Source organism: Halobacterium hubeiense, assembly GCF_001488575.1.
Classification (GTDB): Archaea; Halobacteriota; Halobacteria; order Halobacteriales; family Halobacteriaceae; genus Halobacterium; species Halobacterium hubeiense.
Genome location: NZ_LN831302.1, coordinates 984,770 through 1,040,376 on the forward strand (window position 1 = coordinate 984,770; position 55,607 = coordinate 1,040,376).

Below are 55,607 nucleotides of genomic sequence, written 5' to 3' on the forward strand. Positions count from 1 at the left end.
CCGGTCGTCGTCTCGTGGGACCCCGCGGACTTGCTCGTCTTCTCGGCGGGTGAACGCGTCGGGCGAGGTGGGTCGTGATGGGGGCGCTGGCCGACGAGTCGATGTTCGCGTGGTTCGGCGAACGCATCAAGCGCAGGGACTCCACGTCGGTGTTCCTGCTCGCGCCGCTCGCGGCATTCGAGCTGGTGTTCTTCGTCGTGCCCTTCCTCATCCTCGTGCGGATGAGCTTCAACGCCCAGCCGGAGACGGGGTTCTACGAGACCGGGTGGACGCTCGCCGCGTACGGCGACATCCTCGCGTCGGACCTCTACCAGCAGATGATACTGTTCTCGTTCAAGCTCGGCGTCATCGCGACGGTCGTCGCGGTGGCGCTCGCGTTGTTCTACGCGTACGCCGCCTACCGCGCGGACGGCTTGACGAAGTCGATTCTGCTGTTCTCGATTATCCTCCCGCTGCTGACGACGCTGGTCGTGAAGACGTACGCGTGGCGGCCGCTGCTCGCGCCGAACGGCGTCCTCAACGACTTGCTGCTCTCGGCGGGACTCATCGGGAGCCGAATCCAGTTCGCGCCGTCGCTGTTCGGCACCGTCGTCGGCCAAGTGTACATCGTCTTCCCGTACGCCGTCCTCGCAATCTACAGCGTGCTGTCGACGCTGGACTGGGACGTCGTCGAAGCCGCACGGGACCTCGGCGCGTCCCGGCCGCGGTCGTTCGCCGAGGTCGTCCTCCCCGAGGTACTCCCCGGGGTCGCGGTCGCGACGGTCGTCTCGTTCGCGTGGAGCGTCGGCGCGTACGCGGCGCCCTCCCAGCTCGGGACGGGCTCGCAGACGACGTTCGCCATGGAAATCGGGAACCTCATGCTCACGAACTTCAACTGGCCGGTCGGCGCGGCGTTCGCCCTCCTGATGCTGGCCGCGATGCTCGCGTCGTCGCTCGCGGTGATTCGCCTGCTCACCGGCTCTATCGGGGGTGTCCAGGATGTCTGAGGCTGTCTCCCGCGAGCGGGTCGAGGACGTCCTGTTCCGCGCGGGCTACTGGCTCGTGCTCGCCGTGCTCATGCTCCCCATCGTCGTCGTCTTCGTGACGTCGTTCCAGCAGTCGTCGTACCTGACGTTCCCGCCGAGCGGCTTCACGCTCGAGTGGTACGCGACGTTCCTCGGAAGTGAGGAGTGGCTGAGCGCGGTTCGGGACAGCGTCCTCATCGGCGTCGGTTCGTCCCTGCTCGCCACCGTCCTCGGCGTCACCGGGTCGCTGGCCGTCCAGCGGTCGGACTCGTGGGCGTCCCGCGTCCTCCCGCCGATCGTCCTGCTGCCGCTGCTCATCCCGCCGGTCGTACTCGGGCTCACCCTCCTCATCTACTTCAACCGCATCGGGCTCACGAACAGCTACGTCAACATCGTCGTCGCGCACGCCCTCTGGGCGACGCCGCTCGTGTTCTTCATCATGCAGTCGGTGTTCGCGCGCTTCGACTGGAATCTCCGGGACGCCGGCATGGACCTCGGCGCGCGACCCGGCCGCGTCTTCTACCACGTCACCCTGCCGAACGTCCGCAGCGGCGTCGTCATCTCGACGGTCGTGGCGTTCATCGTCAGCCTCCAGGAGTTCATCATGGCGCTGTTCCTGAAGTCCTTCGAGGTCCAGACCGTCCCCGTGCTCGCGTGGACCTCCCTCCAGTCCTCGCTCACGCCGATGGTCAGCGTCGTCTCCGCGTTCCTCGTGCTCGCGTCCATCGTCGGCGTGTTGCTCTCGGCGGCCGTGATGAACCTCGAGTGGCTGGCCGAACAGCTGTAGCCGCCCCCGCTTCCGGCAGCTTCAAACCGCCCGAACCCGAACCCCGAGACATGAGCGTCGACTCCGACTCCGCGGCCACGACCGGCACCGCGAACGCCGACGACATCGCGCGCCAGCTCGGCGAAGCCATCGAGCAGTCCCCCGAGTACCAGCGCTACGAGGAGACGAAGGCCGCCGTCGAGGAAAGCGAGGAAGTACAGGAGCGCATCAGCGAGTTCGAGGACCTCCGCCAGGAGTTCATGCTCGCGCGTCAGACCGGCGACGCCACCCAGGAGGACGCCAAGAAGGTCGAGGACGCCCAGAAGCGCCTCCACGACCACCCGGTGATGGCCGAGCACCTCGACGCGCAGGACGAACTGGAAGCCAAGTTCGAGTTCCTCAACGACCTCATCTCGGAGCCGCTGGACGTCGACTTCGTCGGCGAGTCCGGCGCGTGCTGTCAGGACTGACTGTTTCTGCGACCGAACCCCGAACGCTTAGGGGGCGACGCGAGTGACTCGCCAGTATGGTCCACTCCGATTGGGGCGACTGGCTGCCGACGGCAATCGAGGCGGCGAACCCCGACGGCGTCGCGGTCTGGTATCTGGGTTGCAACGGCTTCGTGCTGAAGGGCGAGGACGGGACGACGCTGTTCATCGACCCCTACCTCGGGACGGGTGACCCGCCGCGCACGATTCGGATGATTCCGGTGCCGTTCGACCCGCGGGACGTCACCGAGGCCGACGCCGTGCTCGCCACCCACGAGCACGTCGACCACGTCCACGGCCCGAGTCAGGCGCCGATTCTCGCGGAGACGGGCGCGCAGTTCTACGCGCCCGACGACTCCGTGGCGGTCGCGCGCGGCGAGGAGGCGTGGGACGACAACTACGCCGTGGACACCGCCCAGTACAACGAAATCGAGGAAGGGGACAGCTTCGAGGTCGGCGAGTTCACGGTCCACGTCGAACCCGCCCACGACCCCGACGCCACCCATCCCGTCTCGTACGTCGTCGAGCACGACGCTGGCACGATTTTCCACGGCGGCGACACCAAGCCCAGCGACGAGTTCGCGCGCGTCGGCAGCGAATACGACATCGACCTCGGTATCATGGCGTTCGGCACGGTCGGCAACGTCCCGGACAAGGAGACCCGGGAGCCGAAGCGCACGCGCTGGTACAACGACGAGAACCAGATTGTGGAGGCCGCCAGCGACCTGCAGGTCGACCGCCTGCTGCCCTCCCACTGGGACATGTGGAAGGGCCTGACGGCGGACCCGAAAGTCCTCCACCACCACGCCAAGAGCTTCACGCACCCGCGCCGGCTGGAGGTCGTGGAAATCGGCGACCGCGTGGACGTGACAGGCGAGTAACTGGCGCCGAGAGTCGGCGGGTAATTTAAGTCCTCGTCCGCGTACGTGGTGGTATGCACGACCAACCCGCCGGTGGTTCCGATGAGTGACGAGACCGTCGTCGAGACCGACGGCGTCACCGTCAGCAAGTTCTTCAACGCCGAGGACTTCCCCGTCCCCGCGGTCGCCTTCGACGTCGACTCCTCCCGCGACGACGCGGTCACGCTCCGCATCGTCGACGAGATTCCCGACGAGTTCGGCATCGACCAGATCGGGTTCCACCCCGAGTACGGGAGCGAGCACTGGACGGCCAGCGGCGACGGCGTCGTCCGCTTCGAGCGCGAAATCGAGCCCGGCGAGTCGTTCACCACGGTGTACGGCGTGCGAATGGAGGAGGGGCAGGACGAGACGCCGTTCCTCTCCGCGCCGACCATCGAACTGGACGGCGAGGACATCGACGAGGTCGTCCCGCCGGAGTCAACGTCGGTCGTCCGCGAGCTCGCGGGCGGCGAGCGCGAGACGGTCCCCGGGCTCGAAGACGACGACGCCGAGGAAGCCGGGCTGGAAGCCGACATCGAGGGCAGCATCGAGTCCCTCGAAGAGGAAGACGCCGAAATCCTCGAAGGCGACGTCGACCTCGGCGGCGACGAGGACGAAGACCTCGACGCCGAGCCCGACGAGGAGGAGTCCGTCGAGGCCGACGAGTCGTTCGAGGCGGAGCCGCCGACCGAGCCGGAGGCCGAGGGGTACGGCGCCGACCAGCCCGAGCCGCCCGCCGGTGACGAGGAAGTCGAGGAGCCCGAGGCCGAAGGCTTCGGCGAGGAGGAAACCGAGGACGCGGCAGCGGCGGAAGCCGAGCCCGCGCCCGAGTCGGTCGGCTTCGACGCCGGCGACCTCGTCGGCACGCTCGCGGAGGCCATCCGCAACGACGAGGTCAGCGACGACGACCTCGCGACCCTGCAGGACGCCTTCGGCGGCGTCCCCAACAGCACGCAGGTCGAAATCGAGCACCTCCAGAGCCGCGTCTCCGAGCTTGAGGCGTACACGGACGCCCTAGAGGAGTTCCTCGACGAGGAGGGCACGGCCCAGCAGCTCGTCAGCGACGTCGAGGACGAGGTGTCTTCGCTGTCCGCGGCGCTGGACGACCTCGACGACGAGCTCGGTGAGGTCGAAGCGAGCGTCGAGGACGCCGCGGGCGACCGCGAGCAGCTCCGCGATCGCGTCGCGGACGTCGAAGCGGAGGTCGAGGCCGTCGACGACCTCCACGAGGACGTTCAGCGCCTCCGCGGGGACGTCGATGCCATCGACGAGCGCCTCGAGGACACCGAGGACGCCGTCATGGACGTCGAGGAGCTGGAGGACGACCTCGAGGACGTCGCGGAGGACCTCGACGACGTCGAGGCGCACGTCGAGGAAATCGAGGAGTGGCGCGACCAGCTCTCGGACGTCTTCGGCACGTAACGCCACCAGCCGCCCCAGCCCGGGGAATCACAACCGTTTTCGGCGCTCGCCGGCTTTCTTCTCGTAATGACTGCGCCGGTGCGCGTCGCCGTTCCGCGGAAGGGACGGCCCCTGGAAGCCGTACTCGACAGATTCGCCGCTCGCGCCGACGCGACTTCGGTCGCCGACGACGTCGTCTCGACGCTGCGCTACGAGAAGGCCGTCACGAAAGACGAGCAGACGGCCGACCGCGGCGTCTACGACCGCCTCGCCGCGTACAGCGAGCCCGCCGAGCCCCGCGAGCCGGACTTCACGCTGCTGCGGGACGCCCGCGCGGGCAAGCCCCGGCGCGTCGTCTTCGACTCGCTGACCCTCGACGTCGAGGGGACGCCCGTCCAGCTGGTGGGCCGCGAGGAGCCGTTCCGCGCGCTCCGCACCCACGAGTTCGCGCTCGGGTTCGACAGCGCCGACCTCGTCCTCGAAGAGGTCGTCCAGCTGGAGCCCGAGCCGCTCTCGACCATCGCGGACCTCAACGACCGCATCGACCCCCACGACACGGACGTCCGCGTCGTCTCGGGGCTCGGCGACACCGTCTACCACACGCTGCTGGCGACGCCCGCGGCCATGCAGTCCGTCGGCGCCGAGGAGCTGGACCGCGCGTTCCTCGCGGCCTACGAGGGCGACGTCTGCATCAGCCCGCGCTACGAACGCCTCGTCCGCGCCGTCCTCGGCACGGACGCCACGGAGGGCGTGGAGTTCGTCTACCCCGACGCGGGCCGCGAGGAGGAGGCCGCCATCGCGGACGTCGGCGTCGGCGTCTACCTCACGGTCACGGGCTCGACGGCCCGCGAGCACGGCCTCGAAGTCGGCGAGCGGCTGTTCCCCAGCGAGACGGTGCTGATGGAGAACCAGTCCGAGGCCGGCGGCGAGGACGTGCAGGCGGTCAAGCGCGCACTCGCCGCGGACGCCGACGAGACCGCGATTCCCCCGCAGTAACCGCGACTGCTCAGTTCTCGCTGTCGGCCGCGTAGTCCGCGAGATCGCCGCGTTCGAGTTCGGTCGCCGCCTCGCGGCGCGTCTCGAAGGCCTCGATTGCCCACTCGCGGACGCGCTCGTCGGTCGTCTCCACGAGCGCGACCGGCGCGCCCTCCTCGGATTCGACCCCGAAGAAGACGACGTCCTCGGTGATGCCGACGGGGAACGGGATGTCGCCGTCGTAGGCGTAGACGTCGACGCTGTCGGCGTCGAGGAGCCCGGCGACCTGCTCGCGGCGCTCCGGGTCGCTGGCCAGCCACGCGAGGAGGTCCGTCGAGCACACCGACGCGAAGTGGTGGTCGCCGTGTTCGGCGGCTTCCTCGTGGGCGTCGAGCGCGCCCGGGCTGCGGCCGGACGCCAGCGACCGCACGCGCGTGGCGCCGCGCTTCAGTTCGACCACGCGCTGCATCGGCGCGGTCGGGTCCGCGCTCGTCGGCGTGGTGACGTCGGCGTCCGCGAGCCGCGACAGCTCGAAGCCGAGTTCGTCGGTGGGAATCTTCTCGAGGACGTCCCGAATCTCCCACGCCGCGGCCGCGGTGTCCAGCAGGGACGCGAACTCGCCGGCGAGCAGGTCGCCGTACGTCGTCGCGCGGTACTCGCCGCCGTCGCGCTCGACGAGGCCGTGGCTCTCCAGGTCGCGGAGCGCGCGGTCGACCGTCGAGCGGGAGACGTCGGTCGCGGCGACCAGCGCGCGCTTATCCCGCGGGCGCTCGCGGACGGCGTCGAGAAACTCGTAGCGCTCCTGTAGGGTTTCGACGGCCGCCTCGGCGAGGCCGCTGCCAGTCTGTCGGTTCATGGGTCCTCGCGCGCACTGCACCTTCAATAAAGTTAGTACTACTGACACTATCTCTGCTGGCGGGGAAACGATTATGTAGTGTGAGGCAGCCCGTGAGCGGCTGGTTCGATGGGTGACCTGAACTACCCGCGGCGGGACGAGTCGAACGCGGCCGCGGGCCGAGCCGGTCGAGTCCGGAATCTACGGGGGTCGGACCCGACAGTGCGGGACGCGTACCGACACCCGAGGCCGCGACGCCGCCCACGGGCGCCCGAGAGCCGCCCTGTCGGTCCTCGTCGGGAGTGGAGGAGCCCGAACATAGCCCGAGACGGAGTGCCGACGGCGCGGGGACTCGTCCACAGTATTTTGCCGGTCACCGTCGAACGCCGCACACGAATGCCCGGCGACCGCTCCGTGGACCCGCGCGCGCCCTTCCGGCAGCTGCTGTCGATGGAGCGGGACGTGCTCGTGCTCTCCGCGGCGATGTTCGCGTTCAGCCTCGGCTTCCAGATGACCAGCCGGTACGTGCCGCGCTACATGAGCGTGCTCGGCGCGGGCGCCGGTGTCATCGGGCTCTACGGCAGCCTCGGCAACCTCGTCAGCGCCGTCTACCCGTACCCGGGCGGCGCGGTCTCCGACCGCCTCGGCTCGCGGCGGGCGCTCACGGCGTTCGGCCTCGTCTCCGCGCTCGGGTTCCTGTTCTGGCTGCTCGCGCCGCGGCTCGACGTCCTCCGCGTCGGCCCGCTCGCGGTGCCGCCGTGGGCGTGGATTTTCGTCGGCCTGTTCCTCACGCAGGCGTGGAAGTCCTTCGGCCTCGGCGCGACGTTCGCGGTCGTCAAACAGAGCGTCCCGAGCGACGAGCTCGCCGCCGGCTTCGCCAGCACGGAGACGTTCCGCCGCGTCGGCTTCCTCGTCGGCCCGCTGCTCGCGTCGGTGCTCATCGCGTCCGCCGGCGACTTCACGCTCGGCTTCCAGTGGGTGCTGGCCGCGGCTGTCGCGTTCGCCGTCGCCGGCACCGCAGTCCAGCACGTCTACTACGACCCCGCGGGCGACAGCATCGGCGACGAGTTCGAGGGCGTCCGGCAGGTCCTCGACGACCTCCGCGGGCTCCCCGCGGAACTCCGGCCGCTGCTCGTCGCGGACGTGCTCGTGCGGTTCGCCAACGGGATGGCGTACGTGTTCTTCGTCATCGTCGTCACGGAGTTCCTCGGCGTCGGCTTCACGGGCTTCGGCGTCTCCCTGAGCCCGGACGCGTTCTTCGGCGTGCTGCTCGCCGTCGAGATGCTGGTCGCCCTGCTGTCGATGCTGCCGGTCTCCCGGCTGGCCGAGCGCGTCGGCCTCAAGCCCGTCATCGCGGTCGGGTTCGCGGTCTACGCGGCGTTCCCCGTCCTGCTCGTCAACGCGCCCGCCGACCAGTGGGCGCTCGTCGCGCTGTTCGCGTTCTCCGGGCTGCGGTTCGCGGGTCTCCCCGCGCACAAGGCGATGATTGTCGGGCCGGCGGAGAAAGAGGCGGGCGGCCGCGTCACCGGGACGTACTACCTCGTGCGGAACGCGGTCGGCATCCCGAGTACGGCCGTCGGCGGCGCAATCTATGCGTTCTCGCCGACGCTGTCGTTCACGCTCGCGACCGTCGTCGGCCTGCTCGGCACGGGCTACTACCTCGCGTTCGGCCGCGAGTTCGCCGCGTACGCCTAGAGCGTCAGCGTCACCGACTCGGTGTCGAGGAACGCGGTCTCGTAGCCCTCGTGGCGGCCCACTTGCGGCGGCTGGCGCACCGACAGCGTGAGCTCGTCCCCCGATTCGACGCTCGGCACCGCGGCGCTGAGGTGGAGGCCGAGGTCCGGGCTGAGCGTGCGCGACAGCGTGTCGTCGTACAGCGTCTCGCCGTCCCGAACCAGTGTCGCGTCCAGCGCCATCGAGGAGAGCTCGTAGCCGTTGTACCGGGTGCGCGCCGACACCGCGAGGTACGCCTGCTCGGGCTCGCCGACGCGCTCGGCGGACGCGAGGTCGGTCACGACGTAGTAGGCGTCGTCGATGGCCGCGGTGCCCCGGACGGTCCCTGGGAGGTCGTCGGGCGCGGGCGCAATCGACTTCGGGTAGCTGGTGTCTCGGGGCGCGAGTGCGCCCGGCTCGCCGGCTTCCTCGATTGGCGTGGCGCCGACTCGGGCGCGCGTCTCCTCCGTGAACTCCACGGTCATCTCGGCACTCTCGACGCTCTCGAAGCGCCCCTCGAAGGCGCCGGTCTTGCGCCCGGCGACGGCGCCGATGGAGACGGTCGCGTCGTACGTGCCGTCGCCGTCGAGCGCGAAGTTGTCGCCGTAGTGCGAGCCCATCGGCTGAGAGAGCATCGGGTACAGCACTTCCTGCTGGAGGAACTCGCCGCGTTCCAGCTCCACGGAGACGGCCGCGGCCGGCACCACGGTGTCGGTCTCGTCGTCCCAGACGACCGCCATCAGGTGGATGTCGTCCTCGGCGGTCTTCTCGGTCTTCGAGACGTCACGGTTGACCAGCGTCCAGAACGTGTGCGGCACCGTGAACAGCAGGGCGACCGTGTAGTCGCCGACGGTCGTCGTCCCCTGCATCGCCATCTGCTCCTCGAAGGACTGGACGTAGACCCCGTCGGGCTTCTCGGCGGTCGTCGCTGCGGTGGTCGTCGCGGGCGGTTCTGTCGTGGCGTCGTCGGTGGTGTCGCTCACGCAGCCGGCGAGGAGGGCGGAGGAGGCGAGCGACCCGAGCGCGAGGAACCGTCGGCGGCGCATACCGCAGCCCGCGTTCGGCTGGACAATAGGCTTCCCGGTGTCCAGAAGCGTTAACCTCGCGTCCCGGGTAGGCGCCGGTATGCGACGCGCCGCCCTCGCCGCCCTCCTCGCGCTCGCGCTCGTGGCCTCGGCCGCCCCGGTCGCCGCGCACGGCAACCACGTCGAGGTCGACAGCCAGCACTCCGCGGACGGCACCGTCGTCGTGGAGGCCGTCCGCCCGCTCACGGACGGCTTCGTCGTCCTCCACCGCGCGACCGACGACGGCGACATCGGCGACCCCGTGGGCCACAGAGCGGTCGACTTCGACGACGGCTTCCAGCAGAACCTCGCCGTCGAGATGGACGACGACGCGTGGGCGGACTGGCCCGCGAACGGGTCGCTGTGGGTGGTCTTTCACGCGGACAGCGACGGCGACGGCGAGTTCGACCCCGGCACCGACGAGCGCGCGTCGGCGTTCGGCGCGACGACCGGCCAGTCGGTGACGCTCGCCAAGACTGACCGGCCGGCGAACGTCGTCGCCGAGCGCGCGCAAGCCCAGCAGACGGCGACCGCCACCGCGACCGTCGACGCCGCCACGCTCCCCGAGGACGGCTTCCTCGTGCTCCGCACCGAGTCGGGCACCGAGGAACGCGTCGTCGGCTCGAAAGCGCTCGACGCCGGCACCCACGAGAACGTCACCCTCGACGTCAGCCCCGATGTCTTCACCGAGAACCAATCGACGGTCGGGCTGTACGCGCAACTCTACGGCGACGACGGCGACGGCGAGTTCGACGCGGGCGACCGTCTCGTGCGCGCCGGCGACAGCCCCGTGAGCACGTACTTCCTCGTCTGGCAGGTCGACGAGGTGTCCGCGACGACCGACGGCCCGGTCGTCCAGACGCCCGGCGACGGCGGCGACGTGGTCACGCCCACCGAGACCAGCGAGGCGACGACCAGCGAGTCCGCGACGAGCGAATCCGCCACGAGCGTCCCCGGCTACGGCGTCGTCCACGCGCTCGCGGCGCTCGCGCTCGCGGCCGTCCTGCTCGGCCGCCGGTAGTGTCGCTACCCGGAGGTTCTTCGGTGGGTGGCCGCTACTCCGGGACGCATGATTGTACTCCACGCCACGTTCCCCATCGACCCCGAGCGCCGCGAGGACGCCCTCGACCTCGCGGAGCACCTCGTCGAGGAGTCCAACCGCGAGGACGGCGTCGTCGACTACCGCGCGGCCGTCGACGTGCAGGACGAGAACCGGATTCGGTTCTTCGAGCAGTACGAGGACGCGGCCGCCGTCGAAGCCCACGAGGAGAGCGACCACTTCCAGCGATTCGAGGAAGCGCTCCCCGAGCTACTGGCCGGCGAGCCCGACGTCCGGCAGTTCGAGGTCAGCGACGTCACCGACGTCGAACTGTAGTCACGGGTTCGGCTCCGGGAGCGCCCGGGACTCCCGGGGCGGCACGAGGAAGTAGCCGCGCCGCCGCACGAAGATATACTCCAAGATGCCGTTGTTGACGCGCTGGCGGACAGCCGGCGTCGCCTCGGTCACGTCCGTGCCGTTCATCGCACGGCGCACCTCCTCGAACGTCGAAATCTCGCGCTGGAGCGACGGAAAGTGGAGGCTCGCGACGGCGCGGTCGGAGCCGACGTCGTCGGTTGACTCGAAGTGCCGGCGCAGCACGCGCACGCTGCCGTCGCCGTCCCGGTTCGCGCGAGCCGCCTTCTGCGCGTGTCCGACGCGGCCGTACTCCCGGGCGTGCGTTTCGATGTCGTCCACGTAGTCGTCCACGCGGCTGTTCGCGCCGAGGTTGTCCCCGACGCCCGCCACGAGGTCGTCGGCGGCGTGGCCGGGGCTGAACAGCTCCATCACGCGCTCGTCGTAGTCCTGTTCGCCGTACCAGTCGTCGAGGCGCTGGCGGAGGTTCGCGACGACCTTCGTGGTGCCGCCAGCGAACGGTCCCGTCTGGATGGTGACGCGGTCCTCGCTGGCCTGATTCTCCCGGAAGCCAGCCGTGAACCCCATGAACAGCGGCGCGTCCTCGGGCACCGGCTCCGAGTCGGGGACGCCGTCGGCGTCCTGTCGCTCGGCGGGCATCCCCGCGCCGACGAAGCCGGTCCGGCGCGAATCGACGGTCAGCACGTCGGTCAGCGCCGCCTCGACGCTCACACCGTTCGCCGTCTCGGTTCGTCCCGTGAGCGCGTGCTCGGCTTCGAGGACGACGTCCGCGCGGTCGCTGGCGAGGTGGACGAGCGCGTCCTGCGTGTCGAAGACCGGGTCCTCGAACGGCGACAGCGGCTCCGGGTCGGGGAGGTCCACGGACTCGGGGAGGGCGGCGTCGAAGCGCCGGAAGTACGCCGGCGAGTACCCGACGGAGAACAGCAGGCCGTCGCTGGACCACTCATAGGCCTCGTCGAGGGTGGCGAGCGCGCGCTCGACGGTCTCGCGGGCCGATGCCGTGGGCGGGCCGTCGCGGTCCAGCGAGAGGTAGAGTAAGCTCTGGTGGCGCGGCAGTTCGACGTTCCCGTACTCGTCGGTGCGGACGTGGTCGTTCCACGCGTGCTGACGCGCGGGCTTGGCGGCGGCGTCACCGCGCGGCGGGGCGTCGTCGCGCGCGAGGTCCACGCACGCGGCGAGCGCGGCCGTCGAGCCGGCGGCGACGGCGGCCTTCAACACGTCGCGGCGCGACCGGTCGGCGGGCGGCATTCGAGCGAGCGTTCGGCCCCGGGCGGCTTGGGTCTACTGGACGCTCGAACTGGACGCCCGGTTCAGGAAGCGGACCGCGACAGCGCCCAGCACGAGGTCGAGCACCGCCAGCACGGCCAGCGCCGGGACGAGCGTGTTCCACATCCCGCCGAAGCCGGTGACCTCGATGACGGTCATCACGTCCTGGCCGAACATCAGCGCGCGCGCCGCGTCGACGCCGTACGTGATGGGGTTGAGGGCGGCGACCGTCTGCACCCACCCCGGGAGGATGTCCAGCGGGAGGAACGCGCTGGAGAGAAAGAGCAGCGGGAACTGCAGGAGATTCACCGCGAGAATCGTGGATTCCTGGTCGCGGGTGAAAAGCGCCATCACGTTCGAGAACGCCGTGAACCACACCGAGAACACGATGCCGACGGCGACGATGCCGGCCAGTCCCAGCCAGCCGGTGGCGACGTACTCGTGGAACGACGCGCCCGAGTCGACGTACAGCAGGACGTAGCCGAGCACGAGGATGATGGTGGTCTGGACGACGATGCGCAACACCTCCGAGAGGGACTTCCCGAGGAACACCGCGCCCCGGTGCATCGGCGACACCAGCACCTTCTCGAACATCCCGCTCTCGATGTCCTCGACGAGGCCGATGCCGGAGGTGGTGGCGGCGATGAGCGACGTCTGCACGACGATGGCGGGCACGAGGTACGTGACGTAGCTGGCGTCCGTGCCGAGGCTCTGACTGATGGCGCCGCCGGTAATCTGGCCGAACACCTCCGTGAACAGCACGAGGAAGATGATGGGGTTCAGCAGGGAGGCGGTCATCACGAACGGGTTCCGCGTCGTCTTCAACACCCACCGCTTGAGGTTGATCCACGTGTCCCGCGCGAAGCCGTTCCCGGACGCCCGCTGCTGGCCCTCGGCGCTCATTCGGCCACCTCCGCCTCCGCGGCGTCCTCGCCCTCGTCGAGTCCTTCGCCCGTAATCGCGAGGAAGACATCGTCGAGCGTCGGGTCGCGGACGTTGAACCCGGTGACGGAGAAGCCGGCGTCGTTCAGCGCGACGAGCAGGTCCGTCCCGTGGCGGCGGGCCGACGCCGACCGGACGCTGAGCCCGTCGTCGGTCACCTCGACGTCCGCGTCCTCGAAGACGCCCGCGTCGGCGGCGACTTCGCGGGCGCGTTCGAGCGTCTCGTCGTCGGCGTCCGCGAACTCGACGTCGAGGACGGCGCCGCCGATCCGGCGCTTCAGCTCGTCCGGCGAGCCGGAGGCGACGATTTCGCCGCCGCGGATGACGCTGAGCCGGTCGCAGAGCTGGTCGGCCTCCTCGAGGTACTGGGTCGTCAGGAAGACCGTGGTGCCGCGCTCGTTGATGCGCTCGAAGTACTCCCAGAGGCGGTTGCGCGCCTTCGGGTCCAGCCCCGTCGTCGGCTCGTCGAGGAAGACGATGGGCGGCTCGTGGACGAGCGCGGTCGCGACGTCGAGGCGCTTCTTCATCCCGCCGGAGAAGTCCTTGGCCTGCTTGTCCGCGACGTCCGCGAGGTCCACGAGGTCCAGCAGCTCCTCGATGCGCTCGCTGCGGCCGTCCGCGGAGACGCCGTACGCCTCGCAGGCGAACCGGACGTTCTCCCGGGCGGTGAGTTCGCCGTCGATGCTCGTCTCCTGTGCCATGTAGCCGATGGACTCCCGGACGGCCCGCGGCTCGGTCTCGACGTCGTGACCGTTGACCGTGACGCTGCCGGCCGTCGGTTCGAGGAGCGTCACGAGCACCTTGATGGTCGTGGTCTTCCCCGCGCCGTTCGCGCCGAGGAACCCGAAGAACTCGCCCTCGGGAATCTCCAGCGAGACGTCGGTGACGGCCTCCGTTCCGTCCGCGTAGGTCAGTTGCACGTGCTGGGCGTCGATTGCGTTCACGGCTGCTCGAACGGAGGCACCACGCATATACGCTTTGATTGAACGTTCATTCAGCGAGGTAGCAGCCGGACCGGCAGGCTCCCGAACCGACGTAAACTATCGTAGAAAGCGCGAGTAACCGATTTTCGGCCGATTGCGGGCAAACTCGAAGCCGCGTCGAAGCGACCAATTCAGTATAGCAATATAGAATTTATACGCTGCCGTTCGAACGTCACGTCAACGAGTACACGTTCGCGAGGTAGACCTCGCGCACCCTGTCCCCCCAGTTGTGCGTGTACGTGTCGATGATGTCGTCGGCGACGTCCCCGCGGAGGTACTTCACGACGCCGCGGTCGCCGGTGCGGTCCCGGAGGTGCGTCGTGAAGAAGTGCCGGAAGTAGTGGGGCGTGACGTTCTCGGCGGCGTCCGCACCGCTTCGGTACCAGCCCGCGCGTTCGGCGTGCTCGCGGACGAACGACCGCACCATCTCCGGCGTGAGTCGCTTCCCCCACGCGTCCCGCGTGCTCGCGAACAGCGGCTCCGCCGGCGACGGCGTGTCCGGCCGAATCGCCAGCCAGCGCACGAGCGCGGCCTTCAACTCCGCGTCTACGGGAACGAGCGTCGCGCGCTTGCGCTTGTTCGACGCGGTCCGCTCCTCGCCGTTCGCCACCTCGCCGCGGCTCACGTCCGGATCGACGAACAGCGTGTCCGGCCGGCCGTCCAGTTGTGCACGCGTCCCAAGGTCGTAGGCAGCCTCGACGGCGGGCGCGTCCAGCGCGAGGTCGCGGACGTCGAGATTACAGAGCTCGCCGACGCGTAGTCCAGTTTTCAGCAGTGTGAGGACGACCGCTCGCTCCAGCGGGTGGGTGATTCCCGCCACGAACGACCGCATCTGGGCTATCGACACTTCGCGCCGAGTCGGGTCCGTGTCGATCGCCTCGTCCATCTCCTGGGTGACCAGCGTCATCGGATTGCCGTCGAACTCCCCGACCTGGGTCATGTAGCTGTAGAACCGATTCAGGTAGGAGGCGTACGTCGCGACCGTGCTGTCGGCGTGGTCGCCGCGGAGTTCGTGCACCCACGCAAGGCAGTCCCGGCGGTCGGCTGCAGCGGGCTCGGTGCCCGTCTCGGAGAGGAACGCCTCGAACTCCCGGAGGACGCGGCCGTACGCCTCGCGCGTGCGCTCGGACTTCCCGTGGTAGGCCATGTCCTCGAGGAAGTACTCGATGGAGTCCTCGGCGTCGTGGCCACGGCCCGCGTCGGCGGCGCGCTCGCTCATCGGTCCTCCCGGCGGACGTAGCCGCCCTGCCGTGGGTCGTGGCGAATCTCCCCGCCCTCGACCAGCGACTGCACTGCGTCGTCGAGGCGGTCCTCGAAGTCGCCTGAGAGCTCCGCGACGAGTTCGTCCCACGACACGACCGCCCCCTCCGAGACCGATTCGAGGACCCGGTCTTCGAGGTCGCTCCCCCCAGGGGTAGCGTCCCCAGAACAACCTTCCTCGTGGTCGTCTAGGAACCCCCGCCGCCCGGCCTGCACCATCGTCCGCAGGTACTCGCTCTGGGACATGTCGAGTTCGTCAGCGTGCTCGCTCCACCGGGACTTCTGCTCGGTCGGCACGTACGTCTTCACGACCGCGCGGTCGTCACCAGCCATACTCCCCGCATCTCCGGCCGGAAACTTCAGTGTTCCCCACGAGCAGATAAGGTGTCTTATCGTCTGGAATAGGGCCCTAAGTGGAGAAAATACAGTACCGCACAGAAGGATTTGTGTATTTAGGGACTGTATGGAAGGATAACCAATTTTCCTCTGTGATACCACATTCCTTGATATAGATTCGGCGTCGGAGCGTTCCCGCGGCACTCGCGAGCAATCAGTTCGAAAATTTCGCAGTTCCTTCCGAGGGCCGAACGAACCGTCCTTCGATACAGCCCGCACTGGTTGACGCACTTCCTCAGAATCCCGGCTCGCGTCGGTCGTCGGCACTGGTGGCTACCCGGCGGATTGCGCCAACGAACTGAGTCGTGTGTCGGTTCGTCCGCGTTCAGTTCGTAGCGCCCGCGGCCCGTCGAAGCTCCAGTCGCGGACTCCTCCATTCGAGTGGCCGATGCGGAGCCTCGGACGCTACGAGAGTGATTCGAGCGACGCGCCCGCCGTCGAATCCCGGCTCAGAGCGGACCACTCCAGTCGGTCCGCGACGAATCGCGCCGGGGCTTCTCGCGGCGTCGAGCCGACACCTAGCCCCGACACCACGGGAGACTTCGCTTCTCTCGGTGGATTGCTTCGCGGGGAACCGGGGGATGTACCTCGTGTGAGGCGCACCGTCCGTTAGAACGGCTCGGCCACGGACTCTCGAACTTCGGGGAACATCGGCTTGAGGGGCAGACTGGGAGTATCACGACTCCCGACGGCTCGAACAGAGATGTACCGGTCCTTCGGGGCCCCAGCCCGGTTCACGCGACGAGATTCCGGTTTCGCCTCGGTACCGCAGTGTGAGTAATCGACACGCCGAGGCCCGATGCCTCGGTTGCTCGGGGGCTCGACAACTTCGAGTTGCAGTCCGGGGCTCCGATACCGCGTAGTTCCCGTCTCCCGACGCAGCAACTCCGAACGTCGGGAATGGAGCGGACGGAAAGACTATGAAAGCTACGATAGGTGGAATAGATAAAATTCTTGGCTATTCTATCTGGTCTCGTTGTGGGCGTCTCGCGTAGCGAGTATCGGTGGCACGAACGAGCTGCCCCGGTCGTGGCGTCCCGGTGGGTCAACTCACGAGAGCCACGGTCGCTCTCTCCGGACGAAGTAATCAGATTGTGTATCACGGGGTACCGCAAAACTCGGCGTTCACGTCGTTCGACTCCCAGCCACCGAACAGATAAATTCTATTCTGCTATATCGAATATTCCTGCAAGCCGTTCCGTACTTTCCATCGAATCGGGCTTCGACGCCCCGCGCGGCGACCACGCAGCGGTTCGCCAGTGTGCAGCCGTTCGTGGACCACGGTTCCCGAACGTATTCGGCATTCGTCCGGTTTCCCGACCGACAACTGCCCGTTCAAACTCCTTAATGTGGTAGTACCCATCCTAATACTGGTCGAACACTAGCCCACACACGGTATTATCGACTAAACGTCAACGCCTAGCTTAATGTAGTTGGTGGTGATTGATTTTCGCGTAGAGATGTGGCCTCACATCCAGAATAGGATCGAATCGGTGGACGAGCAGTTTAGTGAAATCGAATTCGTTGGACGTTCGGATGATAGTGGGGTGGATGCATGGCGCTGATACGGATGACGAAGTACCGGACGCTGTTACTCGCGACCGTCGGGTTCAACTTCTCGTTTCTCATCTGGTTCTCGTTCGCGCCGTTCACGGAGCCGATGGCCAGCGAGTTCGGGCTGTCGCTGGCGGAAATCGGGCTGCTCGCGAGCGCGAACATCTGGCTGGCGCCGTTCGGGCGCGCGCTGACCGGCTGGCTCTCGGACAAGTTCGGCGCGCCCTCGGTGTTCGCCATCGTGTTGGGGTACGTCGGCGTGTTCTCCATCGCGTCGGCGTTCGCGCAGTCCTACGGCGTGTTCTTCGTCGAACGGCTCATCGTCGCAACCGCGGGCATCACGTTCGTCGTCGGCATCCAGCACGTCGCGGAGTGGTTCGAGGAGGAGAACCTCGGGCTCGCGGAGGGCATCTACGCGGGCATCGGGAACGCCGGTGCTGCGGGCGGGGCGCTGATTCTCCCGCGCGTGTTCGGGACGAACTGGAACGGCCCGCTGTTCTCGACGAACTGGCGGGCGGCGTTCTTCTACACGGGCGTTGTCTCGATTCTGCTCGGCGTGGCGTACTTCACGCTCGGGGAGGCCGCCAAGACCGAGGAGAAGCGGCAGGCGACCAAGGACAGCGCGAGCTTCGGCGGCTGGGTGCACACCGCGACGCGGTACGGAACGCTCGTGCTCGCGCTCGCGTACGTGATGACGTTCGGCCTGGAGCTGTCGATGAACGGCTGGCTGGCGACCTACTACCGCGAGGGGTTCGGGACGAACAACCTCGTGCTCGCGAGCACGTTCGCGGCGACGTTCTCGGTGGCGGCCGGTCTGCTGCGCCCCATCGGCGGCTACGTCAGCGACCGGCTGGCGCGCGCCGAGCGCAACATCCTCCCGTTCTTCACGGGCCACTACCGCGAGCAGTGGACGTTCACCGCGATGTCGTTCGTCGTCGTCGCGATGTTCGGGATGACCCTCGCGGGGCTGTCCGGCGAGGTGTTGCTCGCGGTCGCCGCGGGCTTCCTCGTGGGGATGGGGTGTGCGTTCGCGGAGGGCGCCATCTTCGCGCAGGTGCCGGCGATGTTCCCGAACAGTTCGGGGGCGGTCGCGGGCGTCGTCGGCGGCGTCGGCACCATCGGCGGCATCGTCTACCCGCTGGTGTACTCCGCGCAGTTCCTGCCGAACCTCCACGTCGGCTACGCGGTGGTCGCGGCGTCGATGGTGCCCATCCTCGCGTTGACCGCGTGGGTGTTCCAGCCGAGAATCGCCAGCGTCGCCCACGAGGCGGGCTTCGGCAGTTCGACCCCGTCGGCCGTCGAAGCGCCGGGTGACGACTGATGCGGACGGGGCTCGTGCTCGCGGGCGGCCACTCGACGCGGTTCGGGGGCGCGGACAAAGCCGTCGCGCGCGTGGACGGCGCGCCGCTGATTCGCCGGGTCGCCGACCGGGTCGCCGGCGTCACCGACGAACTCGTGGTGAACTGCCGGGACGACCAGCGAGCCGCGATTACCGAGGCCCTCGACGGCCTCGACTACCGGCTGGCGGTGGACCCGGTTCCCGACGAGGGGCCGGTCGCGGGGTTGCGGACCGGGCTCCGGGTGGCGCGCGGCGACGCGGTCGCCGCGGTCGCCTGCGACATGCCCCACGCGGATCCGGCGCTGTTCGAGCGGCTGTTCGAGCGCGCGGACACGGCCGCGGTGCCGCGCGCGAACGGTCACTTGCAGCCGCTGCACGCGGTCTACGGCTGCCACGCGGCGCGTTTCGCGTGCGACCGGACGCTCGCGAACGGGTCCCGGCGGCTGGCCGACGCGCTCGCGCGCCTCGACCCGACGGTGGTCGACGTCGCCGACGAGACGACGTTCACGAACGTCAACACGAAGGACGATTTACTGCGCGTTCGTGGCACACTCGCGAGGTAGCTGGCAAATATATCTGTATAAGGTCCTTTAGCTTCTGACGTTCGTCTGCATAAGAGTTTAATAATTCGATGTTTTCAACGCTGACCTTTATTATCTAGACGAGAGAGTTGATTAGCCGTACGAGACGAGACGACCGTTCGGATATATTCGAAAAACGAGCCCAAACGCACACAACACACGATGGCACACAAGAAAGAGGAGTGGAAGGCCGAGCAGTACGGGGACGAAGTCAGAGCACAGCTCGAGGAGTTCGCCGAGCGCGGCTGGGAGGCGATTCCCGAGGACGAACACGACAAGTGGTTCTCCCGGTTCAAGTTCTGGGGGGTGTTCCACCAGCGCGGCGGCCAGGAGAGCTACTTCATGATGCGGCTGACCAACTGCGGCGGCGTCCTCGAACCGGACCAGCTGCGGGCCATCGGCGAGGTCGCCCGCGACTACGCGCAGGGCCCCGCCGAGAACCCCGAGTTCGGGAACGGCTGGATCGACCTCACGACCCGCCAGTCCATCCAACTGCACTGGCTGAAACTCGAAGACATCCCCGAGATCTGGGAGAAACTCGAAGCCGTCGGCGTCTCCTCGCGCTCGGCGGGCGGGGACACGATGCGCAACATCTCCGGCTGTCCGGTGGCCGGGAAGGCCGACGAGTACGTCGAGAGCCGCGAACTGCTGGACGAGATTCAGGAGGGCATCCGCGGCGACGACGACCTCGCGAACATGCCCCGGAAGTTCAACATCTCGGTGACGGGCTGCCGGCAGGGCTGCGCGCAGGACGCGCTCAACGACGTCGGCCTCGAACCCGCGCACAAGCTCGTCGACGGCGAAGAAGTCCGCGGCTTCAACGTCCGCGTCGGCGGCGGCCTCGGCGGCCGCGAGCCCCGCAAGGCCCGCCCGCTGGACATCTTCGTCACGCGCGAGCAGGCCTACGACACCGTGCGCGCGTTCGTCGAACTGTACCACGAGGAGGGCAACCGCGAGAACCGCTCGAAGAACCGCGGGCGCTTCTTCGTCGACGAGTGGGGCACCGACGAGATTCGGGACGCCCTCGACGACCGGCTGGACTTCGAACTGGAGCGCGCGGGCACCGACTTCCGCGGCGAGTACACGTACAACGCCGGCAAGCCCACGGAGCGCGGCGCCCACGACCACGTCGGCGTCTACGACCAGAAGGACGGGCAGAACTACGTCGGCATCAGCGTCTCTCTCGGTCGGCTGCGCGCCGACGAAGCCATCGAACTCGCGGACCTCGCCGACGAGTACGGCAGCGGGGAAGTCCGGCTGACGCGCCGGCAGAACCCCATCATCACGGACGTCGCGGACGACGACCTCGACGACCTGCTCGCGGAGCCGCTGCTCGGCAAGCACAAGCCCGAGCCCAACCCCTTCGAGCAGGGCGCGATGGCCTGTACGGGCACGGAGTTCTGCTCGCTGGCGCTCACGGAGACGAAGGCGCGGATGGCGCGCCTGCTGCGCTGGCTCGGGGACAACGTCGAGGTGCCCGACGACGTGGACCGCATCAAGATGCACTTCTCGGGGTGCACCGCGGACTGCGGGCAGGCGATGACCGCAGACATCGGTCTGCAGGGGATGCGCGCGCGCAAGGACGGCGAGATGGTCGAGGCCGTGGACGTCGGCGTCGGCGGCGGCGTCGGCGAGGAGCCGACGTTCATCGACTGGGTGCGCCAGCGCGTCCCCGCTGACGAGCTTCCGGGGATGATTGCGAACCTCGTGCGGGCGTTCGCAGCGCTCCGCGAGGACGGGCAGACGTTCCGCGAGTGGGTGGAGGCGACCGGCCACGAGACCATCGTGGAACTCGCGGAGCCCGAGGAGGTCGAAGGGTACACCGACCCCTGCCTCTACGACGCCAAGCAGTCGTGGTACCCGTTCGCGGAGGGGGACAGTCCGGCGCCGACCGCCGCCGACGGCACGCCGCTGGCCACCGAGAGCGATGACTGACGACGCGGCGGCCTCGACGGCGCCGATGGACGTCGCGCCCGAACTGCTCCCGGCGAACGCCGACCGCTCGGCCGGGGTGGACGACGCGTGAGCGAGCCGGTTCAGACCACGTGTATGCGGTGTGCGGTCGGCTGCGGCCACCTGACCGACCGCGTGGACGCCGGCTACGGCATCGGGACCGTGCGCGGCGACGTCACCCACCCCGTCAACCGCGGGCTGGCGTGCTCGCGGGGCGTCGAGGAGACGAAAGACCCCGACGGGACGTGGCTGACGCGCCCGCTCGTGCGGATGGACGGCGACCTCCAGCCGACGACGTGGGACGTGGCGCTCTCGCGCATCGCCAACGAGTTCGGCGCCGCGCTCGAACGCGACCACGACAGCGTCGCGGTGCTGGGGAGCGGCCAGCAGACCAACGAGGCGGCGTACGCGCTCGGGAAGCTCGCCCGCGGCGGGTTCGGGACGCGCTACTACGACGCCAACACCACACTCTGCATGGCGAGCGCCGTCACCGCGTACTACGACGCGTTCGGTAGCGACGCGCCGCCGTGCACGTACGACGACATCGAGGACGCGCAGACGCACGTCGTCTGGGGCGCGAACCCGGCGGTCGCCCACCCGGTGATGTTCCGCTGGATTTCCGAGAGCGCGACCGCCGACGACAGCGAACTCGTGGTCGTGGACCCAGTCGGCACGAAGACCGCCCAGGGCGCCGACGAACACATCGCGCTCGAACCGGGGACGGACCTCGCGCTCGCGCGGGCGGTGCTGGCTCGCGTCGTCGAGCGCGGCGACGTCGACGAGGAGTTCGTCGAGGAGGCGACCACGGGCTTCGAGGAGCTACGCGGCGACCTCCCGGACCCGGAGGAAGCCGCCGCGACCGCCGACGTCGATATGGAGACTGTCGAGAAGCTCGCGGACGCGTTCGGGGAACAGACGCTCGTTTACTGGGGGATGGGCGTGAATCAGAGCACGCAGGGAACGGAGACGGCGGGCGCGCTCGTGGACCTCTGTCTCGCGACTGGGAACCTCGGGCCGGGCACGGGGCCGTTCTCGCTGACCGGGCAGGCGAACTCGATGGGGACGCGCGTGTGCTCCTCGAAGGGCTCGTGGCCGGGGATGCGGTCGTTCTCGGACCCGGACGAGCGGCGGGTCGTCGCGGACGCGTGGGATGTTCCCGTCGAACGCCTCCCCGACGACCCCGGGCCGGGACCCGTGGGGCTCGTGAACGCAATCGGGGACGGACCAGTCGAGGCGGTCTGGACGGTCGCGACGAACCCCGCGGCGGGCCTGCCGGACGCCTCCGCGGCGCGCGAGCACCTCGAAGACGCGTTCCTCGTCGCGCAGGACGCCTTCCACACCGAGACGACGGAGCTGGCGGACGTCGTGTTGCCGGCGGCGACGTGGGGCGAGTCCTCGGGGACGGCGGTGAACATGGAGCGCCGCGTCTCCCGGATTCGGCCGGCATCGGACCTCGTCCCCGACGTGCGGACGGACCTCGACATCATCACCACGATTGGAGAGCTGCTGGTCCCCGGGCTCCTCGGCGACCCCGACCCCCGGGACGTCTTCGACGAGCTCGCGGCGCTGACGGCGGGCACGCAGGCGGACCTCTCGGGCATCAGCTACGCGCGTCTCGACGAACAGCAAGCCGTGCGCTGGCCGGCGCCGGACGCCGTCTCGCAGGGCGGCTACCGCTACTACGACGACGGCGACTGGTCGTTCCCGACGCCCTCGGGGAAGGCGCGCTTCTCCACCGGACGCCACGAGGGCCTCCCGGAGCCGACGAACGAGACGTACCCGCTCACGCTGACGACGGCGCGGGAAGCCGACGGCTACAACACGGGCGTGCGCTCGCGGGGCGAGGATGCGCCCGCGAACCCGCTCGCGCGTGTCAACCCCGAGACCATCGAGCAGGCCGACGTCCCGGCGGACGCCGACGAGGCGGTCGTGGAGTCCCGCCGTGCGACCGTCCCCGTGCGCGTGGAAGTCGACGAAGCGGTGCCCGAAGGACTGGTGTGGCTGCCGATTCACCACCCGGAGACGAACGCGCTGACGCTCCCAGAGACGGACCCGCGCTCGGACGAGCCGAACTTCAAGCAGTGCGCGGTGCGCGTGCGGCCGGTCGCCGACGAGGCCGCGGCCGGCACGCTCGCGGACGCGGACGCGCCCGCCGACGACTGACGTTCCCGCGGGCTGGGAGCGTGGACAATCTGCTTTTGGCAGCCCTGCGAAGACGATTCCATGAACGAGGTCACGGAGACGCGCCGCGTCGCCGCTCCACCCGACGCCGTCCGGGACGCGATGGCGGACGTCGAGGGGTTCGTGCGCTCGGCGGGCTTCGACGACGTGGAGGTAGATGGCGAGGCGATTCGCGTGGCGAACCGGGTCGGTCCCGCGGAAATCGAGCTGGAGCTGGCCGTCGTCGAGCGGGAGGGCGCGGCGCTCGCCTACGAGCAACGCGAGGGCATCTTCAAGTCGATGTGGACCGAGTACGTCGTCGAGCCGCGGGCCGACGGCGACGAGTGCGAGGTCACGGCGCGCACCGAGTTCGCGCTCGACGTGCCCGTGGTCGGCGACGTGCTGGACGCGACGGTCATCGAGCGCCAGCGCCGCACGGAGCTGAACGCGCAACTGGACTGGCTGGCGGCACAGACCTGACTGTCGCTCCCGCCGCCGGGCGGAGCGGTCGCGTCCCCAGTCACTGATAACCGAGGCGAACGAGTTCGGGACAACACCCACCGGGGGAGCGTCACGACGGCCCACTATGTCGGCCGAAACGAACGACGGGACCGCACCGTGGCCCCAGCAGCTACTGGACAGCGAGTGGCTGCTGGCGGGCGCGGCAATCCTCTACTTCGTGATTTCGTACGTGTTGTGGGGTGTAATCGACATCTTCACGGTTCCCATGGGGTGATTCGATGAGCGACGACGAACACTCGCCGCTGGAGTCCCCCGAGGGGAACTGGTGGAACCAGAAGGTCAACCGCCGGGAGTCCATCTGGCTGGGCATCTCGGGCGCGTGGGCGGTGTCGATGTTCGGCTGGATGCTCGGCTGGACGCAGGTCGGCGAGCAGAACCAGACCGGACAGACCTACGAGGTGAGCACCGAGCGCTTCCGGCAGAAAGTCCAGTCGTTCAAGGAGTCTGCGGGCACGCTGGAAGTCGACGGCGAGGAGCTGCTCGTGCCGGACGGCAACGACGTCTACGTCGGCGCGCTCCAGTGGGCGTGGGACGGCCTCCCCGTAGTGTTGCGGCCCGGCGAGACGTACAAGTTCCACCTCGGCGCCTACGACGTCCAGCACGGCTTCGGCGTGCGCCCGGAGGGCAACCTCAGCAAGCAGATTTCGCTCCAGATTCTCCCGGGCTACGAGTGGGTCGTGGAGATGTCCTTCGACGAGACGGGCACCTACCACGTCGTCTGCAACGAGTTCTGCGGCGTCGGCCACCGCACGATGCACGGCACGTTCGTCGTGCGGGACCACGAGCCCGTCGAGACCGGCAGTAGTAGCGAGGACTCCTCGAACGCCGCCTACGACGGCTGGTTCACGAGCGACGGGCGCGGCGGCGCGACCGACAGCTTCGGCGGGTCGCCGACCGACGCCACCGGCCAGAGCGAGGTCACCGTGGAGGTCGGCGCCGAGGGGAACGGCGGGCCGTACGCGTTCGCGCCGACCGCCGTGCAGGTGTCCTCGGGGACGACGGTGAACTTCGAGTGGGTGTCGGACAACCACAACGTCCTCGTGGAGTCCCAGCCCGACGGCGCGGGCTGGCAGGGCGTCGAGTCCTTCGAGAACGAGGGGTACAGCCACTCGGTGACGTTCGACGAGCAGGGCGTCTACAAGTACTACTGCGAGCCCCACGTCGGCATGGGGATGAAAGGCGTCGTGGAGGTGGTCTGAGATGTTCGGGTTAGCTACGTTCGACTACGACGACGACGGCTTCCGGGAGTGCGGCGTCACGGGACTGACGATTCACAAGTCCGCCGAGGACCTCGTGAAACTGTTCGGCCTCACGGCCATCGTGTCGCTGGCGGTCGGCGGCGCGTTCGCGCTGACGGTCGCGCTCACGCGCTGGGAGGCAATCGGCCTCCTCGGCCCCGGGAAGTACTACCGGTTCACGAGCCTCCACGCGTGGTTCATGATTCTGTTCTGGATGGTGTTCATGGAGATCGCCATCCTCTACGTCGGCGGGCCGTTCGTCCTGGGGCGGAAGCTCTCCGTCCCGAAGCTCGGGTGGGCGGGCTACGGCATCATGCTGCTGGGCGGCGGCCTCGCCGTCTACAGCATCGCCACCTACGACCTCCCGAATCAGGCGCCGTTCTACACGTCGTACGTGCCGCTGCCGTCGCCGGCGCCGTACTTCGCGGGCGCCGTGTTGTTCCTGCTCGGGGCGCTCGTCGCCGCCGTCCCGTTCTTCGTGACGCTGTGGCGCGAGAAGCGCGAGCACCCGACCAAGACGCTGCCGCTCATCACGTTCGGCGCGTTCATCACGGGCGTCATCGCCTTGGAGGCGCTGGTCGGCGGCATCACCGCGCTCACGCCCGCGTTCCTCTGGCGCATCGGCTTCTTCGAGCACCTGGACGCGGCGTGGTACCGGCAGATGTTCTGGACCATCGGCCACGGCAGCCAGCAGATCAACCTGCTGGCGATGATCACGGTCTGGTACTTCATGACCCACGTCATCGGCGGCGCGGAGGTCGCCTCCGAGAAGGTCTCCCGCGTCGCGTTCGTGCTCTACCTGTTCTTCATCAATCTCGGCGCCGCCCACCACCTGATGTCCGACCCCGCGCTGTCCTCGGCGTGGCGGATGTGGAACACGTCCTACGCGGCGTACGGCGCGGTCGTCGCGTCGATGATTCACGCGTTCGCCATCCCCGCGGGGCTGGAGGCCGGCCGCCGCCGGAAGGGCGCTGGCGGCGGCCTGTTCGGCTGGCTGTGGTCCGCGCCGTGGAAGGACCCCGGGTTCTCCTCCACGATTCTCTCGATCATCCTGTTCGGGTTCCTCGGCGGCATCACGGGCGTGATGATGGGGCAGATGCAGCTCAACATGAGCTGGCACAACAACCTCGCGGTCCCCGGGCACTTCCACGCCACCGTCGTCCTCGGCACGACGCTGTCGTTCATGGGGCTGGCGTACTACGTGCTCCGGCTGGTGTTCGGCCGCGACTGGTTCGCCAGCCGGCTCGCGTCGATTCAGCCGTTCTTCTACGGCGGCGCGATGGCCGTCGTCTGCCTGATGATGATGTATCTGGGCCTGCTGTTCGGCGTGCCGCGGCGCCACCCCTCCGTGATGGACATCCCGGGGACGGCGTTCGACTTCTCGCCGGCTGAGCCGTTCTTCGTGGTGTTCGGGGCGGCCGCCATCCTCTCGGTCGTCGCGGGCGCGCTGTTCGTCGTCGTCGCGGTCGGCACGCTCCTCTTCGGCGGCGAGTTCACGCCGCCCATCGTCGAGGACCGCGCCATCTCCCCGGGCAGCGGCGACGCCGACCCGCCCCACGACCAGAGCATGCGCGGGACGTTCGTGCTCGTGCTCGTGTTCTTCGGCGTGTTCGTCGTGCTGTACGCGCTGAACTGGTTCCTGCTCTCGCAGGTCTGGGAAATCGGTCCCTGACCGCGGGCAAATATATTCGGGACAACCCCCACCCGCCGTAGCCGCCAACGTCTACGCAGGGTGACGCACAGTGGCTAACCAGACCGAGACGTCGCCGTCCGTGCTCGCCGGCGTCGCCAGCGCAGTCCGCGGCGGCTGGCGCACCGCCAAGACCGTCTACTACGCGAACTCGGTGAGCTGGCGCGTGCTGAAGAGCGGCGCGCTCGTCTTCCTCGGGTGCTTCCTGTGGGCGGGGTCGAACGTCCTCGGGTCGTACGTGGACTGGGGCGTCCTCGACTACACGATGGCGTACGGCGCCGTCGTGCTCGTCTACGGGCCGATTCACCACCTCGTCGTGATTCCGCTGGCGCTGCGCTGGCGGCGCTCCGCGGGGTTGCGCCAGCGCGTCGGGAAGCGCCTGCCGACCGCGATGCTCGTGGTGTTCCTCGCGGCCGTCGCGGTCGCGGGGACGTTCTCCGCGGGCGCGATGGCGGTGGACTTCGGGTCCGCGATGGGCGGGGACGGCGCGACGGCCACCCAGCCCGAGTTGGCGTGTACCACCGAGTCCGGCGGCGAGACCGTCGCGTGTGAGGTGACGAACGCCGAGCGCGTCGAGCGCGTGGTCGTCACGAGCGCGGGCGAGCAGTTGCTCGCCGTCGATGACCCGCCCTTCGAGTTCACGGTCGAGGCGTCGGCCGTCGAGTCAACGATGGACCGCGAACAGTTCCGCGTGCGCCTCTACGACGGGAACGGGAACCTCGTGCGGCAGTACACGCGCCGGCTCTCCACGGTCGGCCTGAACTAGTCCGCGGGCCGCGACGGCGTCTCGCCCGCGACCCGCCGGAGCTCTGTTCTGATGGCGCGGAACTTCGCGGCGAGGAAGCCCGCGAGGATGAACACGAACCCGGTCGCGGTCGTCGCGGTCACTTCCTGCCCGAGCACGAGCCAGCCCGCCAGCGCCGCGAACACGGGAATCACGTACTCGATGAAGCTCATCTCTATCGGCCCCAGCTCGTCCAGCAACACGAAGTACAGCAGGAAGCCGCCGGCGCCGGCGACGGCGGCGAGGTACGCGATGGCGCCCAGTGCCGAGGGCGTCCACGTCGCGGCCGCGAACGACTGGCCGGGGAGCGCGAGCACGGCGACGTGGAGGACGACCGCGCCGACGGCCATCATCCACGCCTGCGTCGCGAGGAACGGCAGCGACGGGTCGCGGCTGTGCGTGAGGACGGCCGCGAGCGCGAACGCGAGCGCGGATGCCAGCACGAGCCCGACCCCCAGCGCGCTGTCGCCGAGGTTCGACGGGTCGGGGTCGGCGATGACGACGACGCCCGCGAACCCGAGCACGACGCCGAGCGCGGTGGCGGCGGTGAACTCCTCGTCGGTGGCGACCAGCCGCGTGAGCGCGGGCGTCACCACCGGGATAAGGCCGAGGAGGACGGCGGCGACGCCGCCGGCGACGTACTGCTGGCCGGCGAACAGGAACGCGTGGTGGACGCCGATCATGAGCGCGCCGCCGACCAGCACGTAGACGTAGTCGTCGCGGGTCCGCGGTCGGACGTCGGTGCCGGACGCGAGGACGGCACCGAACAGCAGTACGGCGGCGACGTCGAAGCGCACGGCCGCGAACGGGACCGCGGGGAGGTCCGCGAGGCCGACGTCCGTCGCCATGAACGCCGTCCCCCAGATGGCAGCCAACAACAGATACTTGCCCGCAGTTCGGTAGCGACTCATTCGGATGGAGGTCGCCGCCGGATGGTGATACGTGCGTCGAACCGCGCGCACTCGTCACGACGAGCGGACGCGCGCCGCCACGGCGTCGAGCGCGTCGTCGGCGACCGCCACGTCGTCGGCGAGGCTGAGGAAGCCGTGGGCCATCGACGGATAGTGGCGGTGTTCGACCGGCGTTCCGGCGTCGTCGAGCGCGTCCGCGTACGCGCGCCCCTCGTCGCGGAGGGGGTCGTGGCCGGCGGTGACGACCGTCGCGGGCGGGAGGTCGGCGTGGTCGGCGCGCAGGACGCTGGCGTACGGGTTCGCGGCGTCCACGGGGCTCCGACAGTAGTGCTCCCAGAACCACTCGACGGCCGCGCGCGTCAGCAGCGGGCCGTCGCCGTGCTCCTCGTAGGACGGTCGAGTCGTGTCGCGGTCGGTCATCGGGTAGAGGAGGTGCTGGGCAGCAATCTCGGGGCCGTCGAAGTCCCGGGCGCGCAGCGCGACGGCGGCCGCGAGGTTGCCGCCCGCGCTCGTCCCCGCGACGGAGACGTGCTCCGGGTCGCCGCCGAACGCGTCGGCGGTCTCGACGGTCCACTCCAACGCGGCGTACGCGTCGTCGAGCGGCGCGGGGAACGGGTGCTCGGGCGCGAGCCGGTAGTCCACGCTCACGACCACACAGCCCGCGCGAGCGGCGAGTTCGCGGCAGACGCCGCCGATGGAGTCCAACGTCCCGAGCGTCCAGCCGCCGCCGTGGTAGAAGACCACCATCGGCGCGGGCCGGTCGGGGTCGTCGTGGTAGATTCGCACGGGCACGTCGCCGCCCGGTCCCGACAAGGAGAGGTCGCGGACGAACGCCACGTCGCGGCGCTCGTCGGGCGTGAACACGTCGTCCTCGACGCGGCGCGCGCTCGCGACCGAGAGCCGGTGCCACTCGGGGACGCCGGCGGCCTCGATTGCCTCGATTGCCGCGGCGAGTTCGGGGTCGAGTGCGGTCACGGCTCGGTCGTCGCGCCGCGGCGACGTGAACGTTCGGCTCGCAGAAAACCGAGGAGCGCGGCTAGTCGTCCGCCGGGTCGGCGTCGGCGTTCCCGCCGTCGGTCGCCGCCCCCTGGTCGGCGCCGTCCGCGTCGAAGTCGAACTCCCGCTCGGACGGCTCGTAGCTCTCGCCGGCCGTCCCCGCGTCGTCGGCGACGTCGAACTGCGCGACCAGCGTCTGCAGCGACTGCGCGGACTGCGAGACGTTCTGGATGTTCGTCGTCACCTCGTCGATGGCGGCGGTCTGCTCCTCGGTGGCGGCGGAGACGTTGCTCGCCTCGGCGGCGGACTCCTCGCTGACGCTGGAGACCTCGTCGACCATCGCGACGACCTCCTCCGTGGAGACCGCCTGGTCCTCGGTCGCGTCCGAAATCTCCTCGACGCCGCGGCCCGCGTCCGTCACGGCCTCCGCGATGTCGTCGAACATCTCGATTGCGCCCGCGATGGTCTCCGAGCCCGTCTCCACGCGGTGTTGCATCGACTGCATGTCCTCGACGGTGGCGTCGGTGCTGTCCTGAATCTCGTCGATGAGCGCCTCTACCTCGTCGGTGGCGTCGCCGGCCTCCGCGGCCAGCGTCTTGATTTCGTTCGCGACCACCGCGAAGCCCTCGCCGGCCTCGCCGGCGCGCGCGGCCTCGATGGACGCGTTCAGCGCCAGCAGGTTCGTCTGCTCGGCGATGTCCGTGATGAGTCCGACGATCTCGTTGATCTCCTCGATCTGGTCGTCTAACTCCTCGACCTGCTGGACCGCCTCGTCGGCCTCCGACTCGATGGCCGAAATCTCGTCGGTGGCGTCGGCGGCGTGGTCGCGGCCGCGGTCGGCCAGCTCGACGGCCTCGTTGGCGGTCGCGACGACGTCCTCGGAGGACGACGCCACTTCCTCGATGGTCGCCGAGAGGTCGTTCATCTCGTGGGAGACCGACTGCAGCTGCTCGGTCTGCTGGTCGGCGCCGCTGGCAATCTGCTCGACGGCCTGCGCGGTCTCCTGGCTCGCGGACTTGATCTCCTCGGCGCTGGCGGCGGTCTCGTCGCTCAGCTCCGCGAACTTCTCGGCGACCTCGCGGACCTCCGCGAGGCTGGCTTCGAGCTCCTCGACGCCGGCCTCGAGGTCGACCATCACCTCGCCGTACTGACCCGGGAGGTCGGTGTCGATGTCCTGGTCGAGGTCGCCCTCGCGGAGCTGGCGGCTGACCTCGCCGAGCTGGTCGAAGCTCCCCGAGAGCTGCTGGACGCCCGCGTCGAGGTCCGTCAGGACCGCGCCGTACTCGCCGGGGAGGTCGGTGTCGACGTCGCTGTCGAGGTCGCCCTCCCGAATCCGCCCGCTGGTCGCGCGAATCTCGTCGAATCCCACCTGCAGGCGGTCGATGCCGCCGTCGAGTTCGGTCATGATGGCGCCGAACTCGCCGGGGAGGTCCGTGTCCACGTCCTGGTCGAGTTCGCCCTGTTCGAGCCCCGTGCTGACGTCCCGGAGCTGGGCGACCTGCCGGCGGAGATTCCGCCGCATGTCCTCGAACGCGTCCACGAGCTCGCCGATTTCGTCGTCGGGCGCGTCCACGTCGGTGCCGTCCTCGAAGCGCCCCTGCGAGAGCGCCGTAGCCTGGTCGCGGACCGCCTCGATGGGCCGCGAGAAGTACCGCGCGGCGTAGTAGCCGAGCGCCACGACGGCGACGATGACGACCGCGACGAGCAACAACAGGAGGTTGCGCGCGTCCGTCGTGCGGCTGTCGACGGCCGCCGCGAGGGCGTCCGCCGGCCCGGTCACGTCCGTCGCCGGGACGGTCCCGAGCAGCGCCAACTGCCTGTCGCCGAACTCCAGCGGCGCGTACGCCGCGTAGAAGCGCTCGGTCGAGCCGTCCGCGGCCGTGCGCTCGAACGTCCGCAGGCCGGTGTCCCCGGCGAGGACGGTGTTCGCCGCGTCGCCCGCGAGCGTCCCGCCGTAGGACTCGCTGGTGATGGACGCGCCGGAGGCGACGACCGACTCGTTGGGGTGGCTGAGGACCGTGCCGTCGCCGGCGACGACGCTCAGGTAGCCGGAGTCCCCGACCGTGATGTCGGTCGCGATGTCCGAGATGATGCTGTAGTCGAAGCGCAGCGACACCACGCCCGCGACCTCGCCGTCGTAGTAGACGGGCGTCGCGATGTACACCACCTGTTCGCCGTCGACGGTCTGCACGTCGCTGACGTGGACCTCGCCGTTCGGGAGCGACTCCGTCTCGGCGTACCAGTCGGTGTCCGCGTAGGACGTGTCCTTCACGGTCTCGGTGGCGACCGTCCCGTCGGCGGTCCGGTGCGCGCGGACGACGCCGTCGCCGGTGTCGTCGGTCAGCACGATCTCGTCGTAGGCGGGCCGCTCCTCGTCGCCGACGGTGACGGTGCGGCTCTCCATGTAGCTGCGGAACGAGTCCCGGATGCCGTCGCGAGCGTCAGCGACGGCGCTGGTCTGGAGCTCGTAGTAGTAGACGTTCGGCGCGAGCACCCAGTCGAAGTCCTCGTGGTACGTGTACGCGATGAACTTCTGCTCGACGGGGTTGCCCGCTTGGGTGGTGTCCTCCCAGCCGTACTCGGCGACGCCCCACTCCTCGCCGTTGCGGATGGCCTCGTCGGACTCGACGGTGGATCCGATGTCGTCGAAGACCGTCAGCCCGGCGTCCTCGCGGAGGCTGTAGCCGTCTTCGAGGCTGTGGTGGGCGACGACTCGCGAGTCGAGGTCGGTGACGTACGCGTAGCCGGTGTCGCCGATGTACCCCGGCTGCATCGCCTCGGCGAGCGTCCCGCTGGACTGCGTGAAGTCGCCGCTAGTGCCGAACAGGCGCTGCTCGACCTCGTCCTTGACGGCCTGCTGTTCGCTCGCGCTGAGCGCCCCCCACGACTGCCCGTCGTACTGGTCGTCGAGCAGCTGCTGTTTGGTGGTTTCGACGGTGGAGTGCATCTGGAGCGCGACGTAGCCGACCTGCCGCTGGCTCTGCTCGCGTATGAGCTCCATCTCCCCGGCGTTCGCGGCCTCGTAGTTCTGCACGGGCGTCGACTCCGACAGCGACCGGGCGTCGACGCTCCGCACGTTCAGCAGGTTCTGGAACTCCGCCTGCCGGGAGTGGACAGTCCCGTTCAGTTCGCCCGTTATCTGGTCTTCGAGCTGCGTGGTGCTCTCCTGTTGGGCGTACGAGCCGACCGACTCCATGTTCTGGAGGCCGGTGACGCCGACCGCGGACACCGGCACCAGCGAGATGACCAGACACAGCGCGATGAGCTTCGTTCGAATCTTCATGGCCGCTCACGCTCGCTGGTCGTCGGCGGCCGCCCCCGCGAATTTCTGGCAGTACTTGCGCTCTCCGCACCGAATCGGCCTCTGACATCAGCCATGCTCCCGGGAACGCCGGACCCGGTAGTTAAACCTTCTGCGGCGTTCTTACGTCCGATAACCAGCGTGGTACAATTTCGACACTAAGGGCGCTGATACTGGGGCTTGGCGCGCGGAACCCTCGCCGCGGCGCGCCGACAGAACGTACATGAGTCTCGACGCGAACGACCAGACATGGACGATTTCGACGCGTCGCGGGCGGCCGCCCGGATGCGGGACGCCGAGTCGTCGCTGACCGGGCTCCGCGAGCGGTTCTCCGTGCCCGAGGACGCCGTCTACATGGACGGGAACAGCCTCGGCGTCCACGGGCAGGACGCCGCGCACGCGCTGGAGCGCGCCCTCGACCAGTGGAGGGAACTGGGCATCGAGGGGTGGACGGAGGCCGACCCGCCGTGGTTCGAGTACGGCGAGCGCCTCGGCGACCGGCTCGCCGACGTCGTCGGCGCGAAGCCCGCGGAGTGCGTCGCCGCCAACTCCACGACGGTCAACATCCACGCGCTCGTCGGGACGTTCATCGACGCCGCCGACGGCACCGAGGTCGTCGTCAACGAACTGGACTTCCCGACGGACCACTACGCGATTCGCTCCCAGCTGCGAGCGCGCGGCCTCGACCCCGACGACCACCTCGTCGTCGTGGAGAGCGACGACGGCCGCACAATCGAGCCGGACGCAATCGCGGACGCTGTCAGCGACGACACCGCCATCGTGTTCATGCCGTCGGTGCTGTACCGGAGCGGCCAGTTGCTCGACGTCGAAGCCATCACCGACATCGCCCACGACCACGACGCGTTCGCGGGCTTCGACCTCGCGCACTCCGTGGGCGTCGTCGACCACGACCTCCACTTCGACGGCGTGGACTTCGCGGTGTGGTGCAGTTACAAGTACCTCAACGCTGGCCCCGGCGCCATCGGCGGCCTCTACGTCCGCGAGGAGCACTTCGACCTCCCGCCCGCGATGGCGGGCTGGTGGGGGAACGCCGACGACACGCAGTTCGACCTCGAACCCGAGTTCGACCCCGCGCGGGGCGCCGCCGCCTTCCAAATCGGGACCGTGTCCGTCTTCGCCGCCGCCCCGCTGTTCGGCTCGCTCGACGTCACCGAAGCCGCCGGCGTGGACTCCTTGTGCGAGCGCTCCGTGGCGTTGACGCGGTACCTCATCAGCCTCGTGGACGAACGCCTCCCCGAGTGCGCGGTCGGGACGCCCCGGGAGGCCGACCGGCGCGGCGGCCACGTCGCCGTCGAACACCCCGACGCCGGGAAGCTCAGCCGCGCGCTCCGCGACCGCGGCGTCGTCGTGGACTTCCGCCCGCCGAACGTCGTCCGCGTCGCGCCCTCCCCCTACTTCGTCGGCTTCGAGGACGTCTGGCTCGCCGTCGATGAGATTCGCGACATTCTGGACGCCGACGCCCACCTCGCGTACGGCGAGAGCGAGGAACAGGTGACCTGATTCGAGCGGGAGAACGCGCGTCTGCTACCGGAGATACGCGGTCAGTTCTTTGACGACGCGGTCGACGAACGCGTCCGTGACGCGCCCCTGCCACGCGACGAGGTCCTCGTGGCGCGGCGAGTGGACGGCCCACGGCGAGACGAACGACTCGCGCGGGACGCCGCCGACCTCCCAGACGCCGTCGGCGAGCGCCAGCGACTCATCGTAGGATTTCGTCGAGACGGCGACGGCGACGCACTGCTCGTCGCCGAACGGGTGGCCGTCGTTGTTGACGACGAGCCACGGTCGCTGCCGGTCCTCGCCGAGTTTGAACGGGTCGGCGCTCCGGACCACGTCGCCCCGGTCGGGCTGCACGGTCACGCTCCGTCGTCGCGCTCGCTGGGGTGGCGTTCGTCGGGCGCAGCGGCATTCCAGTCGTCGGCGTCGATGCCGCCGTCTTCGTCGTCGAGTCGCTCGCCGGCGGCGTGGAGGTCGTACGCGGCGGCGACGCGGTCGCGGTCGGCGGTGATTGCCCAGTACGCGCCCTTGTGTCGGACGAGCTCGCGATCCTTGAGCCGCGAGAGCGCGGTCCCGACCGTGTTCGCGTCCTCGCCGAGCGCCGTCGCTATCTCCGAGCGCGTGAACGCTTGGTCGTCGTTCGCGAGGAGGAACGAGACCACCTGCTCGGGGACGCTGGGCCCCCGCGGCAGGTCGTCGGACTCGAAGTCCTCGATGCTCACCGGCATACCGCGAAGTTCGCGTGCCGAAGTAATGAATGTACTGCCGTACTGTACGTGCCGACGTACGCTACGTGCTTTCGGGGCGTCGGCTGGTGACCGCCTACGTCCGGAACTCGAAGCGCGCGCCGCCCTCGGCGCTGTCCGTTACCTCCACCGTCCAGCCGTGCGCGTCCGCGATGCTCTTGACGATGGCGAGCCCGAACCCGGTGCCGTCGTCGTCGCCCGACGCGCCGTACTCGAAGACGCCCTCGCGGCGCTCCGCGGCGATGCCGCAACCGTCGTCCTCGACGTAGAAGCCGTCGTCGCCGTCCAGTGGGCCGACGGAGACGGTGACGTCCTCGCCGCCGTGCTCGACGGCGTTCCGGAACAGGTTCTCCAACAGCGAAGTGAACCGCGCGACGTCCGCCCGCAGCGCGCGGTCGCCCGCGACGTCCAGCGTCGCGTCGGCGGTGTCGACGTTCCGCCACGCGTCCGCGGCGGCGTCCGACAGCGAGCGCTCGCGGACGTCGTCGAGGCTGCGGCCGTGGCGCGCGAGCGCGAGCACGCTCTCGATGATCTCGTGCATGCGGTCCAGCGACTCGCCCATGCGCTGGAAGTACTCGTCATCGCCGGTCTCCTCGGCGAGTTCGAGGTAGCCGCGGGCGACGTTCAGGGGGTTGCGGAGGTCGTGGCTGACGATGCTCGCGAACTCCTCCAAGCGGTCGTTCTGGCGTTCGAGCTCGCGCTCGTGTTCCTTCCGGTCGGTGATGTCCGTGTACATCGCGTAGCCGTGGATGTTCGGCTCGTCGAGGCGGAACGGCACCACGTCCAGCAGGAAGTCCCGCGGGCCGTCGGCGGTCTCGCGGCGCACCTCGACGTTGATGTTCTGTCCGTCCACGAGCTTCTGGTTGTACTCGTCGGCCTCCTCGTGGTGGTCGGCGGGGATGATGTACTCGTCGATGTTCTCGCCGACGAGTTCCTCCTCGCTGTAGCCGAACACCTCCTCGAAGGCGGGGTTGACCGCGCGCACGATGGGGTCGTCGTCCTCCACGACGAAGCTCGCCGTGGGGCTGGGGACGTTCTCGAACAGCGCCGCGAGCCGGCTGTGTTCGCGCCGCAGGTCGGCTTCGCGGCGGCGGAGCTGGCGGACGCGCTCGGCGCGGTCGAGGGCGGCCTCGGCGTTCGTTGCGAGCACGCGCACGAGGTCGTGGTCCGTGCCGTCGAAGCTCCCGGCCTCGGGCGCGCCGATGAGCAGGACGCCGTGGTCGCCCAGCGGGTGGATGATCTCCTCGCGGATGACCGTCTCGGGGTTGTGGACGTTCGACTGCTCGTGGACGTCCGTGAACGTCGCGGGTTCGCCGGACTCGTAGACGTCCCACGCGAGGCTCTCGCCGGCCGCGAACGTCGGCGGCGTCTCCCCGGTCACGGGGTCGGAGACGGTCGCCGGCCGGAGCTCCTCGGCGTCGTCGGCGGCGTAGAACACGCCGACGTACGGGAGGCCGAGGAGGTCGTTGGCGGCTTCCGCGACGACCGCGGCGATGTCGTCGGGGTCGTCCTCCACGAGCATCCGCCGGGTGGCGTCGTGGAGCCCCGTGAGGGTCTGCTCGCGGTGGCGCTGCTCGGTGACGTCGTCCACGACCGCGAACGCGTCGGGGCCGCCCTGGTGGAGGAACTGCTTGACCGTCACCTCGAAGACGCGGTCGTCGTCGGCGAACTCGGTCTCGAAGGTCTTTGCGCCGTTCCCGGGGACGAACTGCTCGGAGTGAGCGTCGAAGCACGCGGCCAGCGACTCCCCTCGGAGGTCGGTCTCGTCGGCGCCGACGGCGCGCTCGGCCGCGTCGTTGACGAGGCGAATCTCGGTGTCGCCGTCGCTGGTGACGTCGTAGAGGACGAGCGCGTCGTCGTTCTGCTCGAACAGCTCGCGGAAGCGCGCCTCGCTCTCCCGGAGGTCGCGCTGCGAGCGGATGCGTTGGACGGCCTGATAGGCGTGGGAAGCCAGTAGCTCTGCGAGTTCGACGTCGTCCGCGTCGAAGCCGTCGGGCTCGTCCATGCCCGCCTGGAAGACGCCGATGTCGCCGATGGGGACGCTGACAACGGACCGCGGCGCGCCCTCCGGCGGGGCCGTGACGCGCGGGTCCTCGCGGATGTCCGCGACGATTTGCGCCTCGCCGGTGTGGTAGGTCTCCCCGGCGATGCCCTCGTCGGTGGGGATGCCGTCGACGCTCGGCGCGCGGCCGCTCCACGACCGCACGGCGAGCACGCCGTCGGCTTCGGCTTCGACGACCGCGGAGGAGAAGTCGAAGGCGGCTTCGGCGGCGTCGGCCATCGCGTCGAAGACCTCGTCGACATCGTCGGCACTCGCGACTTCGGTGGCGTACGAGAGGAGGGCGCTCCGGTGGTCGCGGTCACTCGTCATCGGCGGAGAGCCGGCGGAACAGGACTTCGTAGTCGTCCTCGTCGAAGTCCTCGACGACGTCGTCGAGGCGGCTCCGGAGGTCGTCGAGGCGGCCTTCCAGCGCTTCGAACTCCGCGGACTCGGTGACGCTCGGGTCGTTCGACTCCGTGAGGAGCGCGTGCTTGCGGGCGGCCGCGAAGTACTGCTGGACGGTGTCGTCGTACGTCGACCGGCGGAGCAGGCGGTCGACGGTCTCGCGGAGCGTCTCGCGGTCGACGGGCTTGCGGAGGTAGTCGTCGAAGCCGAGGTCGACGATGTCGAGTTCGGGTTCGACGGCGGTCACCATCGCCACGCGGCAGTCGAGGCCGCGCTCCCGGATGGCGTCGAGGACGTCGTCGCCGGAGACGCCGGGCATCTGTCGGTCCAGCAGGACGGCGTCGACGTCCTCGTCGAGGGCGTCGAGAGCGGCTTCGCCGTCGTAGGCGGTCTCGACGGTGTATCGGTCGCGCAGCCAGATGGCGTAGAGGTCGGCGAGGCCTTCCTCGTCGTCGACGACCAGCACTGTGGCTTCGTCGGCGCTCGGTTCGTCAGTGCCTTCCCCTGTCATTGTTGTCCGCGCACCGCGGGTCTGCCGGACCTTCGACGTGAACCTATTTATCACTTGTTGGTGGCGGGGGTTTTGGCAAGCCTAAAATAACGCCGCGTTCTACTGCCGGTCATGTCAGAGTCCGACGGCCGGTACACGCTCGACGACGTCACCGTCGTCATGGGGACGTACAACGAGGAAGCCGCAATCGAGACCGTTCTCGAAGACATCGACGAGGTCACGGACGGCCGCGCGAGCGTCGTCTGCGTCGATAGCTCCGACGACCGAACGCCGGAAATCGCGCGCGACCACGGCGCCCGCGTCGTCCGACAGGAGCCGCTGGGCTACGGCGTCGCCGTCCGCTCGGCGCTGTACGAGGCCGACACCGAGGTCGTGATTACGACCGACTGCGACGACACCTACCCAATGGAGCGCATCCCCGACTTCCTCGACTACGTCAACGAGGGCTACGACGTCGTCAGCGGCGACCGTCTCTACTGGGGCGCCGACGAGATGCCCGCCGTCAACCGCCTCGGCAACGCCACGTTCGCCGCCGTCGCGTCGCTGTTCGTCGGCGAGCGCGTCCACGACACCACCACGGGGATGCGCGCGTACCGCCGCGACGTCATCGACGCCATCGACTGGACGCAGAACACCGGCCTCTCCGCGGAACTGCTCATCCGCCCGCTCTGTCGGGACTACGACGTCATCGAAGTCCCCATCGAGTACGACGAGCGCCTCGGCGAGACGAAACTCGACCCCCTCGAGGGCGGCGCCGAGATTCTGGGCTCGATTCTGAAGGTCTGCGGCGAAGAACGCCTGCGCGGCCTGCTCCGCTGACAGTCGGGGCGGATGGGGTCGTTGTTCAGTGGAGATGAACGTCCGGTAGGTACAGACAAGACATTTACAGGTTCGCGGTAATTATGTCCGCATGACCACGACGGAAAAAGAGTCACTCATTATTCTGGGACTCGTTAGCAGCCTCCTCACCATCGTTGGTCTGTGGCCCGAATATGGGCCGCTAAACGCCGACCTCCCGGAGTTAGCGACGGCTCTGCTGCTCCTGATTAATATCGGGCTTGTGGCAACCGGTTGGTTCTGGTCCCGGGGGCGCGCACCCGGTCAGATTCGGTACGAGCAGATTCCAGCGCTCGCTGTCGGAGTAGTCGGTGTCACGGGCATCGTCGGCAGTCTCGCCGTGTTTCGGCCGTGGCAGTACACTGGGATGGCCGGCGGGCTATCGATTATCTTCACCGGTCTATTCGTTATCCCCGGTATTGCGCTGAGCCTGAGCGGCTATATCTGGTTCCGGCAGCGTGAGATGCGCTATTCGCTCGCCTCGCTAGTTGGGTTACTGGCTGTCGGGCTCTTGTACGTCATTCGCCAGCGATTAGACTTCGTTACTGGAATCCCGGTGTTCGCGATAGTCGTTGCAGTCGTCTTCATTCTGCCAGTTGTCGTGGTTCCCCGCGTTATTCACCCTCGTCGTTAACGCGGGAACTCCGCATATCTACTTACCAATTCAGTCGTTGCGCGGCAGGCACGCATCGGAATGAAGAGATACGATCGCGACGGCTCCTAACCATACGCCATATTATTGTTCGATTTCCACGATTCTGGGGCGAGAGTATAAGCCATTCGGGTGTGTAGGGATACCATGACTCGGATTACTGAGACTCGCGGCGCGGCGGAGACGGAGCCTGTCGGGCTGGGGAGGGCGTACGCGGTCGTGGACCGCCACGTGGGCGCGTGGCTCCCGGTGGCGTGGAAGCTCGCGGTGTTCTACGCGGCGTGGCTCGGGCTCGCGCTGGCCGCGCGCTCGGTGGTCGTCACGCCGGAAGCGCTCCAGTTGGCTGCCATCGCCTACTGGTTCGGGTGGCTGTTCGCGGTCGTGACCGTCGTCGTCGGCGCATTCGTCGTGCTGACGAGCGTCCTCGACCAGTACCGGCTCACCGCGCGGCAGGCGAAGTACTGACTCACTCGCTTCTCACCGACGTGTTCACGTACGCGCCGTCCGGCCCGACACCGGGGACGTACGCCGCGCCGCCCTCACAGTTCCGCAGGTCCGTGCAGAGCTCGCGGTACGGCGTCATCGTCCGGTAGCCATCCTCGGTCCGCTGGACCGGAAACCGCACGCGGTAGGCGTACCCCGCGCCGTAGCCGCCGTCCACGTGCGCGTCCAGCGTGACGCTGGCCGCCTCGCCCAGCGGTACCGACGCGTTCTCGTCGCCGGCGGACAGCCGCACGCGCCCGTCGGCGACGTGGACGTCGACGTTTGCTCTCGACGCGTTCCCCGGCGTGAGCGTGAGGTACGCCTCCTCGCCGTCGGCGGACAGCGTGACCGTCACCGTCTGCGTCCACGACGGCAGTCCCAGTTGTGCGTCCACGGTCAGGGCGTCCCCGCCCGCGACGTGGATGCGCCGGAGGTCGGGTTCGACCGGCTCGTCGCCGTACGGCGACCACGACCCCCGGTAGACGTACCGGTAGAGCGCGCGGTCGGGGTATGCGTCCGCGACGGCGAGCTGGCGCTCGTCGACCCCGTAGACGGCGCGGCCGTCGAAGCCGGGGTCGTTTCGGAGTGGCTGGAACGGGTGGTTCAGCCAGTCGCCGTACGGGTCCGGGACGAAGACGACGCTGTTCGCGGGCGGCTCGGGCTCGAAGGGCTCGTAGGCGGCCTCGTAGTGGTCCGTGATGTCGGCGTTCTCCCGTACCTGCTCGGTGCTCGCCGACGCCGCGACGCCGCCGAGGACGGCGCTCGCGACGAGCAGGACGGCGAGCGTGACCGCGACGGCGCGGTTCGCGGAGCGCCGGCTCGCGGCCGCGTCGCGCACCCGGTCGGCGGCGGCGAGCACGCCCGTCGCGGCGAACGCGCTCACGGGCACGAGCAGGTCGAAGTGGTAGTACGGGCCGAGCGTCGTAATCAGGCCGTTCGGGTCCTCGACGTCCCCGAGGACGTTGAAGTTCCCCCAGAAGTAGACGTTCCCGACGACGACGCTGACCGCGACGCCCGCGAGCACGGCCTGCCGCCACGACCAGCCGCGGCGCTGGGTGACGAGCGCGCCGACGGCCGCCAGCGGCACGCCGAGGGCGCCCAGCGGCGCCCACTCGGTGACGAACTGTTCGAGGACGCTGGCGTTCGCGCGTAGCGCCAGCCGGGGGGTGTACTGGATTTCGTGGTTCAGTATCTCGCGGTGCCCGAACCCGAGGCCGTCCAGCGGCGCGAACGCCTGATACGGGAACACGAAGGGGTCGCCCGTGACGACGGCGTTGTACGCGAGCGCGACGCTCACGCCGCAGAGGCCGAGCGCGGCGGTCGCGACGCGGCGCCGGAACAGCGGGGAGACGCGGCGCTCTCGGAGCGGCTCGCGGAGCGTCCAGACGGCGTGGACGACGAACGGCGTCGCGAACAGGACCGCGGTGTACGGCCGCGCGAAGAACGCCAGCCCGACGGCGACGCCGGCGGCGGCCGCCCAGCGCGCGCTCCCGACGCGCTCGGCGCGGAAGTACGCGAACGCGAACGCGAGGTTCAGCATCGTCGTGGGCGCGTACGGGAGGAAGACGCCGGACTGCACGAGGAACAGCGGCGAGCACAACAGCACGACGGCCGCGAGGGCGCCCGTGCGGTGGTCGAAGGCGTCGCGGACGACGCCGTACAGCAACGCGACGTTGGCGGCGGCGACCGCGGGGAGCGCGTACCGGAAGTCCCCGGCGAGTTCGCCGAGCGCGAACACCGCGGGCACGACTGGCGCGTACTTCGAGTAGAGGCCCCGCGACGACTCCACGAAGAACCACGGGCGGAACGAGCCCTCGACGGGCGGGCGGAGGAACAGTTGCCCCTCCAAGAGCATCGCTGCCTGCTGGAGGTAGACGGCCTCGTCGTGGTTCGTGGAGTGGTACGGGAAGACGGTGACCGAGAGCGCGTACGCCGCGACTGCGGCGACGACCGCCAGCGCCGCGGACGCGAAGTACGGGCTGGCGCGGACGCGAGCGACGAGTCGGCGCGTGCGCGCTCGGTTCATCCCTGCTTGGGGTACCACGCCAGCGAGTGGTCGGCGACGAGGTCGACGGTGACTGGTTCGCCGACGGTCATGTCCTCGGCGTGGTTGTGCAGACAGCGCACGACGTCGCCGTTATCTAGTTCGACGTGGTAGATGAACGACGGCCCCGTGTACTGGCGGCGGACGATGGTCCCGTTGGCGTTGGCCTCGTTGTCGGGGACGGCGCGGAGGTCGTCCGGCCGCACGAGCACGTCCACCATCGCGCCCGCGTAGCCGTCCGCCAGCCCCTTCAACAGGGTGCGGTCGTAGCTCCCGATGGACGTGTCCACGGTGTCGCTGCCGACGCGCGCGGAGAGGAACCCCGCCTGCCCGAGGAACGACGCGACGAACCGCGACTCGGGGTGCTCGAACACCGCCTCGGGGTCGCCGACCTGTTCGAGGCGGCCGTCGTTCAGCACGGCGACGCGGTCCGAGATGGAGAGCGCTTCCTCCTGGTCGTGCGTGACGGAGACGGCGGTGACGCCGGCCTCCTTGAGGATGCGCCGGACCTCCTCGCGCATCTCCACGCGCAGGCGGACGTCCAGGTTCGAGAACGGCTCGTCCAGCAGGAGGATGTCGGGCTCGGGCGCGAGGCTGCGCGCGAGCGCCACCCGCTGCTGCTGGCCGCCCGAGAGCTGGTCGGGCGAGCGGTCGCCCATCCCGGGCATGTCCACGAGGTCGAGGAGTTCGTCGACGCGCTCGTCGGCGGCGTCGCCGTCGCGGTCGGTGAGCCCGAACGCGACGTTCTCCCGCACGGAGAGGTGCGGGAACAGCGCGAAGTCCTGGAAGACGATGCCGACGCCCCGGGACTGGGCTTCCACGAACGTCGAGGGCCCCGCGACCTCCTCGTCGGCCAGCGAGATGACGCCGTCGCTGGGGCGTTCGAGGCCCGCGAGCATGCGTAGCGTCGTCGTCTTCCCGCAGCCCGACGGCCCCAGCAGCGTGAGGAGTTCGCCGTCGCGGACAGACAACGAGAGGTCCGTGACTGCGGTTTCGGAGCCGTACTCCTTGGTCACGCCGTCGAGTTCGAGGACCGCGTCGGCGGCGTCGGTCGGTCCGTCTCTGTCGGGTTCGACCGCCGCGTCCGTCGTGAGTTCGCTGTCAGCCATTGTATCGTTCCTGAGCGAGGATGACGACCATCGAGAGCGCGGACACGCCCACGAGCACGAGCGCGGGAATCGCGGCCGCGCCGTACGAGCCGGCCCCTCTGACGAGCCAGATGTACGAGACGAGGGTTTCAAAGCCTATCGGACTCAGCATCAGCGTCGCCGGCAGCTCTTTCATCGTCGTGAGGAAGACCAGCGCCGCGCCGGCGGCGACGCCGGGCGCGATGAGCGGCAGCGTCACGTTCCGGAACGCGCCCGTCGGCGACCGGCCGAGCGTGCGCGCGGCCTCCGTGAGCTTCGGGTCCACCTGGAGGACCGACGACCGCACGGTGCCGACCGCCTGCGGGAGGAAGCGCACGACGTACGCGAACACGAGCAGCGGCACGGTCTTGTACAGCGACTGGGCGAACTCCGTGGAGAGGTACAGCAGCGCGAGCGCGACGACGACGCCGGGAATCGCGTAGCCGACGTACGTCAGGCGGTCGGTGAGCGTGGAGAACAGCGACGTCGAGCGCGCGGCGTACCCGGCGACGGGCAGCGCCAGCAGGGACGCGGCGAGCGCGGCGGCGGCCGCGACCCTCAGGGAGTTCCACGCGACCACGGGTTCGAACTCGAAGACCGCTTGGCCGGCCTGCTCGAACCACCACGCGAGCACGCCAAGCGGCACGCCCAGTGCGAGGGTGGCGACGCTCGCGCAGAACGCCAGCGCCGGCCACTTCCACGCGCCGAGCGTGATTTGGCCGGGCTGGCGGGAGCCCCGGGAGACGTAGGAGGCGTCGCCCTCGCCGATGCGGGCTTCGAGCGCGAGGACGACCGCGACCACCGCCAGCAGCTGCATCGAGAGCAACGCGGGGTAGCCCTCGGGGACGCCGAGGCTGCGCTGGGCGACGTAAATCTGCTGGGTGAACACCTCGTAGCGCATGATGGAGGGCGTCCCGAAGTCCGAGAGCGCGTACAGCGCTGCCAGCAGCGCGCCCGCCGTCACCCCGGGCAGAATCTGGGGGACGGTGACGCGCTTGAACGCCTCCCAGCGGGAGTGGTTGAGCGTGCGCGCGGCTTCGACGAGCGTGCCGTCGAACGAGAGGAGGGCGGCCCGCGTCGTGAGGAAGACGTACGGGTACGTGAACAGAATCAACACGAGCGCGGTGCCGTGGAGGCCGTAGATGGCGGGGATGCGTTCGACGCCCAGCGGCGCGAGCGCGTCCGCGAGGTCGCCCTGCGGGCCGAACGCGGAGACGAACGTGAACGCGCCGATGTAGCTGGGGACGACAAGCGGGAGCGCGGCGACGACCGTCCAGAACCGCCGCCCGGGGAGGTCCGTCTGGACGGTGAGCACGGCCAGCGGCACGCCGACGAGCACGCATCCCAGCGTCACCCAGAACACGAGCACGAGGCTGTTGACGAGCACGTCGAGGCTGCCGGTCTCCGTGAGGAGGCCGACGAGGTGGCCGAACCCGTAGTTCGACGCGCGCACGAGCAGGCCGAGCAGCGGCAGGGAGACGAACGCCGCGACGGCGCCCGCCAGCACGGCGAGCGAGAGCCCCGGCTCGTCGTCGCCGCCGACGGCGGTTCGGAGGCGTGCGAGGCGCTCGCGGGCTGCCATCTACGAGAGGATGCCGACGTCTTCGAGGAGTTCGATGGTGGGCTGGACGTCCGACAGCGACTGGAGGTCGATGTCCGGCGGCGACAGCTCGTCGATGGTCGGAAGCGGGCCGACCGGCTCGACGCCTTCTATCATCGGGAACGCGAACCCGCGGGTGGCGAGGAACTCCTGTGCTTCCGCGGAGAGCAGGTGGCGGACGAACAGCTCCGCGAGATCGGGGTCGCCGGCGCCGTCGAGGACGCTGGCGCCCGCGGTGTTGACGAGCGCGCCGGCGTCGTTCTCGGTGAACGCGAGGTCGAGGGGGGCGTCGGGGTTGCTCGCGAACACGAGGATGGGGTAGTAGTGGTTCGTGAGGCCGAGGCCGACCTCCCCGTTCGTGATGCCCTGCGAGACGGTGGCGTACTCGCTGTCGTAGCGCGCGGGGCTCTGGTCGAGCATGTTGTTCAGCCACTCGCGCGTGCCGTCGTCGCCGCGGAGCTGGCGCATCGCGGTGACGAACCCGTGGAACGCGCCGTACGTGGGCGCCCAGCCGAGCGAGCCGGTGAACTGGTCGTCGGTCGCAATCCCGTCAACGCTGGTGGGAATCTCGGAGGCGCTGAACTGGTTGGTGTTGTAGGGAACCGCGCGCGAGCGGCCGGCGACGCCCGCCCACTGGTCGGTGACGAAGCGGTCGTCGGCGACCATCGAGGTGGCGTCGCTGGAGAGGTCGCGGGTGGCGTCGTTGTCCGCGACGTACGCCAGCGAGCCGGCGTCGACCGACCAGAAGACGTCCGCCTGCGTAGTGCCGCTCTCGTGCTCGTCGACGATGACGTTCGCGAGCTGGGAGGACGGCTGGGTCTGCGCGGACGCCTCGAAGTCGTCGTAGTACTGGTTGAGGAGGTCGATGAGCGTGGTGTAGCGGCCGCCCTCGCCGCCGCCGAGGTAGATGGAGAGTTCGCCCTCGAGGTCGGGGAGGTCTTCGATGGACGTGCCGCCGGGCGCGGGCCGGTCGGAGACGATTTCGCCGGAGCCGCGGAAGTCCGCGAGCGTCGGTCGGTCGTCGCTGCTGCTCCCGTCTCCGCCGAGGATGCTCGTACAGCCGGCGAGTGCGGTCGTGGAGGCTGCGCCTGCCGCCGCGAGGAACCGGCGGCGCGTCTTGTCGCGTGACTCTCTCATGTCTCGAATTAGGTTGGCCTAAAACTCTTATAATTACCGATTCCGTTACCCGAGTCGCGGTCAGTCGTCGGCGACCGCGACCGCGCGCTGCTCGGCCAGCTCGGCACAGCAGTCCACCCAGTCGAGCAGGTACTCCCCGCACTCCGCGAGGAACGCGCCGTTGTTGTACTCCTCGTAGTCGCTCTCTACGAGGCGCTCGCCGACTGCACGGGCGACTGCCTCGTAGGAGTCCTCGTCGGGTTCGACGGCCGCGACCTCCTTCCAGAAGTGCTCGTTGAGTTCGAGGCCCGCGACCTCGTTGGCGAGGTCGTCGAACGTCGAGCGCGGCGCCTTGTTGTGCTCGCACAGCGGCGCGCCGTTGTAGATTTCGCCACCCACCACGTCGGCCGCGCGCTTCAGGAGGACGCCGCTCCAGATGTCGTCGAAGCGCCCGACCTCCCACGCGTTGTCGTCCATCGGGAACTGGTAGAACGCGGGCACGACCTCGCGGCGGAACGCGAGGTTCATCGAGCAGACGGTGAGGTAGTTGTCCTCGGCCGCCACGAAGTCGCGGTCGAAGTCCTCGAAGTCCGTGCGCGTCTGGGCCTGCCCCTGCAGGTCGCCGTCCATCAGGATGCGCACCGCGTCGAGGTCCGGGACGTTCGTCCACAGGCCCTGCGAGGCGACCACGTGGTCGGTCTCGGTGGTGTCCGTCTCGATTTCTTCGTCCATCGTGGAGTAGGGGTACCCGCGCGGGTAGAGGTCCGAGTCGGACTGGTAGAGGACGTTCACCCACTGCTCGTTCGACGAGACCTCCTCGACTTCCCCCTCGTGGGCGAGGTTGTCGAGGTGCGTGCCGAAGAAGTCCCACTCGTCGTGGGGGAGCGTGTCGTCGTCGATGAACACGCCGTACTCGAAGTCGTTCGCCCACAGGTACAGCAGGCCGAACGACGTCTGGGCGTGGCTGGCGGCCGGAATCAGGTGGCTGTACTGGTCGAGGCCCTGCTCGTCGAACCACGCGTCGCGGTCGTCGCCGTCGAAGACGGCGCCGGCGACGCCCTCCTCGTCGAGCATCTCGCGCATCCCGTCGGTGTCACAGAAGTCCTCGGTAACGAGGACGACGAACAGGCGGTCCAGGTCGAAGCCGTGGTCGCGAGCGTTCTGGAAGTACGCGCGCATGCACTCGTACTCTCGAATCGTGGGCACGACCACGCAGACGTCTCGGGTCATCCGTTGGCCGGTCTTATTTAGGCCGTCCTAAAATGTGTGTCGATGTTTAGGCCGTCCTAATCCGTCAGGTGAGCCCGGCGACCGACTGCTGGAGGCGCACCGTCGGCGGCACGAGCAGGCCGCCCAACAGCACGAGGAACACGTAGAAGACGCCGTCGGCGACCGCGGCCGGCGCCACCAGCGCCAGCGCGTCGGCGAGCGCGACGCCGGTCGCGCACACCAACACCAGCAGGAGATGGCGGCGCAGCGTGTCGAGCACCGTGCCGTGGGCCAGCGTCTCCAGTCGCTCGCTGAACGCCACGCCGTACGCCGCGAACCCCACCGCGCCCACGGCCTTCACGCCCGCCGCGACCGCCGGCTGGTCGATGAGCATCACGACCAGCCACTCGGCGGCGATGACGGCGACGAACCCGAACTCCAGCCGGCGCACCCGGTCGAGCGAGACGGCGCGCTCGTCGGGCGACGGCGCGAGCGCGCTGTTGAAGTACACTTCCCGGAGCGCGAACGTCAGGAACGCGATGGCGACCAAAAGCGAGACGTCCGCGAACGCGCGCACCACGCTGGCGTTCCGGACGGTCAACACGAGCCCGAGCGCGCCGAACGCCGCGAACGCCAGCCCGAGATAGGTGAGGTAGCCCCAGAAGTCGTCGTACCCCTCCAGCCGGTCGAACGCGTAGTTCTGCACCGCGTAGTACGTGAACGCCAGTCCGGCGACGACGACGATGCCGTAGCCCGCGAACGCGACCGCCGACAGCGTCTCCGCGGCGGTCATCGGCTCACCCCGTCGAGGTTCGCGGCGAAGTCGTCGAGCGCGCGCTGGAAGTCCAGCACGGTCGCGAACCGCGCGCGCTTCTCCGGCGCCAGCGCCCGCGCGAACAGGTCGTCGGCGCTCGCCGGGAGCGCGGGGTTGCGCTCGGACGCCGGAATCCGCTCGTCGCCGCTCCCCGGCGGCTCCCCGGTGAGCAGGAAGTACGTCAGCGCGCCCAGCCCGTAGACGTCCGTCGCCTGGTCGAAGCGCCCGTACGTCTCCGGGTCGCGGTGCTCTGGCGCCGCGAACGCCCCCGGAATCGGCGGCGTACGGCGCGCGCTCGCGGCGTGCGCGAACCCCCAGTCGCCCAGCAGCGGCGCGTCCCACGTCCGCGGCCCCGTCGCCACGAACCGCACCGCGCCCGGGTGGAGGCCGCCGTGGACGACGCCCCGCGAGTGGGCGTGACTGACTGCACGCGTGAGGACGCTGGCGTTCCAGACGGCCTCCGCGAGCGTCACCGGCGCGCCGCGGCCGTCGAGCGCGTCGCCGTCGTCGTACCGGGTCGCCAGCCAGCGCGCGCCGTGCCCGAGCACGGCGACCACGTGGTCGTGGTCGTCCACGCCCGCCCACTGCTCGACCGCCTCGGCGAACGCCGACGCGACCGCGCTCTCGTCGGCGCGCAGCCGCCGCACCGTCGCCAGCCCGTGTTCGAGCACGTCCTCGTCGACGTCCGCGCGGTAGTCCGTCGTGAGCACGCCCTCTCGGAGTTTCAGGTTCGGCGACACGTCTTCCTCTTCGAGTGTCACGTCCGGCGGGTCCGGTATCTCCTCGGGCCGCCCGGCCTCCGGTCGCTCGTTCTCTCGGTCGTCCTCGTGGACGGGCGCGTTCTGCCCGAACGAGACGTGAATCGGCCGCGAGCGGTCGTCGTCGCCGCCCGTCTCGACCACGGAGACGCCCTCCGGGAACAGGTCCGCGTACGCCGGGTGCGCGCGCACGACCACCGGGTAGCCGGCGTCCTCCGCGCGCTCCGCGACGGCCGCTGTCACCTCCTCGACGGCCTCCTCGGCGTACCGCCGGACGAGCGCGTTCTCCGAGCGCGTGAGCCGCGCAATCGCCGACAGGCCCGCCGAGGCCCGCGCGGGATAGGCCTTCGTCACGCCCGCGACCGCGACCACGCCGTTCTGCTGGACGAGCGGGTCGTCGGCCGCCGTCAGCGATACCAGCTCCGAGAACTGCACGGAGAGGGCGTCCGGCTGGCGCTCGGCGAGCTCCGCGAGCACCCACGTCGCGCCCCGCCGCACCCACACGTCGTCGTCTCCGGCGGCCGCCCGGACGTCGTCGAGGACGGCGCGGACCTTCGTCGGCTCGGTGGTGGCGGCCTCCACGAGCCGCCACGCGGCGCCCGCGCGCTCGTCGGCGTCGTCGCTGTGGAGGCGCTCGGCGAGCGCGTCGACGCCGTCGGCGTCCACGGACTCCCGGAGCGACGCGATTCGCTCCTCGTCGACCGAGTCGTCGGTGTGGCGTTCCATCCGGCTGCTAACGACTCGTTTTCGCCGGCGCTCGCATTGAACCTTCGGCTTTCCCCGGTGGTTTTGCCGCTCCGGGGCGTCTCGGTCGGCATGGTGGACATCCGGAACCGGCCCGCGCTCGCGGACTCGCCCGCCCGTGAGGCGGCGCTTGCGTGCGTCGAGGCCGGCATCGACGCCGCGCGGCCCGCTCGCGTCGTCGCCGACGAGGTCGCAGTCGAGGGCGATGCGCTCCGCGTCGCGGACGCGACGTACGACCTCGGCGACTACGAGCGCGTCGCCGTCTCGGGCGGCGGGAACGCGGCCGCGCACGTCGCTCGCGCGCTCGCCGACGCGCTGGGGAGCCGACTCGACGGCGGCGTCGTCGTCACCGACGACCGCGTGGACGTGCCGGGGGTCGAGGTGCTCCCCAGTGACCACCCCGTCCCGTCCGAGCGCGGCGTCGAATCGACGCGCCGACTGCTGGACGCCGCCCGCAGCTACGACGCGGACACGCTCGTCCTCACGGTGATTACCGGCGGCGGGAGCGCCGTGCTGCCCGCGCCCGCCGACGACCTCTCCTTGTCCGACCTGCAGGCGACGACGGAGGCGCTGTTGCGCTCGGGCGCACCGATTCGCGACGTGAACGCCGTCCGCAAGCACTGCTCGGCGCTGAAGGGCGGGCAGTTAGCGCGAGCGCTCGCGCCGGCGACCGTCGCGACGCTCGTGTTCAGCGACGTCGTCGGCAACGACCTCGACGTCGTCGCCAGCGGCCCGACGGTACCCGACACCTCGACGTACGGCGACGCGCTCGCGGTCCTCGACGACTACGACGTCGATGTCCCCGCCGCGGTCCGCGACCGACTCGAACGCGGCGCGCGCGGCGACCGCCCCGAGACGCCAGGCGAGGGCGACCCCGCCTTCGAGAACGTCGAAACGCACGTGCTCGCGGACGGCTCGACGGCGCTGGAGGCGGCCCGGGAGGCCGCCCGAGAGCGCGGCTACGAACCGCTGCTCCTCTCGTCGTGCATCGAGGGCGAAGCCCGCGAGGTCGGCGGCGTTCACGCCGCAGTCGCGACCGAAGCCGCGAACGCGGGCGACCCCGTCGAACCGCCCGCAGTGGTCTTCTCCGGCGGCGAGCTCACGGTGACGGTCACGGGCGACGGCGAGGGCGGCCCGAATCAGGAGTGCGCGCTCGCGGCCGCCCACCGCCTCCCGGACGGTGCGGCGTTCGCGTGCGTAGACACTGACGGTATCGACGGCGCCAGCGAGCACGCCGGCGCGCTCGTCGACGGCGAGACGGTCGCCGACCCCGCGGCCGCCCGCGCGGCGCTCCGCGAGAACGACGCCGGCGGCTACCTCGCCGGCCGAGACGCGTTGCTACGGACCGGACCGACGGGAACGAACGTCAACGACCTGCGCGTGCTGGTCGTGCCGGAGTGACCTACTGGTCGGCCAGCCACGACAGCGCGTCGTCCTCGCTGGCGAAAATGCGGTACTCGAAGCCGGGGTCGATGGCGTTCAACTGCTCCTCGATGCGCTCGTTGTCCATCTTCGCGATGGCGGAGTCGGCGTAGACGCCGGCGCCCGCGCGGATGCCGTTCTCGATGAGGTTCGGCACCCACGTCTCCGCGAGCCACCGCTTGTCCTCGTCGTCGTGTGCGGCAATCGCTTCGGCGTTCACGACGTACCGCTCGGCGCCGCGTTCGAGCGCGACGTCGGCCCACTCGCGGGCGATGTCGCGGAGGTTCTCCCCGGAGACGTGCGCCTCGTAGGTGAAGATAGGGATGCCGTGTTCGTCGTCGACAGCTACGGTGTGTTCGTCGGTCTGCTGTAACGTTTGCATCGACACTCAGAGACGCGAAAATCGGTCACTTGAAAGTTGGCCTGCAGTTATCGCTCGCGATACCGACGCCGCCTACAGCCAGCGGGAGAACACGGACTCGTCGGTGTCCCGGTGGACGGTCAGGACGGGGCCGGAGTCGCCGTCCCGCTCGACGTCGTCGGTGGTCGAACCGAACAGGAACCGCCGGAGCCGCCCTTTCTCGGGCGCGCCGAGAACCGTCACGTCGTGGTAGCCGGCGTGCTCGATGATTTCCTCGGCGGGCTCGGCGGCCTCGACGACGTGGTGGTCGACGTCCACGTCGTCGCCCAACCGGTGCTCGTAGGCGTCCAACAGCGCGTCCGCGTCCCCGCGCTCCGCCTCGCCGGCGTCCTCGCCGACGACGTGGAACAGCTCTATCCAGCAGCCGGTGGCGCGCGCAATCGCTTCCGCGATGCGGGTCGCCAGCCCCGAGTGCGGGCCCTTCGCCACCGGCACGAGAATGCTGGACGGCGACTCGAAGGCGTCCATGCGCGTCCCGACGACGTTGTGACAGCCCGACGCGACCGTCTGCTCGTCGCGGCCCCGCGAGAAGAACCCGCGCTCCTCGCGGTCGACGACGGTCGCCGTTATCGAGTGCGAGTCCACGAAGGAGTCCAAGACTCCGCTGGAGTACTCGGTCTCGAACTGCGTCACCGGCACCGAGAACTCCTCGCGCAGCTCCAGCTCCAGTTCCGCCTCGTGGCGCAGCTCGTCGGCGTCGGCGGACGCCTCGCCGTCGGTGGCGTGGAGGATGTACAGTTCGCCGTCGCTCCCGAACGTGATACTCGCGCCGAGGCGACTGGTCTCCGCGCGGTTCGCGGCCTCGCAGAACGGGACGAGCACGCGCTGCTCCTCGGACGGCCAGTCGACGCCGTCGTGGTCGAGGACCTGCGGCCACGGCCGGTCGTCGGAGTTGATGCTCATTGCCCGCCCGTTCGACCGAGAGCGTAATAAAGTGTCCCGTCCTCGCCCTCAACACAGCATTCATTCGTCCAGTTGAAAACGCCTTAATGATATAGAAATTCAGAATTATCGACTAGCTGCGAACGTATATATTGTATTAACGCGATTTAGTTTCAGAGTGGGAAGAAACATATGTCCGGGCGTGGAACGGGGAGACGATGGACGACAGCTCTCTCGAATCCCGCGCGGACGCGGGTCGGTTCCAGTACCTCTTCGAGCACGTGCAGGACGCCGTCGTGGAGTTCGAACTGCGCGACGAGGAGCCAATCGTCGCGACGGTCAACGACGCCTTCTGCGAGACGTTCGGCGTGGACCGCGGCGAGGTCGTGGGCGCGTCGCTGAACGACCTCATCGTGCCCAGCGACCGGATGACCGAAAGCGACCGCTTCGACCAGCGCACCGCCGCGGGCAAGTCCAACTACGCCATCGTGGACCGCCACACCGAGGACGGCCTCAAGACGCTGCTGTACCGCGGCATCCCCTACGACGGCGGCGACCGCGGGTTCGCGCTGTACACCGACCTCACGGACGAGATTCGCCAGGAGCGCGAACTCGCCGTGCTCAACCGCGTGCTCCGGTACAACCTCTCGGAGGAGGTGGACGCGCTGCTGGACGCCACCGAGAACCTCGCCGCGTCCGCCGAGGACCCCGACGTGGGCGACGCCGCGCGGGAGATTCGGGAGCACGCGCTCGCGCTGGAGCGCACCAGCGAGGAGGCGCGCGACGTCGAGCGCGTGCTAGACGCCGACCCCGAGTTGGAGCCGACCGACCTCGGAGACGTGGTGGCGTCGGCGCTCGACGACGTGCCGCTGGCGGACTACGCGGACGTGACCGTGGACGTGGCGGCCGCGCCGCCGGTCACCTCGGGCGGCCACCTCGACCGCGCGGTCGCCGCGCTCGTGGACAACGCGATTCGCTACGCGGACGCCCAGACGCCGTCGGTGCGCGTCACCGCGGAACGGGTGGACGGCGCGGTCGCGCTGTCCGTGGCCGACGAGGGGCCGGGGCTCCCGGACGACGAACGCCGGCTCCTCACCGGGGACGTCGAGCCGACGCCGCTGGACCACGGGAGCGGGCTCGGCCTCTGGCTGGTGCGGTGGATTGCGACGGCGTACGACGGCGCGGTCACGTACGAGGAGCGCGACGACGGCGGCGCAGTCACCCTCGAACTCCGCGCCGCGCCCGACCACTGACCGGCGCCGAGCGCGCGGCGGTCCCAACGTGAAAGCGTAAAGACCCCGCTCCGAGACGGACACGACATGGACCGCGTAGCAATCATCGGAGCGTCGATGACGACGTTCGGCGACCGCGACGCGTGGGTGCGGGAGTTGCTGGCGGAGGCCGGCGACGCCGCCCTGCGGGACGCGGGCGTCGAGGGCGACGACCTCGACCACCTCTACGTCTCGAACATGGCCAGCGGCGAGTTCGAGGGACAGACCGGCGTCCCGAACGCGCTCGCCCACGACCTCGGCGCGCTCGGCGCGTACACCCAGCGCGTCGACCAGACCAGCGCCTCGGGCGGCGCGGGCATCTACGCCGCGTGGCAGTCGGTTGCCTCCGGCGCCAGCGAGATGACGCTGCTCGTCGGCGGCGAGAAGATGACCCACAAGACCACCGGCGAGGCGACCGACGTCATCGCCAGCCTCACGCACCCCGTGGAGTACAAGCACGGCGTCACGCTCCCGAGTTTCGCGGGCCTCACCGCGCGCAAGTACCTCGACGAGTACGACGCGCCCCGCGAGAGCCTCGGGAAGGTCGCCGTGAAGAACCACCGCAACGGCGTGGACAACCCCCACGCGCAGTTCCGCAAGGAAGTCGATCTTGAGACGGTGCTGGACTCGCCAATCGTCGCGGACCCGCTCCGGCTGTACGACTTCTGCCCCATCACGGACGGGAGCGCCGCGCTCCTGTTCTGCCCGGAGTCCGTCGCCGAAGAGTACGCCGACGACTACGTCGTCGTCTCCGGCATCGGGGGCGCGACCGACACCCACGTCGTCCACGAGCGCGAGGACCCGACGACGATGCAGGGGGTCGTCGAGTCCTCGGAAATCGCCTACGAGATGGCCGACCGCGGCCCCGAGGACGTGGACTTCGCGGAGCTCCACGACATGTTCACCATCCTGGAGTTCCTCCAGAGCGAGGACCTCGGCTTCTTCGAGAAGGGCGAGGGCTGGAAGGCCGTCGAGGAGGGCGTCACCGAACGCGACGGCGACCTCCCCATCAACACCTCCGGCGGGCTCAAATCGAAGGGCCACCCGCTCGGCGCGAGCGGCGTCGCACAGGCGTACGAACTCTACGTGCAGTTGCTCGGCGACGCGGGCGACCGACAGGTCGAGGGAGACGTCGGTCTCGCCTGCAACGTCGGCGGGTTCGGCAACTGCGTGACCACCACCATCCTCGAACAGCCATGAGCTTCGACGCACACCGCTGCCCGAACGGCCACGTCACGTACCCCGGGCACACGCGCTGCCCGGAGTGCGGTGAGGAACAGACCGAAACAATCGACCTCGCGGAGCGCACCGGCACCGTCGTCACGTGGACGACCTCGACGGCGACGCCCCCGGGCGTCCGCGAGCCCAACCACCTCGCAATCGTCGAGTTCGACCTCGGGGACGAGAGCGTGCGCGCGCTCGGCCAGCTCACGACCGCGGAGGGCGTCGAAATCGGCTCCGAGGTCGAGCCGGTCTACGAGGACGAGCTGCGCGACCCCGAGGCGGGCATCCGCGAGCCCGCGAGCCACGAGTGGGACGGCTACCGGTTCGAACCGGCTTAGCTCCCGCCGGGCGTCAGGTCGCTGACGGTGGACCCGAGCTTCTCGACGCCGCCGTCGAGGAACGACCGCACCGACCCCAGTATCTCGCCCACGAAGTCCGGGACGGGCGCCGGGAGGTCCGTCGGCGGCCCGGCCTGCGCGACGTTCGCGAGGTCGATGCCGAGCGCCGTGACCGCGTCGAGTAGTTCTATCATTGCACTCGGCGCTGGGAGCGCGACGCACAAGAGTGGACGACTCCCCCGACATGGATTTCGACCGACATCAGCCCACTCGCCGTCGATTTACCGCGAACCACGCCGAGAGCCCCTCGCGCTCGTGCCGGAGTCCGCAAAATGCAGTGGCGCGCGGTTAGAACGCGCGGTGGTACTGGACCGGGACGTCGACGGCGTCCTCGCGGCCGAGTTCCTGCGCGGCGTGCAGCGGGAAGTAGGGGTCGCGGAGGAACTCCCGGCCGACGATGGCGACGTCCGCGCGGTCGTTGCGGATGACGGCGTCGGCCTGCTCGGCGGAGGTGATGCCGCCGACGGTGCCGACCTTCACGTCGGTGTCGCGGTCGTTCCGAATCTGCTCGGCGAACCGGAGCTGGTAGTTCGGGCCGACCCACTCGATGTCCTGAGCGGGGTGGATGCCGCCGGAGGAGACGTCGATGAGGTCCGCGCCGACCTCGTAGAGGTCGTCCGCGAGCCGGGCGGACTGCTCGACGTCCCACGAGTCGCGGTCGTCGAGCCAGTCGGTCGCGGAGATGCGCACGAAGACGGCGTTGTCCTCGCCCATCTCCTCGCGGACGGCCTCCGTGACCTCGCGGACGATGCGGGTGCGGTTCTCGAAGCTCCCGCCGTACTCGTCGTCGCGGTCGTTCGTCACGGGGGAGAGGAACTCGTGGAGGAGGTAGCCGTGGGCGGCGTGGACTTCAGCGATTTCGAAGCCGGCCTCCCGGGAGCGGCGGGCGGCCTCGCGGAACGACTCGATGACCTCGTCGATGCCCTCGCTGTCGAGGGCTTCGGTCGCG

Annotated in this window: 52 protein-coding genes (2 of these 52 running past the window's edge); 27 read left to right on the forward strand and 25 right to left on the reverse strand. The window is 69.4% G+C overall.

Translation table 11 applies throughout. From position 1 onward, the window contains the following. The 7 genes from HHUB_RS05075 to HHUB_RS05105 all read left to right on the forward strand — a co-directional run. Nucleotides 1-78 carry the final stretch of an ABC transporter ATP-binding protein gene (locus tag HHUB_RS05075; RefSeq protein WP_059056507.1) on the forward strand. It extends 1,053 nt beyond the left edge of the window, so 78 of the gene's 1,131 nt are visible here — the last part of the coding sequence; its start codon lies beyond the left edge, outside the window; its stop codon occupies nucleotides 76-78. Continuing rightward, nucleotides 78-986, forward strand: coding sequence for an ABC transporter permease (locus HHUB_RS05080; RefSeq protein WP_082687176.1), 909 nt, complete (start codon nucleotides 78-80; stop codon nucleotides 984-986). Before HHUB_RS05075 ends, HHUB_RS05080 begins: the two co-directional genes overlap by 1 nt. Further along, nucleotides 979-1,791: an ABC transporter permease gene (locus tag HHUB_RS05085; RefSeq protein WP_059056508.1), complete on the forward strand. Its 813-nt coding sequence runs from the start codon at nucleotides 979-981 to the stop codon at nucleotides 1,789-1,791. The genes HHUB_RS05080 and HHUB_RS05085 overlap by 8 nt, the downstream gene beginning before the upstream one ends. 50 nt (nucleotides 1,792-1,841) lie before the next feature. After that, the gene (locus HHUB_RS05090; RefSeq protein ID WP_059056509.1) at nucleotides 1,842-2,240 is read left to right on the forward strand and encodes a YlbF family regulator; all 399 of its coding nucleotides are present in this window, start codon (nucleotides 1,842-1,844) and stop codon (nucleotides 2,238-2,240) included. Nucleotides 2,241-2,296: 56 nt separating this feature from the next. After that, nucleotides 2,297-3,139, forward strand: a complete 843-nt coding sequence (locus tag HHUB_RS05095) for an MBL fold metallo-hydrolase (protein WP_059056510.1) — start codon at nucleotides 2,297-2,299, stop codon at nucleotides 3,137-3,139. A gap of 81 nt (nucleotides 3,140-3,220) precedes the next feature. Next, nucleotides 3,221-4,579 (forward strand): hypothetical protein, encoded by a 1,359-nt coding sequence (locus tag HHUB_RS05100; protein WP_059056511.1) that lies wholly within the window; start codon nucleotides 3,221-3,223, stop codon nucleotides 4,577-4,579. 66 nt (nucleotides 4,580-4,645) lie between these two features. After that, the gene (locus tag HHUB_RS05105) at nucleotides 4,646-5,554 is read left to right on the forward strand and encodes a hypothetical protein (RefSeq protein ID WP_059056512.1); all 909 of its coding nucleotides are present in this window, start codon (nucleotides 4,646-4,648) and stop codon (nucleotides 5,552-5,554) included. Nucleotides 5,555-5,564: 10 nt separating this feature from the next. Here the strand turns inward: HHUB_RS05105 and HHUB_RS05110 are convergent, their stop codons facing one another. Next, nucleotides 5,565-6,389 carry a helix-turn-helix transcriptional regulator gene (locus HHUB_RS05110; protein ID WP_059056513.1) on the reverse strand — a complete coding sequence of 275 codons (825 nt, stop codon included), beginning with the start codon at nucleotides 6,387-6,389 and terminating at the stop codon, nucleotides 5,565-5,567. A gap of 108 nt (nucleotides 6,390-6,497) precedes the next feature. Between HHUB_RS05110 and HHUB_RS05115 the strand changes: the two genes are divergently transcribed. Further along, nucleotides 6,498-8,063, forward strand: coding sequence for an MFS transporter (locus tag HHUB_RS05115; protein ID WP_143416414.1), 1,566 nt, complete (start codon nucleotides 6,498-6,500; stop codon nucleotides 8,061-8,063). On the opposite strand, the gene HHUB_RS05120 is transcribed toward HHUB_RS05115, so the two are convergent. Further along, nucleotides 8,060-9,127 (reverse strand): iron transporter, encoded by a 1,068-nt coding sequence (locus HHUB_RS05120; protein ID WP_059056515.1) that lies wholly within the window; start codon nucleotides 9,125-9,127, stop codon nucleotides 8,060-8,062. The genes HHUB_RS05115 and HHUB_RS05120 overlap by 4 nt on opposite strands. Before the next feature lie 79 nt (nucleotides 9,128-9,206). Here HHUB_RS05120 and HHUB_RS05125 point away from each other — a divergent pair, with 79 nt between their 5' ends. Both HHUB_RS05125 and HHUB_RS05130 read left to right on the forward strand, forming a co-directional pair. Further along, a complete protein-coding gene (locus HHUB_RS05125) occupies nucleotides 9,207-10,166 on the forward strand; it encodes a DUF7282 domain-containing protein (protein WP_059056516.1) in 960 nt (319 codons plus the stop codon). Nucleotides 10,167-10,214: 48 nt separating this feature from the next. Next, complete coding sequence (locus tag HHUB_RS05130) at nucleotides 10,215-10,520, forward strand: putative quinol monooxygenase (protein WP_059056517.1); 306 nt, start codon at nucleotides 10,215-10,217, stop codon at nucleotides 10,518-10,520. Here the strand turns inward: HHUB_RS05130 and HHUB_RS05135 are convergent, their stop codons facing one another. From HHUB_RS05135 to HHUB_RS05155, 5 genes are all read right to left on the reverse strand, one after another. Then, on the reverse strand, nucleotides 10,521-11,807 hold the full coding sequence (locus HHUB_RS05135; RefSeq protein ID WP_059056518.1) for a DUF7405 family protein: 1,287 nt from the start codon (nucleotides 11,805-11,807) through the stop codon (nucleotides 10,521-10,523). Between the two features lie 33 nt (nucleotides 11,808-11,840). Further along, nucleotides 11,841-12,728 (reverse strand): ABC transporter permease, encoded by an 888-nt coding sequence (locus HHUB_RS05140; RefSeq protein ID WP_059056519.1) that lies wholly within the window; start codon nucleotides 12,726-12,728, stop codon nucleotides 11,841-11,843. Continuing rightward, on the reverse strand, nucleotides 12,725-13,711 hold the full coding sequence (locus tag HHUB_RS05145) for an ABC transporter ATP-binding protein (protein WP_059056520.1): 987 nt from the start codon (nucleotides 13,709-13,711) through the stop codon (nucleotides 12,725-12,727). Before HHUB_RS05145 ends, HHUB_RS05140 begins: the two co-directional genes overlap by 4 nt. Before the next feature lie 211 nt (nucleotides 13,712-13,922). Continuing rightward, entirely contained in the window at nucleotides 13,923-14,969 is a 1,047-nt protein-coding gene (locus HHUB_RS05150; RefSeq protein ID WP_059056521.1) for a tyrosine-type recombinase/integrase, read from the reverse strand. After that, entirely contained in the window at nucleotides 14,966-15,343 is a 378-nt protein-coding gene (locus HHUB_RS05155) for a DUF5805 domain-containing protein (RefSeq protein ID WP_059056522.1), read from the reverse strand. The genes HHUB_RS05150 and HHUB_RS05155 overlap by 4 nt, the downstream gene beginning before the upstream one ends. Nucleotides 15,344-16,961: 1,618 nt before the next feature. On the opposite strand from HHUB_RS05155, the gene HHUB_RS05160 reads away from it, so the two are divergent. The 9 genes from HHUB_RS05160 (at nucleotide 16,962) to HHUB_RS05195 (ending at nucleotide 27,209) form a co-directional block, all read left to right on the forward strand. Next, complete coding sequence (locus HHUB_RS05160) at nucleotides 16,962-18,281, forward strand: MFS transporter (protein WP_059056523.1); 1,320 nt, start codon at nucleotides 16,962-16,964, stop codon at nucleotides 18,279-18,281. Beyond that, the gene (locus HHUB_RS05165; RefSeq protein ID WP_059056524.1) at nucleotides 18,281-18,862 is read left to right on the forward strand and encodes a molybdenum cofactor guanylyltransferase; all 582 of its coding nucleotides are present in this window, start codon (nucleotides 18,281-18,283) and stop codon (nucleotides 18,860-18,862) included. The genes HHUB_RS05160 and HHUB_RS05165 overlap by 1 nt, the downstream gene beginning before the upstream one ends. A gap of 180 nt (nucleotides 18,863-19,042) precedes the next feature. Beyond that, nucleotides 19,043-20,815, forward strand: a complete 1,773-nt coding sequence (locus tag HHUB_RS05170; protein ID WP_059056525.1) for a nitrite/sulfite reductase — start codon at nucleotides 19,043-19,045, stop codon at nucleotides 20,813-20,815. Between the two features lie 87 nt (nucleotides 20,816-20,902). Continuing rightward, nucleotides 20,903-22,996, forward strand: a complete 2,094-nt coding sequence (nasA, locus tag HHUB_RS05175) for an assimilatory nitrate reductase NasA (protein WP_059056526.1) — start codon at nucleotides 20,903-20,905, stop codon at nucleotides 22,994-22,996. A gap of 60 nt (nucleotides 22,997-23,056) precedes the next feature. After that, the gene (locus HHUB_RS05180) at nucleotides 23,057-23,473 is read left to right on the forward strand and encodes an SRPBCC family protein (protein WP_059056527.1); all 417 of its coding nucleotides are present in this window, start codon (nucleotides 23,057-23,059) and stop codon (nucleotides 23,471-23,473) included. 106 nt (nucleotides 23,474-23,579) lie between these two features. Beyond that, nucleotides 23,580-23,729: a hypothetical protein gene (locus tag HHUB_RS17035; protein WP_169793392.1), complete on the forward strand. Its 150-nt coding sequence runs from the start codon at nucleotides 23,580-23,582 to the stop codon at nucleotides 23,727-23,729. 4 nt (nucleotides 23,730-23,733) lie between these two features. Beyond that, entirely contained in the window at nucleotides 23,734-24,714 is a 981-nt protein-coding gene (locus HHUB_RS17320) for a halocyanin domain-containing protein (RefSeq protein WP_238324013.1), read from the forward strand. A 1-nt stretch (nucleotide 24,715) separates the two neighbouring features. Next, nucleotides 24,716-26,425: a cytochrome c oxidase subunit I gene (locus tag HHUB_RS05190; RefSeq protein WP_059056528.1), complete on the forward strand. Its 1,710-nt coding sequence runs from the start codon at nucleotides 24,716-24,718 to the stop codon at nucleotides 26,423-26,425. A 70-nt stretch (nucleotides 26,426-26,495) separates the two neighbouring features. Beyond that, entirely contained in the window at nucleotides 26,496-27,209 is a 714-nt protein-coding gene (locus HHUB_RS05195) for a hypothetical protein (RefSeq protein WP_059056529.1), read from the forward strand. Here the strand turns inward: HHUB_RS05195 and HHUB_RS05200 are convergent. From HHUB_RS05200 to HHUB_RS05210, 3 genes are all read right to left on the reverse strand, one after another. Then, nucleotides 27,206-28,138 carry a DMT family transporter gene (locus tag HHUB_RS05200; protein WP_059056530.1) on the reverse strand — a complete coding sequence of 311 codons (933 nt, stop codon included), beginning with the start codon at nucleotides 28,136-28,138 and terminating at the stop codon, nucleotides 27,206-27,208. The two genes, HHUB_RS05195 and HHUB_RS05200, sit on opposite strands and share 4 nt — an antisense overlap. Before the next feature lie 54 nt (nucleotides 28,139-28,192). Continuing rightward, the gene (locus HHUB_RS05205; RefSeq protein ID WP_059056531.1) at nucleotides 28,193-29,113 is read right to left on the reverse strand and encodes an alpha/beta hydrolase; all 921 of its coding nucleotides are present in this window, start codon (nucleotides 29,111-29,113) and stop codon (nucleotides 28,193-28,195) included. A gap of 61 nt (nucleotides 29,114-29,174) precedes the next feature. Next, entirely contained in the window at nucleotides 29,175-32,417 is a 3,243-nt protein-coding gene (locus tag HHUB_RS05210; protein WP_059056532.1) for a methyl-accepting chemotaxis protein, read from the reverse strand. Between the two features lie 267 nt (nucleotides 32,418-32,684). On the opposite strand from HHUB_RS05210, the gene kynU reads away from it, so the two are divergent. Next, entirely contained in the window at nucleotides 32,685-33,956 is a 1,272-nt protein-coding gene (gene kynU, locus HHUB_RS05215; RefSeq protein ID WP_059056533.1) for a kynureninase, read from the forward strand. Between the two features lie 24 nt (nucleotides 33,957-33,980). On the opposite strand, the gene HHUB_RS05220 is transcribed toward kynU, so the two are convergent. From HHUB_RS05220 to HHUB_RS05235, 4 genes are all read right to left on the reverse strand, one after another. After that, nucleotides 33,981-34,310 (reverse strand): hypothetical protein, encoded by a 330-nt coding sequence (locus tag HHUB_RS05220; RefSeq protein ID WP_059058208.1) that lies wholly within the window; start codon nucleotides 34,308-34,310, stop codon nucleotides 33,981-33,983. A gap of 2 nt (nucleotides 34,311-34,312) precedes the next feature. Continuing rightward, complete coding sequence (locus tag HHUB_RS05225; protein WP_059056534.1) at nucleotides 34,313-34,681, reverse strand: hypothetical protein; 369 nt, start codon at nucleotides 34,679-34,681, stop codon at nucleotides 34,313-34,315. A gap of 94 nt (nucleotides 34,682-34,775) precedes the next feature. After that, nucleotides 34,776-37,070, reverse strand: a complete 2,295-nt coding sequence (locus tag HHUB_RS05230) for a GAF domain-containing protein (protein ID WP_059056535.1) — start codon at nucleotides 37,068-37,070, stop codon at nucleotides 34,776-34,778. After that, complete coding sequence (locus HHUB_RS05235) at nucleotides 37,060-37,656, reverse strand: response regulator (RefSeq protein ID WP_059056536.1); 597 nt, start codon at nucleotides 37,654-37,656, stop codon at nucleotides 37,060-37,062. The genes HHUB_RS05230 and HHUB_RS05235 overlap by 11 nt, the downstream gene beginning before the upstream one ends. Before the next feature lie 111 nt (nucleotides 37,657-37,767). Here HHUB_RS05235 and HHUB_RS05240 point away from each other — a divergent pair, with 111 nt between their 5' ends. The 3 genes from HHUB_RS05240 to HHUB_RS05250 all read left to right on the forward strand — a co-directional run bounded on the left by HHUB_RS05240 (nucleotide 37,768) and on the right by HHUB_RS05250 (nucleotide 39,610). Then, nucleotides 37,768-38,475 carry a dolichyl-phosphate hexose transferase gene (locus tag HHUB_RS05240; RefSeq protein WP_059056537.1) on the forward strand — a complete coding sequence of 236 codons (708 nt, stop codon included), beginning with the start codon at nucleotides 37,768-37,770 and terminating at the stop codon, nucleotides 38,473-38,475. A 91-nt stretch (nucleotides 38,476-38,566) separates the two neighbouring features. Further along, nucleotides 38,567-39,127 (forward strand): hypothetical protein, encoded by a 561-nt coding sequence (locus tag HHUB_RS05245; RefSeq protein ID WP_238324015.1) that lies wholly within the window; start codon nucleotides 38,567-38,569, stop codon nucleotides 39,125-39,127. A gap of 165 nt (nucleotides 39,128-39,292) precedes the next feature. Beyond that, entirely contained in the window at nucleotides 39,293-39,610 is a 318-nt protein-coding gene (locus tag HHUB_RS05250) for a hypothetical protein (RefSeq protein WP_059056538.1), read from the forward strand. Nucleotide 39,611: 1 nt separating this feature from the next. On the opposite strand, the gene HHUB_RS05255 is transcribed toward HHUB_RS05250, so the two are convergent. From HHUB_RS05255 to HHUB_RS05285, 7 genes are all read right to left on the reverse strand, one after another. Continuing rightward, nucleotides 39,612-41,654, reverse strand: a complete 2,043-nt coding sequence (locus HHUB_RS05255; protein WP_059056539.1) for a DUF7846 domain-containing protein — start codon at nucleotides 41,652-41,654, stop codon at nucleotides 39,612-39,614. Continuing rightward, nucleotides 41,651-42,781: an ABC transporter ATP-binding protein gene (locus HHUB_RS05260; RefSeq protein ID WP_059056540.1), complete on the reverse strand. Its 1,131-nt coding sequence runs from the start codon at nucleotides 42,779-42,781 to the stop codon at nucleotides 41,651-41,653. Before HHUB_RS05260 ends, HHUB_RS05255 begins: the two co-directional genes overlap by 4 nt. Then, a complete protein-coding gene (locus HHUB_RS05265; protein ID WP_059056541.1) occupies nucleotides 42,774-44,381 on the reverse strand; it encodes an ABC transporter permease in 1,608 nt (535 codons plus the stop codon). Before HHUB_RS05265 ends, HHUB_RS05260 begins: the two co-directional genes overlap by 8 nt. Beyond that, complete coding sequence (locus HHUB_RS05270) at nucleotides 44,382-45,536, reverse strand: extracellular solute-binding protein (protein WP_059056542.1); 1,155 nt, start codon at nucleotides 45,534-45,536, stop codon at nucleotides 44,382-44,384. Nucleotides 45,537-45,596: 60 nt separating this feature from the next. Further along, the gene (locus HHUB_RS05275) at nucleotides 45,597-46,745 is read right to left on the reverse strand and encodes an alpha-1 4-glucan-protein synthase (protein WP_059056543.1); all 1,149 of its coding nucleotides are present in this window, start codon (nucleotides 46,743-46,745) and stop codon (nucleotides 45,597-45,599) included. 64 nt (nucleotides 46,746-46,809) lie between these two features. Beyond that, nucleotides 46,810-47,517 carry a hypothetical protein gene (locus tag HHUB_RS05280; protein ID WP_059056544.1) on the reverse strand — a complete coding sequence of 236 codons (708 nt, stop codon included), beginning with the start codon at nucleotides 47,515-47,517 and terminating at the stop codon, nucleotides 46,810-46,812. Continuing rightward, nucleotides 47,514-49,022, reverse strand: coding sequence for a protein kinase (locus tag HHUB_RS05285; RefSeq protein ID WP_059056545.1), 1,509 nt, complete (start codon nucleotides 49,020-49,022; stop codon nucleotides 47,514-47,516). Before HHUB_RS05285 ends, HHUB_RS05280 begins: the two co-directional genes overlap by 4 nt. A 90-nt stretch (nucleotides 49,023-49,112) precedes the next feature. Here HHUB_RS05285 and HHUB_RS05290 point away from each other — a divergent pair, with 90 nt between their 5' ends. Continuing rightward, nucleotides 49,113-50,441, forward strand: coding sequence for a glycerate kinase type-2 family protein (locus tag HHUB_RS05290; protein ID WP_059056546.1), 1,329 nt, complete (start codon nucleotides 49,113-49,115; stop codon nucleotides 50,439-50,441). 1 nt (nucleotide 50,442) lies between these two features. Here the strand turns inward: HHUB_RS05290 and HHUB_RS05295 are convergent, their stop codons facing one another. Further along, nucleotides 50,443-50,844, reverse strand: coding sequence for a hypothetical protein (locus HHUB_RS05295; protein WP_082687178.1), 402 nt, complete (start codon nucleotides 50,842-50,844; stop codon nucleotides 50,443-50,445). 72 nt (nucleotides 50,845-50,916) lie between these two features. Next, nucleotides 50,917-51,786: a universal stress protein gene (locus HHUB_RS05300; protein WP_059056548.1), complete on the reverse strand. Its 870-nt coding sequence runs from the start codon at nucleotides 51,784-51,786 to the stop codon at nucleotides 50,917-50,919. 197 nt (nucleotides 51,787-51,983) lie between these two features. Here HHUB_RS05300 and HHUB_RS05305 point away from each other — a divergent pair, with 197 nt between their 5' ends. The 3 genes from HHUB_RS05305 to HHUB_RS05315 all read left to right on the forward strand — a co-directional run bounded on the left by HHUB_RS05305 (nucleotide 51,984) and on the right by HHUB_RS05315 (nucleotide 54,598). Beyond that, entirely contained in the window at nucleotides 51,984-53,018 is a 1,035-nt protein-coding gene (locus tag HHUB_RS05305; RefSeq protein ID WP_059056549.1) for a PAS domain-containing sensor histidine kinase, read from the forward strand. Between the two features lie 66 nt (nucleotides 53,019-53,084). Then, on the forward strand, nucleotides 53,085-54,236 hold the full coding sequence (locus tag HHUB_RS05310) for a thiolase family protein (RefSeq protein WP_059056550.1): 1,152 nt from the start codon (nucleotides 53,085-53,087) through the stop codon (nucleotides 54,234-54,236). Next, a complete protein-coding gene (locus tag HHUB_RS05315; protein WP_059056551.1) occupies nucleotides 54,233-54,598 on the forward strand; it encodes a Zn-ribbon domain-containing OB-fold protein in 366 nt (121 codons plus the stop codon). The genes HHUB_RS05310 and HHUB_RS05315 overlap by 4 nt, the downstream gene beginning before the upstream one ends. Here HHUB_RS05315 and HHUB_RS05320 read toward each other — a convergent pair. After that, nucleotides 54,595-54,792, reverse strand: coding sequence for a hypothetical protein (locus HHUB_RS05320; protein ID WP_059056552.1), 198 nt, complete (start codon nucleotides 54,790-54,792; stop codon nucleotides 54,595-54,597). The genes HHUB_RS05315 and HHUB_RS05320 overlap by 4 nt on opposite strands. Nucleotides 54,793-54,946: 154 nt before the next feature. Continuing rightward, nucleotides 54,947-55,607 carry the 3' portion of an NADH:flavin oxidoreductase/NADH oxidase gene (locus HHUB_RS05325; protein ID WP_059056553.1) on the reverse strand. Its footprint extends 437 nt past the window's final position, so only the last 661 of its 1,098 coding nucleotides appear in the window; its start codon lies beyond the right edge, outside the window — the gene reads right to left on this strand; its stop codon occupies nucleotides 54,947-54,949.

What these genes read in the sequence shown, in the direction of transcription:
- HHUB_RS05280 (WP_059056544.1), bottom strand. Translation starts at nt 47,517, where the DNA reads ATGACCGCCGCGGAGACGCTGTCGGCGGTCGCGTTCGCGGGCTACGGC.
- HHUB_RS05125 (WP_059056516.1), top strand. Translation starts at nt 9,207, where the DNA reads ATGCGACGCGCCGCCCTCGCCGCCCTCCTCGCGCTCGCGCTCGTGGCC.
- HHUB_RS05300 (WP_059056548.1), bottom strand. Translation starts at nt 51,786, where the DNA reads ATGAGCATCAACTCCGACGACCGGCCGTGGCCGCAGGTCCTCGACCAC.
- HHUB_RS05255 (WP_059056539.1), bottom strand. Translation starts at nt 41,654, where the DNA reads ATGAACCGAGCGCGCACGCGCCGACTCGTCGCTCGCGTCCGCGCCAGC.
- HHUB_RS05080 (WP_082687176.1), top strand. Translation starts at nt 78, where the DNA reads ATGGGGGCGCTGGCCGACGAGTCGATGTTCGCGTGGTTCGGCGAACGC.
- HHUB_RS05120 (WP_059056515.1), bottom strand. Translation starts at nt 9,127, where the DNA reads ATGCGCCGCCGACGGTTCCTCGCGCTCGGGTCGCTCGCCTCCTCCGCC.
- HHUB_RS05155 (WP_059056522.1), bottom strand. Translation starts at nt 15,343, where the DNA reads ATGGCTGGTGACGACCGCGCGGTCGTGAAGACGTACGTGCCGACCGAG.
- HHUB_RS05150 (WP_059056521.1), bottom strand. Translation starts at nt 14,969, where the DNA reads ATGAGCGAGCGCGCCGCCGACGCGGGCCGTGGCCACGACGCCGAGGAC.
- HHUB_RS05180 (WP_059056527.1), top strand. Translation starts at nt 23,057, where the DNA reads ATGAACGAGGTCACGGAGACGCGCCGCGTCGCCGCTCCACCCGACGCC.
- HHUB_RS05310 (WP_059056550.1), top strand. Translation starts at nt 53,085, where the DNA reads ATGGACCGCGTAGCAATCATCGGAGCGTCGATGACGACGTTCGGCGAC.
- HHUB_RS05115 (WP_143416414.1), top strand. Translation starts at nt 6,498, where the DNA reads ATGGGTGACCTGAACTACCCGCGGCGGGACGAGTCGAACGCGGCCGCG.
- HHUB_RS05315 (WP_059056551.1), top strand. Translation starts at nt 54,233, where the DNA reads ATGAGCTTCGACGCACACCGCTGCCCGAACGGCCACGTCACGTACCCC.
- HHUB_RS05140 (WP_059056519.1), bottom strand. Translation starts at nt 12,728, where the DNA reads ATGAGCGCCGAGGGCCAGCAGCGGGCGTCCGGGAACGGCTTCGCGCGG.
- HHUB_RS05260 (WP_059056540.1), bottom strand. Translation starts at nt 42,781, where the DNA reads ATGGCTGACAGCGAACTCACGACGGACGCGGCGGTCGAACCCGACAGA.
- HHUB_RS05240 (WP_059056537.1), top strand. Translation starts at nt 37,768, where the DNA reads ATGTCAGAGTCCGACGGCCGGTACACGCTCGACGACGTCACCGTCGTC.
- HHUB_RS05305 (WP_059056549.1), top strand. Translation starts at nt 51,984, where the DNA reads ATGGACGACAGCTCTCTCGAATCCCGCGCGGACGCGGGTCGGTTCCAG.
- HHUB_RS05235 (WP_059056536.1), bottom strand. Translation starts at nt 37,656, where the DNA reads ATGACAGGGGAAGGCACTGACGAACCGAGCGCCGACGAAGCCACAGTG.
- HHUB_RS05290 (WP_059056546.1), top strand. Translation starts at nt 49,113, where the DNA reads ATGGTGGACATCCGGAACCGGCCCGCGCTCGCGGACTCGCCCGCCCGT.
- HHUB_RS05275 (WP_059056543.1), bottom strand. Translation starts at nt 46,745, where the DNA reads ATGACCCGAGACGTCTGCGTGGTCGTGCCCACGATTCGAGAGTACGAG.
- HHUB_RS05130 (WP_059056517.1), top strand. Translation starts at nt 10,215, where the DNA reads ATGATTGTACTCCACGCCACGTTCCCCATCGACCCCGAGCGCCGCGAG.
- HHUB_RS05085 (WP_059056508.1), top strand. Translation starts at nt 979, where the DNA reads ATGTCTGAGGCTGTCTCCCGCGAGCGGGTCGAGGACGTCCTGTTCCGC.
- HHUB_RS05225 (WP_059056534.1), bottom strand. Translation starts at nt 34,681, where the DNA reads ATGCCGGTGAGCATCGAGGACTTCGAGTCCGACGACCTGCCGCGGGGG.
- HHUB_RS05295 (WP_082687178.1), bottom strand. Translation starts at nt 50,844, where the DNA reads ATGCAAACGTTACAGCAGACCGACGAACACACCGTAGCTGTCGACGAC.
- HHUB_RS05285 (WP_059056545.1), bottom strand. Translation starts at nt 49,022, where the DNA reads ATGGAACGCCACACCGACGACTCGGTCGACGAGGAGCGAATCGCGTCG.
- HHUB_RS05135 (WP_059056518.1), bottom strand. Translation starts at nt 11,807, where the DNA reads ATGCCGCCCGCCGACCGGTCGCGCCGCGACGTGTTGAAGGCCGCCGTC.
- HHUB_RS05095 (WP_059056510.1), top strand. Translation starts at nt 2,297, where the DNA reads ATGGTCCACTCCGATTGGGGCGACTGGCTGCCGACGGCAATCGAGGCG.
- HHUB_RS05170 (WP_059056525.1), top strand. Translation starts at nt 19,043, where the DNA reads ATGGCACACAAGAAAGAGGAGTGGAAGGCCGAGCAGTACGGGGACGAA.
- HHUB_RS05320 (WP_059056552.1), bottom strand. Translation starts at nt 54,792, where the DNA reads ATGATAGAACTACTCGACGCGGTCACGGCGCTCGGCATCGACCTCGCG.
- HHUB_RS05190 (WP_059056528.1), top strand. Translation starts at nt 24,716, where the DNA reads ATGTTCGGGTTAGCTACGTTCGACTACGACGACGACGGCTTCCGGGAG.
- HHUB_RS17035 (WP_169793392.1), top strand. Translation starts at nt 23,580, where the DNA reads ATGTCGGCCGAAACGAACGACGGGACCGCACCGTGGCCCCAGCAGCTA.
- HHUB_RS05165 (WP_059056524.1), top strand. Translation starts at nt 18,281, where the DNA reads ATGCGGACGGGGCTCGTGCTCGCGGGCGGCCACTCGACGCGGTTCGGG.
- HHUB_RS05210 (WP_059056532.1), bottom strand. Translation starts at nt 32,417, where the DNA reads ATGAAGATTCGAACGAAGCTCATCGCGCTGTGTCTGGTCATCTCGCTG.
- HHUB_RS05090 (WP_059056509.1), top strand. Translation starts at nt 1,842, where the DNA reads ATGAGCGTCGACTCCGACTCCGCGGCCACGACCGGCACCGCGAACGCC.
- HHUB_RS05110 (WP_059056513.1), bottom strand. Translation starts at nt 6,389, where the DNA reads ATGAACCGACAGACTGGCAGCGGCCTCGCCGAGGCGGCCGTCGAAACC.
- HHUB_RS05230 (WP_059056535.1), bottom strand. Translation starts at nt 37,070, where the DNA reads ATGACGAGTGACCGCGACCACCGGAGCGCCCTCCTCTCGTACGCCACC.
- kynU (WP_059056533.1), top strand. Translation starts at nt 32,685, where the DNA reads ATGGACGATTTCGACGCGTCGCGGGCGGCCGCCCGGATGCGGGACGCC.
- HHUB_RS05200 (WP_059056530.1), bottom strand. Translation starts at nt 28,138, where the DNA reads ATGAGTCGCTACCGAACTGCGGGCAAGTATCTGTTGTTGGCTGCCATC.
- HHUB_RS05100 (WP_059056511.1), top strand. Translation starts at nt 3,221, where the DNA reads ATGAGTGACGAGACCGTCGTCGAGACCGACGGCGTCACCGTCAGCAAG.
- HHUB_RS05265 (WP_059056541.1), bottom strand. Translation starts at nt 44,381, where the DNA reads ATGGCAGCCCGCGAGCGCCTCGCACGCCTCCGAACCGCCGTCGGCGGC.
- HHUB_RS05245 (WP_238324015.1), top strand. Translation starts at nt 38,567, where the DNA reads ATGACCACGACGGAAAAAGAGTCACTCATTATTCTGGGACTCGTTAGC.
- HHUB_RS05270 (WP_059056542.1), bottom strand. Translation starts at nt 45,536, where the DNA reads ATGAGAGAGTCACGCGACAAGACGCGCCGCCGGTTCCTCGCGGCGGCA.
- HHUB_RS05105 (WP_059056512.1), top strand. Translation starts at nt 4,646, where the DNA reads ATGACTGCGCCGGTGCGCGTCGCCGTTCCGCGGAAGGGACGGCCCCTG.
- HHUB_RS05250 (WP_059056538.1), top strand. Translation starts at nt 39,293, where the DNA reads ATGACTCGGATTACTGAGACTCGCGGCGCGGCGGAGACGGAGCCTGTC.
- HHUB_RS17320 (WP_238324013.1), top strand. Translation starts at nt 23,734, where the DNA reads ATGAGCGACGACGAACACTCGCCGCTGGAGTCCCCCGAGGGGAACTGG.
- HHUB_RS05160 (WP_059056523.1), top strand. Translation starts at nt 16,962, where the DNA reads ATGGCGCTGATACGGATGACGAAGTACCGGACGCTGTTACTCGCGACC.